This window comes from Shinella sp. HY16 (assembly GCF_028534175.1).
Taxonomy (GTDB): domain Bacteria; phylum Pseudomonadota; class Alphaproteobacteria; order Rhizobiales; family Rhizobiaceae; genus Shinella.
Map to the genome: position 1 here is coordinate 169,908 of NZ_JAHYXL010000005.1, position 56,226 is coordinate 226,133.

General features: G+C 64.1%; 51 protein-coding genes (2 of these 51 running past the window's edge). 27 read left to right on the forward strand and 24 right to left on the reverse strand.

Annotated features, from left to right (window positions below; genetic code table 11):
• Positions 1-485: the 3' end of a putative 2-aminoethylphosphonate ABC transporter ATP-binding protein gene (locus K0P03_RS31220; RefSeq protein ID WP_050745221.1), read on the forward strand. 679 nt of this gene lie to the left of the window's left edge; 485 of the gene's 1,164 nt are visible here — the last part of the coding sequence; the start codon falls outside the window, past its left edge; its stop codon occupies positions 483-485.
• A gap of 2 nt (positions 486-487) precedes the next feature.
• Positions 488-2,503: a putative 2-aminoethylphosphonate ABC transporter permease subunit gene (locus K0P03_RS31225; protein ID WP_272791667.1), complete on the forward strand. Its 2,016-nt coding sequence runs from the start codon at positions 488-490 to the stop codon at positions 2,501-2,503.
• A gap of 72 nt (positions 2,504-2,575) precedes the next feature.
• Here the strand turns inward: K0P03_RS31225 and K0P03_RS31230 are convergent, their stop codons facing one another.
• Positions 2,576-3,613, reverse strand: a complete 1,038-nt coding sequence (locus K0P03_RS31230; protein ID WP_272791668.1) for a GlxA family transcriptional regulator — start codon at positions 3,611-3,613, stop codon at positions 2,576-2,578.
• Positions 3,614-3,803: 190 nt separating this feature from the next.
• Here K0P03_RS31230 and K0P03_RS31235 point away from each other — a divergent pair, with 190 nt between their 5' ends.
• Both K0P03_RS31235 and K0P03_RS31240 read left to right on the forward strand, forming a co-directional pair.
• Positions 3,804-4,586, forward strand: coding sequence for a DeoR/GlpR family DNA-binding transcription regulator (locus K0P03_RS31235; protein ID WP_272791669.1), 783 nt, complete (start codon positions 3,804-3,806; stop codon positions 4,584-4,586).
• An 88-nt stretch (positions 4,587-4,674) separates the two neighbouring features.
• On the forward strand, positions 4,675-7,125 hold the full coding sequence (locus K0P03_RS31240; protein WP_272791670.1) for a GcvT family protein: 2,451 nt from the start codon (positions 4,675-4,677) through the stop codon (positions 7,123-7,125).
• Between the two features lie 101 nt (positions 7,126-7,226).
• On the opposite strand, the gene K0P03_RS31245 is transcribed toward K0P03_RS31240, so the two are convergent.
• The 4 genes from K0P03_RS31245 to K0P03_RS31260 are packed head-to-tail and all read right to left on the reverse strand — an operon-like array spanning position 7,227 to position 11,091.
• Positions 7,227-7,673 carry a VOC family protein gene (locus K0P03_RS31245; RefSeq protein WP_023514203.1) on the reverse strand — a complete coding sequence of 149 codons (447 nt, stop codon included), beginning with the start codon at positions 7,671-7,673 and terminating at the stop codon, positions 7,227-7,229.
• Between the two features lie 3 nt (positions 7,674-7,676).
• A complete protein-coding gene (locus tag K0P03_RS31250; protein ID WP_272791671.1) occupies positions 7,677-7,916 on the reverse strand; it encodes a hypothetical protein in 240 nt (79 codons plus the stop codon).
• Positions 7,916-9,295, reverse strand: a complete 1,380-nt coding sequence (locus K0P03_RS31255) for a sigma-54-dependent transcriptional regulator (RefSeq protein ID WP_272791672.1) — start codon at positions 9,293-9,295, stop codon at positions 7,916-7,918. Before K0P03_RS31255 ends, K0P03_RS31250 begins: the two co-directional genes overlap by 1 nt.
• A complete protein-coding gene (locus K0P03_RS31260; protein ID WP_272791673.1) occupies positions 9,292-11,091 on the reverse strand; it encodes a sensor histidine kinase in 1,800 nt (599 codons plus the stop codon). The genes K0P03_RS31255 and K0P03_RS31260 overlap by 4 nt, the downstream gene beginning before the upstream one ends.
• Positions 11,092-11,315: 224 nt before the next feature.
• Here K0P03_RS31260 and K0P03_RS31265 point away from each other — a divergent pair, with 224 nt between their 5' ends.
• Positions 11,316-12,647: a dicarboxylate/amino acid:cation symporter gene (locus K0P03_RS31265; RefSeq protein WP_272791674.1), complete on the forward strand. Its 1,332-nt coding sequence runs from the start codon at positions 11,316-11,318 to the stop codon at positions 12,645-12,647.
• A 50-nt stretch (positions 12,648-12,697) separates the two neighbouring features.
• On the opposite strand, the gene K0P03_RS31270 is transcribed toward K0P03_RS31265, so the two are convergent.
• Positions 12,698-13,156, reverse strand: a complete 459-nt coding sequence (locus K0P03_RS31270) for an Lrp/AsnC family transcriptional regulator (protein ID WP_272791675.1) — start codon at positions 13,154-13,156, stop codon at positions 12,698-12,700.
• A gap of 125 nt (positions 13,157-13,281) precedes the next feature.
• On the opposite strand from K0P03_RS31270, the gene K0P03_RS31275 reads away from it, so the two are divergent.
• The gene (locus K0P03_RS31275; RefSeq protein WP_272791676.1) at positions 13,282-14,565 is read left to right on the forward strand and encodes a cystathionine gamma-synthase family protein; all 1,284 of its coding nucleotides are present in this window, start codon (positions 13,282-13,284) and stop codon (positions 14,563-14,565) included.
• A gap of 5 nt (positions 14,566-14,570) precedes the next feature.
• Here K0P03_RS31275 and K0P03_RS31280 read toward each other — a convergent pair whose 3' ends face one another.
• The 4 genes from K0P03_RS31280 to proV form a co-directional block, all read right to left on the reverse strand.
• Positions 14,571-14,843: a helix-turn-helix domain-containing protein gene (locus tag K0P03_RS31280; RefSeq protein ID WP_023514209.1), complete on the reverse strand. Its 273-nt coding sequence runs from the start codon at positions 14,841-14,843 to the stop codon at positions 14,571-14,573.
• A gap of 74 nt (positions 14,844-14,917) precedes the next feature.
• Positions 14,918-15,793 carry a glycine betaine ABC transporter substrate-binding protein gene (locus K0P03_RS31285; protein ID WP_443020630.1) on the reverse strand — a complete coding sequence of 292 codons (876 nt, stop codon included), beginning with the start codon at positions 15,791-15,793 and terminating at the stop codon, positions 14,918-14,920.
• 56 nt (positions 15,794-15,849) lie between these two features.
• Positions 15,850-16,734 (reverse strand): ABC transporter permease, encoded by an 885-nt coding sequence (locus K0P03_RS31290; protein WP_130518483.1) that lies wholly within the window; start codon positions 16,732-16,734, stop codon positions 15,850-15,852.
• A gap of 23 nt (positions 16,735-16,757) precedes the next feature.
• Positions 16,758-17,990, reverse strand: coding sequence for a glycine betaine/L-proline ABC transporter ATP-binding protein ProV (gene proV, locus K0P03_RS31295; protein ID WP_272791677.1), 1,233 nt, complete (start codon positions 17,988-17,990; stop codon positions 16,758-16,760).
• Between the two features lie 542 nt (positions 17,991-18,532).
• Here proV and K0P03_RS31300 point away from each other — a divergent pair.
• Both K0P03_RS31300 and K0P03_RS31305 read left to right on the forward strand, forming a co-directional pair.
• Positions 18,533-19,087: a sigma-70 family RNA polymerase sigma factor gene (locus K0P03_RS31300; protein WP_050745232.1), complete on the forward strand. Its 555-nt coding sequence runs from the start codon at positions 18,533-18,535 to the stop codon at positions 19,085-19,087.
• Position 19,088: 1 nt separating this feature from the next.
• A complete protein-coding gene (locus tag K0P03_RS31305; protein WP_023515381.1) occupies positions 19,089-19,724 on the forward strand; it encodes an NrsF family protein in 636 nt (211 codons plus the stop codon).
• Positions 19,725-19,823: 99 nt separating this feature from the next.
• Here K0P03_RS31305 and K0P03_RS31310 read toward each other — a convergent pair whose 3' ends face one another.
• Complete coding sequence (locus K0P03_RS31310; protein ID WP_130518489.1) at positions 19,824-20,612, reverse strand: SDR family NAD(P)-dependent oxidoreductase; 789 nt, start codon at positions 20,610-20,612, stop codon at positions 19,824-19,826.
• 81 nt (positions 20,613-20,693) lie between these two features.
• Complete coding sequence (locus K0P03_RS31315) at positions 20,694-21,521, reverse strand: alpha/beta fold hydrolase (RefSeq protein ID WP_272791678.1); 828 nt, start codon at positions 21,519-21,521, stop codon at positions 20,694-20,696.
• A 130-nt stretch (positions 21,522-21,651) separates the two neighbouring features.
• On the opposite strand from K0P03_RS31315, the gene K0P03_RS31320 reads away from it, so the two are divergent.
• Positions 21,652-22,605 carry a GlxA family transcriptional regulator gene (locus K0P03_RS31320; protein ID WP_023515384.1) on the forward strand — a complete coding sequence of 318 codons (954 nt, stop codon included), beginning with the start codon at positions 21,652-21,654 and terminating at the stop codon, positions 22,603-22,605.
• 103 nt (positions 22,606-22,708) lie between these two features.
• Positions 22,709-23,374, forward strand: a complete 666-nt coding sequence (ric, locus tag K0P03_RS31325) for an iron-sulfur cluster repair di-iron protein (protein WP_272791679.1) — start codon at positions 22,709-22,711, stop codon at positions 23,372-23,374.
• A gap of 119 nt (positions 23,375-23,493) precedes the next feature.
• Here ric and K0P03_RS31330 read toward each other — a convergent pair whose 3' ends face one another.
• The gene (locus K0P03_RS31330; RefSeq protein ID WP_272791680.1) at positions 23,494-24,348 is read right to left on the reverse strand and encodes a ferritin-like domain-containing protein; all 855 of its coding nucleotides are present in this window, start codon (positions 24,346-24,348) and stop codon (positions 23,494-23,496) included.
• A gap of 130 nt (positions 24,349-24,478) precedes the next feature.
• Between K0P03_RS31330 and K0P03_RS31335 the strand changes: the two genes are divergently transcribed.
• From K0P03_RS31335 to K0P03_RS31365, 7 genes are read left to right on the forward strand one after another with little or no spacing between them, the layout of a single operon-like run.
• Complete coding sequence (locus K0P03_RS31335) at positions 24,479-26,770, forward strand: 4Fe-4S binding protein (RefSeq protein ID WP_443020632.1); 2,292 nt, start codon at positions 24,479-24,481, stop codon at positions 26,768-26,770.
• Positions 26,771-26,792: 22 nt separating this feature from the next.
• Positions 26,793-28,706 carry a TAT-dependent nitrous-oxide reductase gene (gene nosZ / locus K0P03_RS31340; RefSeq protein WP_023515388.1) on the forward strand — a complete coding sequence of 638 codons (1,914 nt, stop codon included), beginning with the start codon at positions 26,793-26,795 and terminating at the stop codon, positions 28,704-28,706.
• Positions 28,707-28,725: 19 nt separating this feature from the next.
• Positions 28,726-30,072 carry a nitrous oxide reductase family maturation protein NosD gene (locus K0P03_RS31345; protein WP_082342568.1) on the forward strand — a complete coding sequence of 449 codons (1,347 nt, stop codon included), beginning with the start codon at positions 28,726-28,728 and terminating at the stop codon, positions 30,070-30,072.
• A gap of 5 nt (positions 30,073-30,077) precedes the next feature.
• Complete coding sequence (locus tag K0P03_RS31350) at positions 30,078-30,980, forward strand: ABC transporter ATP-binding protein (protein ID WP_272791682.1); 903 nt, start codon at positions 30,078-30,080, stop codon at positions 30,978-30,980.
• On the forward strand, positions 30,977-31,792 hold the full coding sequence (locus tag K0P03_RS31355; RefSeq protein WP_272791683.1) for an ABC transporter permease subunit: 816 nt from the start codon (positions 30,977-30,979) through the stop codon (positions 31,790-31,792). The genes K0P03_RS31350 and K0P03_RS31355 overlap by 4 nt, the downstream gene beginning before the upstream one ends.
• On the forward strand, positions 31,789-32,322 hold the full coding sequence (locus tag K0P03_RS31360) for a nitrous oxide reductase accessory protein NosL (RefSeq protein ID WP_050745238.1): 534 nt from the start codon (positions 31,789-31,791) through the stop codon (positions 32,320-32,322). Before K0P03_RS31355 ends, K0P03_RS31360 begins: the two co-directional genes overlap by 4 nt.
• Positions 32,319-33,296, forward strand: coding sequence for an FAD:protein FMN transferase (locus tag K0P03_RS31365; protein WP_272791684.1), 978 nt, complete (start codon positions 32,319-32,321; stop codon positions 33,294-33,296). Before K0P03_RS31360 ends, K0P03_RS31365 begins: the two co-directional genes overlap by 4 nt.
• Before the next feature lie 45 nt (positions 33,297-33,341).
• Here K0P03_RS31365 and K0P03_RS31370 read toward each other — a convergent pair whose 3' ends face one another.
• Positions 33,342-34,640 carry a GGDEF domain-containing protein gene (locus tag K0P03_RS31370; RefSeq protein WP_082342546.1) on the reverse strand — a complete coding sequence of 433 codons (1,299 nt, stop codon included), beginning with the start codon at positions 34,638-34,640 and terminating at the stop codon, positions 33,342-33,344.
• Between the two features lie 296 nt (positions 34,641-34,936).
• Here K0P03_RS31370 and K0P03_RS31375 point away from each other — a divergent pair, with 296 nt between their 5' ends.
• A complete protein-coding gene (locus K0P03_RS31375) occupies positions 34,937-35,581 on the forward strand; it encodes a helix-turn-helix transcriptional regulator (protein ID WP_024270091.1) in 645 nt (214 codons plus the stop codon).
• Between the two features lie 62 nt (positions 35,582-35,643).
• On the opposite strand, the gene K0P03_RS31380 is transcribed toward K0P03_RS31375, so the two are convergent.
• From K0P03_RS31380 to K0P03_RS31420, 9 genes are all read right to left on the reverse strand, one after another.
• Positions 35,644-36,609 carry a threonine ammonia-lyase gene (locus K0P03_RS31380; RefSeq protein WP_272791685.1) on the reverse strand — a complete coding sequence of 322 codons (966 nt, stop codon included), beginning with the start codon at positions 36,607-36,609 and terminating at the stop codon, positions 35,644-35,646.
• A 14-nt stretch (positions 36,610-36,623) separates the two neighbouring features.
• On the reverse strand, positions 36,624-37,355 hold the full coding sequence (locus K0P03_RS31385) for an amino acid ABC transporter ATP-binding protein (protein ID WP_272791686.1): 732 nt from the start codon (positions 37,353-37,355) through the stop codon (positions 36,624-36,626).
• Complete coding sequence (locus tag K0P03_RS31390) at positions 37,352-38,089, reverse strand: ABC transporter permease (RefSeq protein WP_272791687.1); 738 nt, start codon at positions 38,087-38,089, stop codon at positions 37,352-37,354. Before K0P03_RS31390 ends, K0P03_RS31385 begins: the two co-directional genes overlap by 4 nt.
• Before the next feature lie 5 nt (positions 38,090-38,094).
• Positions 38,095-38,760 carry an ABC transporter permease gene (locus K0P03_RS31395; protein WP_272791688.1) on the reverse strand — a complete coding sequence of 222 codons (666 nt, stop codon included), beginning with the start codon at positions 38,758-38,760 and terminating at the stop codon, positions 38,095-38,097.
• Between the two features lie 57 nt (positions 38,761-38,817).
• Complete coding sequence (locus K0P03_RS31400; protein ID WP_023512837.1) at positions 38,818-39,600, reverse strand: transporter substrate-binding domain-containing protein; 783 nt, start codon at positions 39,598-39,600, stop codon at positions 38,818-38,820.
• Positions 39,601-39,648: 48 nt separating this feature from the next.
• Positions 39,649-40,623, reverse strand: a complete 975-nt coding sequence (locus K0P03_RS31405) for an ornithine cyclodeaminase family protein (protein ID WP_272791689.1) — start codon at positions 40,621-40,623, stop codon at positions 39,649-39,651.
• Positions 40,624-40,858: 235 nt separating this feature from the next.
• Positions 40,859-42,028 (reverse strand): amidohydrolase, encoded by a 1,170-nt coding sequence (locus K0P03_RS31410; protein ID WP_050745247.1) that lies wholly within the window; start codon positions 42,026-42,028, stop codon positions 40,859-40,861.
• 118 nt (positions 42,029-42,146) lie between these two features.
• On the reverse strand, positions 42,147-43,031 hold the full coding sequence (locus K0P03_RS31415; RefSeq protein ID WP_050745248.1) for a sugar phosphate isomerase/epimerase family protein: 885 nt from the start codon (positions 43,029-43,031) through the stop codon (positions 42,147-42,149).
• Positions 43,028-44,026, reverse strand: a complete 999-nt coding sequence (locus tag K0P03_RS31420) for a Gfo/Idh/MocA family protein (RefSeq protein WP_272791690.1) — start codon at positions 44,024-44,026, stop codon at positions 43,028-43,030. The genes K0P03_RS31415 and K0P03_RS31420 overlap by 4 nt, the downstream gene beginning before the upstream one ends.
• Before the next feature lie 168 nt (positions 44,027-44,194).
• Between K0P03_RS31420 and K0P03_RS31425 the strand changes: the two genes are divergently transcribed.
• Positions 44,195-45,019 carry a helix-turn-helix domain-containing protein gene (locus K0P03_RS31425; RefSeq protein ID WP_023512842.1) on the forward strand — a complete coding sequence of 275 codons (825 nt, stop codon included), beginning with the start codon at positions 44,195-44,197 and terminating at the stop codon, positions 45,017-45,019.
• 10 nt (positions 45,020-45,029) lie between these two features.
• Here K0P03_RS31425 and K0P03_RS31430 read toward each other — a convergent pair whose 3' ends face one another.
• On the reverse strand, positions 45,030-45,719 hold the full coding sequence (locus K0P03_RS31430) for a hypothetical protein (protein ID WP_088016546.1): 690 nt from the start codon (positions 45,717-45,719) through the stop codon (positions 45,030-45,032).
• Positions 45,720-46,094: 375 nt separating this feature from the next.
• Between K0P03_RS31430 and K0P03_RS31435 the strand changes: the two genes are divergently transcribed.
• From K0P03_RS31435 to K0P03_RS31470, 8 genes are all read left to right on the forward strand, one after another.
• Positions 46,095-47,897 carry a thiamine pyrophosphate-binding protein gene (locus tag K0P03_RS31435; RefSeq protein WP_272791691.1) on the forward strand — a complete coding sequence of 601 codons (1,803 nt, stop codon included), beginning with the start codon at positions 46,095-46,097 and terminating at the stop codon, positions 47,895-47,897.
• Between the two features lie 93 nt (positions 47,898-47,990).
• Positions 47,991-49,304, forward strand: coding sequence for a histidinol dehydrogenase (hisD, locus tag K0P03_RS31440; RefSeq protein ID WP_272791692.1), 1,314 nt, complete (start codon positions 47,991-47,993; stop codon positions 49,302-49,304).
• Between the two features lie 62 nt (positions 49,305-49,366).
• A complete protein-coding gene (locus K0P03_RS31445; RefSeq protein WP_272791693.1) occupies positions 49,367-50,614 on the forward strand; it encodes an ABC transporter substrate-binding protein in 1,248 nt (415 codons plus the stop codon).
• A gap of 67 nt (positions 50,615-50,681) precedes the next feature.
• On the forward strand, positions 50,682-51,575 hold the full coding sequence (locus tag K0P03_RS31450; RefSeq protein WP_130518523.1) for a carbohydrate ABC transporter permease: 894 nt from the start codon (positions 50,682-50,684) through the stop codon (positions 51,573-51,575).
• On the forward strand, positions 51,568-52,443 hold the full coding sequence (locus tag K0P03_RS31455; RefSeq protein ID WP_130518525.1) for a carbohydrate ABC transporter permease: 876 nt from the start codon (positions 51,568-51,570) through the stop codon (positions 52,441-52,443). The genes K0P03_RS31450 and K0P03_RS31455 overlap by 8 nt, the downstream gene beginning before the upstream one ends.
• Positions 52,444-52,447: 4 nt before the next feature.
• Positions 52,448-53,548 carry an ABC transporter ATP-binding protein gene (locus K0P03_RS31460; protein WP_272791694.1) on the forward strand — a complete coding sequence of 367 codons (1,101 nt, stop codon included), beginning with the start codon at positions 52,448-52,450 and terminating at the stop codon, positions 53,546-53,548.
• Between the two features lie 10 nt (positions 53,549-53,558).
• Positions 53,559-55,064 (forward strand): FAD-dependent oxidoreductase, encoded by a 1,506-nt coding sequence (locus K0P03_RS31465; RefSeq protein ID WP_272791695.1) that lies wholly within the window; start codon positions 53,559-53,561, stop codon positions 55,062-55,064.
• Positions 55,061-56,226 carry the 5' portion of a GMC family oxidoreductase gene (locus K0P03_RS31470; RefSeq protein WP_272791696.1) on the forward strand. Its footprint extends 481 nt past the window's final position, so only the first 1,166 of its 1,647 coding nucleotides appear in the window; it begins with the start codon at positions 55,061-55,063; its stop codon lies off the right edge, out of view. The genes K0P03_RS31465 and K0P03_RS31470 overlap by 4 nt, the downstream gene beginning before the upstream one ends.

Genomic DNA, 56,226 nt, shown 5'->3' on the forward strand with positions numbered 1-56,226 from the left:
TGATGAACCACGGCGTCATCGAGCAGGTCGGCTCGCCCACCGAGATCTACCGCCATCCGAGCACATTGTTCGTCGCCGATTTCATCGGCGAAACCAACCAGTTCTCGGCGCGGGTGCTGAAGGACGGCGAAGTGGAGATCCGCCATTCGGCCTTCTGCTGTTCGACCGAGGGTTTTTCGGCGGGCCACACCGCCACCGCCGTTGTACGTCCCGTCGACATCATCCCGCACGGTGCGCATGCGCATGCCGTCAATGCGGTCGATCGCCCGGCGACGCCGCAGAACCTCATCGACGCCGAAGTGCAGGAGATGGAGTTTCTCGGCATGTTCTGGCGTACGCGGCTGACCGCACCCCGGCTCGGCGATCGTACGCTGGTCGCCGATTTCTCCGTCAATGCCGTGCGCCGCCTCGGCATCGAAACGGGAGGCGCCATCCAGGTGGAGATCCCGCGCGAGCGTCTGCTGCTCTATCCGAGGAGTGTTTGAGGATGACGATCGCCCTCGAAGCGACCCACCTGCCGCTTGCCGGCAAAAGCCTGCGCCAGCAGACCTCCCGCGACGACCGGATCAAGCTCGGCTTCATGGCCGTCATCGGCCTCTACCTCATCATCGCGCTTGGTGCACCGCTCTTCGTCATGCTGTCGAAGTCGCTGTCGACCTATAATTTCGACCTTGCCGCCTTCGAATTCCAGGTGAGCGACGAGAGCGGCGCGAACTGGGGGCCGGTCGTTACCGCAGCGGACATCAACCGGCAGCTTGGCGCGGTGTCGGAGGCCGAGCTTTCCACCAGCTCGGACGGCCGGCTTGCGGCGACGAAATTCTTCCCGGAGTTCAAGTTCCGCAGCCCCGTGCACTATCGCATCCGCGGCATCACGGATGATGCGGCCTTCCTGGCTGGCTCCACGCTGGAAAAAGGCACGGCGTGGCGTGAATATGATTCCGGCACCTTCCGGCGCGTCGTGCTGCGCCCTGCGCGCAGCCTTGGCCTGGAGAATTTCGCGACCTACTTCTCGACGCCGGCGCTTGCCCAGTCGGTCACCAATTCTGTGCTGATGGCCGCCATCAGCACAGTCGTCACCATTTCCATCGCGTTTGCGCTCGCCTATGGGTTGACGCGAAGCTGCATGCCGCTGAAGGGCCTTTTCCGCGGCATCCTCACCATCCCGATCCTCGTTCCGTCGCTTTTGCCCGGCATTGCGCTCGTCTATCTCTTCGGCAATCAGGGTGTCTTCAAGGACTGGCTGTTCGGTTACTCGATCTATGGCCCGATCGGTATCGTCATCGGCTCCGTCTTCTTCACGCTGCCGCACGCTTTCCTCATCATCCTCACGGCGCTTTCGGTCGCCGATGCGCGACATTACGAGGCGGCCGCCTCGCTGAAGGCGAGCAAATGGCGCACCTTCAAGACCGTCACGGTGCCGGGCGCGCGCTACGGCATCGTCTCGGCCGCCTTCGTCGTCTTCACGCTTGTCATCACGGACTTCGGACTGCCCAAGGTGATCGGCGGGCAATATGGCATGCTCGCCGTCGATATCTACAAGCAGGTCATCGGCCAGCAGAATTTCGAAATGGGGGCGGTTGTCTCCGTCATCCTGCTCGTGCCGGCCGTGCTCGCCTTCGCCGTTGACCGGCGCATGCAGAGGCGGCAGGTGGCGCTGCTATCCGCCCGCGCTGTGCCCTATGCGCCAAAACCGAATGCCCGGATGGATGCGCTGTGTTTCTCCTTCGCGTGTCTCGTCAGCCTCTTCATCATTGGCATGATCGCCATGTGCCAGATCGCCGCCGTGGTGAAGTTCTGGCCCTATGACCTGACGCTGACGACGAAGAACTTCGCCTTCGATCTGATGGATGGCGGTGGCTGGGCGGCGTATAACAACTCGATCCGGCTCGCCCTGCTGACGGCGCTTTTCGGCTCGCTCGTCGTCTTCGCCGGCGCCTATATGGTGGAGAAGGCGGACGGCTTCCGGTTCGGCCGCGGTGTCTTCCACTTCCTGGCGATGATGCCGATGGCGGTTCCGGGCATGGTTCTCGGCCTTGCCTACATCTTCTTCTTCAACAACCCCGCCAATCCGCTCAACCCGATCTACGGCACGATGGCGATCCTTGTCGTCTCGACGGTGACGCATTTCTACACGGTGGCGCACCTGACCGCGCTCACCGCGCTGAAGCAGATGGACCCGGAATTCGAATCCGTTGCCGCGTCGCTGAAGCAGCCCTTCCACCGGCTGTTCTTCCGCGTCACGGTGCCCGTCTGCCTGCCGGCGATCCTCAACATCGCGATCTATCTTTTCGTCAACGCGATGACGACGGTCTCGGCAGTGGTCTTCCTCTATTCCACCGACACCAAGCTCGCTTCGGTTGCCGTGCTCAATATGGATGATGCTGGGGATATCGCTCCTGCGGCGGCGATGGGCATGATGATCTTCTACACCAATGTCGCGGCCAAGCTGATTCACGCGCTGATCGCCCGTGGTCTCCTCGCCCGCACGCAGGCCTGGCGATAGCGCAAACGAAACGCGCCCTTCCTCCAGGCGGAGTAAGGGCGCGCGCCGGCTGGAAACCAGCAAGTGACCCCGTCAGGCGACGCGGTACTCCGCCATTGCCCTCTGATCACGACCCGGCTGACGTTGACGCTCCTGTTCCGCCATGCGCGAGCGCTGCGGCGTGCAGCCGTAGCGCTCGCGGTAGGTGCGTGAAAAATGCGAGGCGGTGGAGAAGCCGCAGGCCATGGCGATCTCGATGACGGGCAACGAGGAGGTGAGCAGCAGGAGATGGGCGCGCTCCAGCCGCAGGTCGAGATAGTACCGCGCCGGCGTACGCCCCATCTCCCGCTGGAACAGGCGCTCCATCTGGCGCCGGGAGAGGCCGCTTGCCGGCGACAGGTCGGTCAGCCGCAAGGGCTCGGCAAGGTTGGCCTCCATCTGTGAAATGACCTTGATCAGGAAGGCATTGTCGATCCCGAGCCGGGCCTGCAATGGCAGGCGCTGGCGCTCACCGGTCTGGCGTAACCGCTCGCACAGGGCGATCTCGCAGATGCGGTTGGCGGCATCCGCGCCGAGGTCTGCCAGGACGGCGCACAGGAGCATGTCGAAGGGGGCGTTGCCACCGGCGCAGGTATAGAGCCCGCCGTCGATCTCGAAGGCGGTCTGGCAGGCCTTGGCACCGAAAAACCGTTCCGAGAAGTCCGGAAAGTGTTCCCAGTGCACGGCGCAGCGCCGTCCTTCGGCAAGGCCGGCGCGTGCCAGTGGGTAGAGCCCGCCGGCAAAACCTCCGACGACTATCCGGTTGCGGCCACACAGGCGAAGCCAGGCCTCCAGCGCCCGGTCGGGCAATGGCACCCGTCGCCCACCGCAAACGACGACACATCGTGTCTGCCCCGCCCGCAGCATCCCCTCCCGTTCGTCGGCGAGCGATCCGTCCGCCGCAACGCGCATGCCGCAGGATGACAGTGCTGGCCGACCATCCGCTGTGACCGTGCGCCAGCCAAAGACCGGCCTGCCTTCCACGTCATTGGCAAGGCGCAGCACCGTTACCGCCGCGGAAAACGCCTGCAGCGAGAAACCGTCGAGCAGATAGAAGGTGAAGGAACGGCCGCATGTGCCTGCCTGTTGCATGGTCTCCTCCTGAGCGGGTTTGGGTTGAGAAAATGCAAAATGAAAGAAAACATTACATTATGCAACATATTCGGACATAGTATATGCAGATTTTTCCCGACCGCGATGGCGACGGTGGCGGAACGGACGGATTTAGCCGCATTTTTTCGTCCAGCTTGTCAAAGCGACAAAAATGATCGCAGATAACATCATGTCCGACAGTCAAAGCGCCCGTGCCCTAGCCCCCCGCCGCCACACTGAGATCCTGCGCCGCCTCGCGGCAGATGGAACGGTCGGTATCACCGAACTCGCCGAATTCTTCGATGTGTCGCGGCAGACGATCCGGCGGGACCTGAAGCTGCTTGCCGATCGCGGGCAGCTCGACCTCGTCCATGGCGGTGCGACCCTGTTCGAGCCGACCGAGGCGGCCTTTACGGAGCGTCGGGAGGAAAATGCCGATGCCAAGGCGGCAATCGGCCGGGCGGCGGCCGGTCTCGTGCGGGACGGAATGGTGGTCTTCCTCGATTCCGGTACCACGACCCTGGCGGTGGCGCAGGCGCTGGCGGAGCGGAAAAACCTAACAGTTTGTACCACATCGCTGTCGATTGCACTTTTGATGTGCCGCCAGCCGCTGGTGCGTGTGCACATGCTGGGCGGCGAGATCGATCCGGACGAGGAGGCTGCCGTCGGCGTCGATGCGCTGGAAGCGATCCGCCATTTTCGCGTCGACGTCGCCTTTCTCGGCGGTGGCGGCCTGTCGCCCGATGGCGAGGTGACCGACTTCACCCGCAGTGGCGCCGAGCAGCGTTCGCGCATGGTGGCGACGGCGGGCAAGGCCTATTTCGTGCTCGACAGCTCCAAGTTCGGCCGGCTGACGCCCTTGCGCATTCCACGTTTCGAACTTGCCGCCGGTATCATTACCGATCGCCTGCCGCCGGAAGCGATCTGCGAGGCGCTGGAGCGAAAGGGGCCGGTCCTGATCGTTCCGACGTGATGAAATGTAAGATTTTGTAACTTTTTGTCTTGCTCTTTGGCGGTGTTTTGTTACCGTGCGGCCTTCCATGGCATCGGGAGGTCGTTTCATGGCACAGGAATTTCCAACGCAGGCACAGGTCGTCATCATCGGCGGCGGGATCATCGGCTGCTCGGTCGCATATCATCTGACGAAACTCGGCTGGCGGGACGTCGTGCTCCTGGAGCAGGGGCAGCTGAGCGGCGGCACCACCTGGCACGCGGCAGGCCTCGTCGGCCAGTTGCGCAGCCATGCCAACATGACGAGCCTCATCAAATACTCGACGCAGCTCTATACCGAGCTGGAGGCCGAGACCGGGCTTGCCACGGGCTGGAAGAACTGCGGCTCGCTTTCGGTCGCGCGCACCGCCGATCGCATGACCGTGCTGAAGCGCACGGCCGCCTCCGCCCGGGCGCAGGGCGTCGCCATCGAGGTGATCTCGCCGAAGGAGGCGCAGGACCTCTGGCCTGTCATGGCGATCGACGACCTCGTCGGCGCCGTCTGGTTGCCGGGCGACGGCAAAGCCAATCCGACGGATCTCACGCAGTCGCTTGCCAAGGGCGCGCGCAGCCGCGGTGCGCGTATTTTCGAGCGTGTCCGGGTCACCGGCGTCTCCGTGGCGAATGGTGCCGTCACTGGCGTGGAGACGGATCGAGGGGCGATCTCGGCCGAGATCGTCGTCAACTGTGCCGGCCAATGGGCGCGCAAGGTCGGGAAAATGTGCGGTGTCTCCGTGCCGCTCCATTCGGCCGAGCATATGTATATCGTCACGGGTCGTATCGAGGGCGTGCATCCGGACCTGCCGGTCATGCGGGATCCTGACGGCTACATCTACTTCAAGGAGGAGGTCGGAGGCCTCGTCATGGGCGGCTTCGAGCCGGAGGCGAAGCCCTGGGGCATGGCCGGCATTCCCGACGATTTCGAGTTCGCCCTGCTGCCGGACGACTGGGACCAGTTCGAGATTCTCATGCAGAGCGCACTGCAACGCGTGCCGCAGCTCGCCACGTCCGAGGTCAAGAAATTCTACAACGGCCCTGAAAGCTTCACGCCGGACAACAACTTCATCCTCGGGGAGGCGCCGGAGCTGAAGAATTTCTACGTCGGCGCCGGTTTCAATTCGATGGGCATCGCGAGTGCCGGCGGCGCCGGACGGGCGCTGGCGGAATGGATCGTCAACCGCGCACCGACCATGGACCTCTGGCCCGTCGACATCCGCCGCTTCGCCACTTTCAACAACAATCCCCGCTGGCTGCACGACCGCGTCAAGGAAACGCTCGGCCTGCACTATGCCATGCCCTGGCCGAACCGGGAGCTGGACACAGCCAGGCCCTTCCGCCGTTCGCCGCTCTATGACCGGCTTGCCGCCAAGGGCGCCTGCTTCGGTTCGAAAATGGGCTGGGAGCGCGCCAACTGGTTTGCCGCCCCGGGCGAGGCGGCTGTAACCGCCTATGCCTTCGGCCGGCAGAACTGGCACGAGGCGGTGAAACGGGAGATGAAGGCGGTGCGCGAGGCGGCCGGCCTTTTCGACCAGACGTCCTTTGCCAAGCTTCTCGTCCAGGGACGGGATGCGGTGTCGGTGCTCAACCGGATCTGCGCGGCCGAGATTGATGTGGAGATTGGCCGGTCCGTCTATACCGGGCTTCTCAACGAGCGGGGTGGCTATGAGAGCGACCTGACGGTCCTGCGCCTTGCGGCCGACCGTTTCCTTCTCATCACCGGCTCGGCGCAGGCCGTTCATGATGCGGACTGGATCGGCAGGAACATACCGGCCGGTGCCCATGCGACGCTCACCGATGTGACCTCGGCCTATGCGGTCCTGGCGCTGATGGGGCCGAAGTCGCGGGACATCCTGGTTCGCCTCACCAGCGCGGACCTTTCCAACGAAGGCTTCCCCTTCGCCACGAACCGGGAGATCGACATCGGCTATGCTACCGCCTATGCGAACCGCATGACCTATGTCGGCGAGCTCGGCTGGGAGCTGATCGTACCGACGGAATTCGCCGTCGGCGTCTATGAGGCGCTGCAGGAGGCGGGACGCGATGCCGGGCTGGTGGATTGCGGCTATTATGCACTGGAGGCGCTGCGGCTTGAAAAAGGCTATCGTGCGTGGAGCCGCGAGCTGACACCGGACGTCACCCCCTATGAGGCGGGTCTTTCCTTCGCGGTATCTCTTGACAAGGCGGGTGGCTTCATCGGCCGGGAAGCGCTGGTTGCGGCAAAGGCGAGCGGCACGCCGTCGAAGCGTATCGTGCAGTTCACGGTCGATGATCCCCTGCCGATGCTCTGGGGCGGCGAGCTCATTCTTCGCGACGGCAAGCCGGTGGGCGAGGCCCGCTCGGCGGCCTATGGCCACACGCTCGGCCGTGCCGTCGCCCTGGGGCTCATCGAGAATGCCGCCGGCGTGGACAAGGCCTTCCTGGAGAACGGGCGCTTTGAAGTCGACCTTGCGGGTGAACGGTTCGCGCTGACGGTGCATCTTGCGCCGGCCTATGATCAGAAGGCGGCGCGCGTCAAGGCCTAGGGACTGCCATCGTGGATGCACAAGGCCACCGCCGATGTCGCGGCGGTGGCCTTTCATGTGCGTCCATCGGCAGGGCCGCTGAGGTCATTGGGTGTTCGCGGTCAGCCCTGTGTCGGCTTCCAGTCTGCCGACGGAATGCTGTTGATCATCCACGGGATGCCGAACTTGTCGACGAGGGAGCCGAAGCCGGGCGACCAGAACGTTTCGCTGAACGGCATGCCGATCTTGCCGCCTTCCGCGAGCTGGTCGAACCAGCGCTTGGCCTCGGCCTTGTCCGTGGTGTGCAGCGTCACGTCGAACCCGTTCTTGGGCTTGTCGATATTGGGCGCCCAGCCGGCATCCATGTCGGCGCCCATCAGCGCCTGGTCGCCGACTTCCAGCCAGCAATGCATCAGCCAGTCCTTGTATTTCGGGTCGGTGATCGGCATGTCCGGCGGGGCCTCGCCATAGGGAAAGGCAGCGGTGATCTTGCCGCCCAGCACCTTGGCGTAGAATTCGAATGCCGCCCGACATTCTCCCTGAAAACTCAGGCTCGTCACGATCTTCATGCTTCACTCCTCCTCGTTGTTGGGATCTTCCCGCCGGAGCGGCGGCCGCAGATGTTGAAACCGATATGACAGGCAGGGCGAGAACCGACTGGCACGCTCGCCTTGCGTCGTTCCCGGAACAATGGTGTCGATCCCGTTGCCATTGATGTTGATATCAACGTAAATGCTGCGACAAGTCAACCCGTGGCAGGTTTGATCGCTCGGCCTTCTTTTCCAACGGGAAAAATGCGGCGTGGCGATCATCAGGGGTCCGGCTTCGAAGAGCTCGGTTTTTCGCCCGCGGCGGAAAACTCCCGCCTGACGATGCCGTGGCGCTGGAGCTTGTCATAAAAGGTTTTGCGCGGAATGCCGAGGGCGGCGATCGTTTCCTGCACGTTGCCGTCATGGGCGCTGAGCGTGTCGCGGATGATCTCGGCCTCGAGCCGCTCCAGCCGTTCCGGCAGGGAGCCGCCGCCGCCCGTTCCAGCGGCTGGGCTTTGCGGCGCGAGCGCCGTCGTCGTCATGCCCAGCACCGTCCGCTCGGCGAAGTGGGAGAGCTCACGTACATTGCCGGGCCAGTCGTGTTCGCGCAGGTGGCGCAGGATTTCGGCCGAAAGGCCGGGCGTCGTCCGCTGGAAACGCCGCGCCGCACGCTCGGCGAAATAGCTGAACAGCAGCGGAATGTCCTCCCGGCGCTCGCGCAGGGGCGGAATGGTCAGGGAGACGACGTTCAGGCGGTAATAGAGGTCCTCGCGAAAGGCCCTGCGCTGGGCGGGGTCGGCAAGATCGACCTTGGCGGCCGCGACGATGCGGATATCCACCGGGCGCACCTCGTTCGTGCCGAGCGGTGTCACCTCGCGCAGTTCGAGCACGCGCAGCATCTGGATCTGCGTGGACAGCGGCATGCTTTCCAGTTCGTCGAGGAAGAGCGTGCCCCCGCTCGAATGTTCGATGCGGCCAATGCGCTTCTTTTGGGCGCCGGTGAAGGCGCCGGGCTCATGGCCGAAGAGCTCGCTTTCGATCACCTGCTCGGGCAAGGCGCCGCAGTTGAGCGCCACGAAATTGCCCTTCGCCCGGCGGCTCCAGCCATGCAGCAGGCGTGCCACGACCTCCTTGCCGCTGCCTGTCTCGCCCGTGACGAGCACGTCGACATCCGTATCGGCGATCTGTCGCAGCGTCTGGCGCAGGCGGTCCATCGCGGGTGTCTGGCCGATCAGGGGGAAGTCATCCTCTGCCTGGCGGGCGTTTTCCCGAAGCCGGCGGTTTTCCAGGACCAGGCTGCGTTTTTCCGCCGCGCGCTGGACGCATTGGATCAGTCGCTCGGCGGGAAAGGGTTTGGCGATGAAGTCGTAGACGCCCTCCTGGATGGCCTTGACCGCTGTTGCGATATCGCCGTGGCCGGTGACGAGAATGACTGGAATCTCGGCATCCAGTGCGCGAATGCGCGCGAAAAGCTGGATTCCATCCATGCCGGGCATGCGGATGTCCGACACGACGACACCGGCAAAATCCTTGTCGAGTCTCTCCAGCGCCTCGGCGGCCGAGCCGAGTGGCGATACGGTAAATCCCGCGAGGTCCAGTGTCTGGGCGGTGGCGCGCAGGAGTTGCCTGTCGTCGTCGATGAGGAGAACCGGCACGCTCATTCTTCAGCCTCTCGCAGATGGACGCGGAATGCAGCGCCTTGTGGGCCTGTCTCGACCTCCAGCCGGCCGCCATAATCGGAAACGATGTCCTTGGCGATAACGAGGCCAAGGCCGAGACCCTTTTCCTTCGACGTGTTGAACGGTTCGAAGAGTGACGCGAGGATGTCGGCCGGCAGGCCGGGGCCGTTGTCGGTGACGGAAATGACGACACCACCGTTCTCCGTGGTGGTCGTGATGTCGACGCGCCCGTCCATGCGCTCCTCCACGGCTTCGAGTGCGTTCTGGAAAAGGTTGATGAAGACCTGCTCCAGCCGTAGCCGGTTGCCGGCGACGCGCAGCCCCTCCGGCAGGGGGGCGACGGCAAGGCGGTCGAGCCGCCCGGTAAAACGGCTGCGCAGCAAAAGGATCGCACCATCGATCACCTCGCGGAGAACGACTGGCTCCTCGGCAGTGCGCCCTTTGCGGGCAAGTGCCTTCAGGTCTTCCGTTATGCCAGCGATCCGGTCGGTTAGGCCGGCGATGAGACCCAGATTTTCCTGCGCCGGCTCCGGCTGGCTGCGTGCCAGGAAGACCCGGGCATTGTCGGCATAGGCGCGAATGGTGGCGAGCGGTTGGTTGATTTCATGTGCCACACCGGCGGCGACCTGGCCGAGGATGGCGAGCCGGTTGGCCTGTACCAGATCTTGCTGCACGGCCTGCAGGTGGTCGCGGGCAAGGTTGAGGTCGCGCGTGCGCTCGTCCACGCGGCGTTCGAGTTCTTCCCGCGCCGCCTGATCGCGGGCGGCATTGGCGAGCGCCACCTGACGCCGGCGCAGCCAGAGAGCTGCGACAAGCGTGATCGCACCGACGGCAAGGAGGGCCAGTACGCGTGTTTCGCGCATGCTGGCGGCTACGACGCTGCCGGTCGGCATGAGATATTCGAAATGCCATGGCGTCGTGGTGACGGCTGTCCTTATGCGCAGATAGGTCTCCGCGCCGCCGCCTGGCTGGACGGCGCGCAACAACGGGCCATTTCCGATGGGTTCGAAGGGAAGCGGGGCAAGCGGAGCTTCTCCGAACTGCAGGCTTTCGCGAATGGCCGCGAGGCTTTCGGCCGGCAGCGGCTCCGTCGTCATAAAGCGCCAGGAAGGAATGCTGGTGATCAGCACCACGTGGTTGGCATCGACCACATAGGAGGGGCGCTGCGTTTCGTGCCAGTCGCGCTCCAGCTGGTCGAATTCCATCTTGACGACGACGACGCCGAGGGGTGCGGCGGCCGGTCCGATACGGTGGGAGATGTAGAGGCCGGGTCTTTTGCTGACCGAGCCGAGCGCGAAATGTTCCGCCGTGCCCTCTGCCATCGCACGGGAAAAATAGGCGCGGAACGAATAGTCGTTTCCGACGAAGCTCGTCGGCTCGCGCCAGTTGCTGGCCGCGACCGCCACGCCTGTTGCGTCGATGAGATAGATGACCGCCGCATTGGTGCCGGCAACCAGATCCTCCAGCTTGCGGTCGAGCCGGGATCGCTTGGCCGCGTCGACACCGGCCAGGGCTTCGGTGACGTCACGATCGCGGGAGAGCAGGAAGGGAAGGGCCCGCGGGCGCTCCAGAACGGCCTGAAGCAGTGCGACCTTGAGGTTCGCCTCAGTCCGGCCCTGCTCCTCCAGCGCCGAAAGGGCCGTGGCTCGGCCATAGAGGCCGGCGGTATAAAGTGCGGCGAAGGCAAGAGCGAAGACTGCGGCGGTAAACACCGCCCACTGCCGCCGCGTCGCGCGGTGGAGGGCGATCTGGTTGCGCGTCAGCGGGGCCGAGGTCATCGGTGATTTTGAGCATAAAACCGCACGATACTCAATGCTGCTTGTGCGGAGTGTCGCACTTTGGCTGGTTGGCGCGGGTGGCGCCACCACATGAAATCTTTTTAAAACAATCGGTTATCTTTGGATTCACGAACTGGCACGCCCTTTGCGAGGCCTTCTGCGATTGCAGCAAAGCCACCCCGGGAAGAGCCAGCGTGCTGGTTGGGGTGCCAAAGGAGGAAGCCATGCACATTTCGTCTGCCGCCACGCCGGACCGTGGCCCGTTGCCGTTCTACCGTCATCTCTATGTCCAGGTGATCGTGGCCATCGTTGCCGGCATGCTCGTCGGTCACTACTATCCCGATTTCGGTGCCGGCCTGAAACCGCTCGGCGATGCCTTCATCCGGCTCGTCAAGATGATCATCGCCCCGGTCATCTTTCTGACGGTCGCGACCGGCATTGCGGGCATGTCCGATCTGAAGAAGGTGGGGCGCGTCGCCGGCAAGGCGATGATCTACTTCCTCACCTTCTCGACGCTCGCGCTCGCCGTGGGCATGGTCGTCGCCAATGTCGTGCAGCCGGGCGCGGGCATGCATATCGATCCGGCCTCGCTCGACGCCAATGCCGTGGCGACCTATGCCAGCAAGGCGCATGAATCGACCATCACCGGCTTCCTGATGAACATCATCCCGCAGACCATCGTCGGCGCATTCGCCGAGGGTGATATCCTGCAGGTTCTGTTCTTCTCGGTACTGTTCGGCATCGCGCTCGGCATGGTCGGCGAGCAGGGCAAACCGGTCGTCGATTTCCTGCAGGCCCTGACGACCCCGATCTTCCGGCTGGTCGCCATCCTCATGAAGGCCGCGCCGATCGGCGCCTTCGGTGCCATGGCCTTCACCATCGGCAAATACGGCATCGGCTCGGTCGCCAACCTTGCCTTCCTGATTGCCACCTTCTACCTGACCGCCTTTCTCTTCGTCTTCGTCGTTTTGGGTGCCGTCGCAAAGTACAACGGCTTCTCGATCATCGCGCTGATCCGCTACATCAAGGAAGAGTTGCTGCTTGTTCTCGGCACGTCTTCGTCCGAGGCGGCGCTGCCGGGCCTGATGCAGAAGATGGAACAGGCAGGTTGCAAGCGATCGGTCGTCGGCCTCGTCATCCCGACGGGCTATTCGTTCAATCTCGACGGCACGAACATCTACATGACACTTGCCGCCCTCTTTATCGCGCAGGCAGTCGACATCCCGCTGTCGATGGGTGATCAGATCCTGCTGCTGCTCGTAGCGATGCTGAGCTCCAAGGGGGCAGCCGGCATCACCGGTGCAGGTTTTATCACGCTTGCCGCGACGCTTTCCGTCGTGCCCTCCGTGCCGGTCGCCGGCATGGCGCTTATCCTCGGTATCGACCGTTTCATGTCGGAATGCCGGGCGCTGACCAACTTCATCGGCAACGCCGTTGCGACGATCGTCGTCGCTCGCTGGGAAAATGAGCTGGACGTCGCCAAGCTGAACGCCGCGCTGAGCGGCGATCTCGAGGAGATACCGGTCCCTGCGCCGGCGCTGCAGCCGGCGGAGTGACCGCGGCTCTCCCCTGAGCCCCGAACTTGCAGCCTCCTCAAGGCGCGGCGCTAGGATCGCCGCGCCTTGATCGTGTTCATCACGAAGCTGGTTTCGATCGTGTCGACGCATTTCAGTTTGGCGATCTTGTCCTTGATGAAGCGCTCATAGTGGTCAAGGCCGGCACTCATGACGGTCAGCACATAGTCCCTCGCGCCCGTCACCAGCTGGCATTCGATGACCTCGTCCCAGCCCTTGACGGCCTCTTCGAACATGCGGATTTCGTCGTCGTGCTGGCGGCTGAGGCGGATCGATGCGATGGCGGTCATCGTCCAGCCCTCCACGATCGGGTCGATGATCGCGGCATAGCCGCGGATAATTCCCGTTTCCTCCAGGCGCCGCAGCCGGCGCAGGCATGCGGATGCGGACAGGCCGATCCGCTCGGCCAGTTCGCTGTTGGTGATACGGGCATCCGCGGCGAGTTCACGCAGGATACGCCGGTCGATCTCATCTGCAATTTTTTGCGACAATTTTCAGATATCCTCGCAAGAAGTTTCTTCTGAAAACAATAAATCGCATCAAATAGCAAGGAAACGCCACAGGGTTTGATATAATTTGCGTCTGGAGCTGGCTACACGAACGAGGGAGACGTTTCATGACCGCGCCGCATCCGTCGAGAACCCATATCGGCAACCATGCCCTGCATCCCGAAACGCAGATGCTGAACTATGGCTATGATCCCGAACTCTCCGAAGGCGCCGTCAAGCCGCCGGTCTTCCTGACATCGACCTTCGTCTTCAAGTCCGCCGAAGACGGGCGGGACTTCTTCGACTATGTGTCCGGACGCAAGGAACCGCCGGAGGGCCGGGGGGCCGGTCTTGTCTATTCGCGCTTCAACCATCCCAACAGCGAGATCGTCGAGGACCGCCTGGCCGTCTACGAGCGGACGGAAAGCTGCGCGCTGTTTTCGTCCGGCATGTCGGCGATTGCCACCACGCTGCTCGCCCTCGTGCGGCCAGGCGATGCCGTGCTGCATTCGCAGCCCCTCTATGGCGGTACTGAGACCCTGCTCGCAAAGACCTTCCTCAATCTCGGCGTCTCGGCCGTGGGTTTTGCCGACGGCGTCAGCGAGCCATCGGTGCAGGCAGCGGCGGAGGCGGCAATGCAGAAGGGCCGGGTTTCCGTCATCCTCGTCGAAGCGCCGGCAAACCCCACCAACAGCCTTGTCGATATCGCGATGATCCGCCGGGTCGCCGACGTGATCGGTGCGCGGCAGGGCCACATGCCGATCGTCGCCTGCGACAACACGCTGCTCGGCCCCGTCTTCCAGCGGCCGATCGAGCACGGAGCGGATCTCTCGCTCTATTCGCTGACCAAGTATGTCGGCGGTCACTCGGACCTGATCGCTGGGGCGGCGCTCGGTCGCAAGGCCGTGATGAAGCAGGTCAAGGCGCTGCGCGGCGCGATCGGTACGCAGCTCGACCCGCATTCCTGCTGGATGCTCGGGCGCTCGCTGGAGACACTGCAGATCCGCATGGAACGGGCCAACAGCAATGCCGCGGCGGTCGCCGCATTCCTGCGGGAGCACCCCAAGGTGGAGGCGATCCACTATCTGCCCTTCTACGATCCCGCTTCGCCGGCCGGCCGGACCTTCGCCACCCAGTGCAGCGGCGCCGGCTCGACCTTTTCCTTCGATATCAAGGGCGGGCAGCCGGCCTCGTTCCGGTTCCTGAACGCGCTGAAGATCTTCAAGCTCGCCGTCAGTCTCGGCGGTACGGAATCGCTCGCTTCGCACCCCGCGACGATGACCCATTCGGGTATCCCCGTGGAGGTGCGCCAGCGCATCGGCGTGCTTGAATCGACCATCCGCCTCTCCATCGGCATCGAACATCCCGATGATCTGGTGGCCGATCTGGTGCAGGCGCTCGACGCAAGCTAGGAAGCTTAGCCGTTCTCCATCGGCCCCTTGCCCTGACCGTCGAGCAGCCAGGCGATGCTCACCTGCAGGATACGGGCGAGCATGTCGAGGCGATTGGCGCGGGGCTCTGCGCGGTCGTTCTCCCAGTTGCTCCAGGTCTCGACCGTCACGCCGGCAATGGCCGAGATTTCTTCGACGGTGAGGCCGACGGCATCGCGCGCGAGCGAAATGCGCCCGCCGATCGTGTCGTAGGCCGTATCGACGGCGGTTCGCGGGGCGAGTGTGGCGTCGGTGTGCATGTCGGTGTCCTCAGTTCGTGAAAGAGATGCCCCGCGCGGTCCGCGCGAGGCAGGCCATCGATGGTGGGCCGGCGTCAGCCGTCTTCCTTGGCGAGCCAGGCCTTGATCTGATCGGGATGGTCGGCGATGTACTTGTCGACGGCCTTCTCGTAGGAGGTCTCCTGCGCGTTGAACATCGCGGCCTCGAGATCGGCGATCGGCAGCTTCATGCGCGACAGGAAGGCCGCGACATCGGGGTTGTCCTTGTCGAAATCCTTGCGGGCGATCACGTCGACATGCTCGGCCTTGCCGAGCGCGCCCTTCGGGTCGTCGATGTAGCGCAGCTTGTATTTGCCGAACATCCAGTGCGGGCTCCAGGAAGTGGCGACGAACCATTCCTCCTTGCGGATCGCCCGGTCGACCGTCGTCAGCATGCCGGCTTCGCTGGAGATCTGCAGCTTGTAGCCGTCAAGGCCATAGTCCTTGACCGCCTGTTCCGACAGACGGGTGAGGCCCGCGCCCGGATCGATGCCCTCGACACGGCCTTTCAGCTTCTCCTTCACATCGTTCTTCTTCAGGTCCTCGATGGAGGCGATGGCGTCTTCCGGCACATAGGCAGGCACCACCCAGCCGAGCCTTGCCCCGTCATAGACGGTGCCGAGCGTCGTCACCTTGTCCTTCACCTTGGCGAAATAGTCGGCGTGGGTCTCAGGCAGCCAGGCCATCATCATCAGGTCGAGGTCGCCGCGGCCGACGCCCTGGTAGAGCGGAGCGACATCGGTCTGAACCAGCTCGACCTCACGGCCGAGTTCGTCCTTGATGAGCTTGGCGGCAAGTTTCGTCACGAATTCGGCGTCGGACCAGGCCGACCAGCCGATCTTCACCGGTGCCTTGCCTTCGGCCAGCGTCGCGCCGGCCGCGCCGACCAGCATTCCAGCCGCAAGGCCGAGTGTAGCGAGTGTCTTGAACATCTTTGCTCCTTTGGGAGGGTTCGCATTCGGCGGCGTGTGCCGCCGGCTTTCGGGTATCAGGCCGTGGCGGTGGAAGCCGCCGGCGCCTGTACCCGAGGTCGGAAGACGGTGCGCCAGAGGCTGGCGCGCGCCTTTCCGAGGCTCTGGGTGATCCGGTCGAGGATCACCGCGAGAATGACGACGGCGATACCGCCCTCGAATCCGGTGCCGACGTCGAGACGCTGGATCCCGGTCAGCACGGTGTTGCCGATGCCGCCCGCGCCGATCATCGAGGCAATCACCACCATCGAGAGCGACAGCATGATCGTCTGGTTGATACCGGCCATGATGGAGGGCATGGCGTTGGGAAGCTGCACCTTGAAGAGCAGCTGCGGAGCCGTGCAGCCGAAGGCATTGCCAGCCTCGATATATTCGACATGCACCTGACGAATGCCGAGATTGGTGAGGCGCACGACCGGCGGCATCGAGAAGATGACGGTCGCGATGGTGCCGGGTACGGCGCCGAGGCCGAAGAACATCGCTGCCGGGATCAGATAGACGAAGGCGGGCATGGTCTGCATGAGATCCAGTACGGGGCGCACGACCGCCGCTACCCGGTTGCTGCGCGCCATGGCGATGCCGAGCGGCAGGCCGATCAGCATGGCGACCAGCGTCGAGGCAAGAACCAGCGACAGTGTCTCCATCATCGCGGACCACAGGCCCATATGCTCGACGAGCCACAGCGAGGCGGCAGTGAAAGCGGCAAAGCCGAAGCCGACGCGCCAGAGCGAGAGCAGGACAAAAACGGCAAGGCCGAGGGGCATGGGTACCGCCAGCAGTACGGCCTGGATACCGTTCGTCACCGTGCCGATCGCGGCGGCGATGAAATCGAGCAGCGGGGCGAAGTTGTCGAGGATGTAATTGACGGCACTGTCGACGCCGTCACCGATATCGAATGTCATGGATTTTCTCCGGGTCGGCGGGATCAGGCGGTGCGGTCAAGCGCCTCGAGAAGCGCGGATTTGCTGATGGAGCCGAGGTAGCGGTTGGCCTCGTCGACGACCGGAACCGGAAAGGCACTGGCGGCGACCTTGCCGAGGACATTGGCGAGGTTTTCCGATGCGGGGATTGGCTCTACCCCCGGCAGGAAGGCGCGATGGTAGGGATCGCTCGCGCCGTCCCGGGTGGTCGAGACCAGCGAGGTGCGGCTGACCATGCCGTGGAAGGTCTTGTCGCGGCCGAGGATGATGGCGACGTCCCTGTCGAAATGCTCCATGCGCTCCAACGCAGCGGCGGCGGAGACGCCCTGGCGCTCGATGATCGTCACCTGCGTCTTGCGGGCGACATCCCCGGCGCGGAAGACCTGCGAGACGTCGACATTGCGGAAGAAGGAGCGGACGTAATCGTTGGCGGGCTTCAGCACGATCTCGTCGGGTGTGCCGACCTGCACGACCGCGCCGTTCTGCATGATGCAGATGCGGTCGCCGATGCGCATGGCCTCGTCGAGGTCGTGGCTGACGAAGACGATGGTCCGGCTGTGCTCGGCCTGAAGGCGCACCAGCTCGTCCTGCATTTCCGTGCGGATAAGGGGGTCAAGCGCGGAAAAGGCTTCGTCCATCAGGAGAACGCTTGGCTCGCCGGCAAGCGCCCGGGCGAGGCCGACACGCTGCTTCATGCCGCCGGAGAGTTGATCTGTGCGGCTGTCGTCATAGCCTTCCAGCCCGACAGCCCGCAGCGCCGCGCCGGCGCGCTGCCTGCGCTCGGTCTCGCCAATGCCCGCAACTTCCAGACCGAAGGCAGCATTGTCGATGACGTTGCGGTTCGGCAGCAGCGCGAAGGATTGGAAGACCATGCTGATGTCGCGGCGGCGGAGTGCGATCAGCTCGCTGCGCGGCAAGCGCGCCACGTCGCGGCCCTCGATCTCGATCGCCCCCGATGTCGGCTCGATCAGCCGGTTGATGAGGCGCAGCATGGTGGATTTTCCGGAGCCCGAAAGTCCCATGATGACGAAGATTTCGCCGGTGCGGATATCGAAGCTGGCGTTGTTGACGCCGATGGTGCAGCCTGTGGCCGCGTGGATATCCGCCTTCGTCTTGCCGGCCTTCAGAAGGGCAAGAGCCTTGTCTGGCCGCTCGCCGAAAACCTTGAAGACATTCTTGATACTGATCTTGATCTCCGGGTCGTTTGCCGAAGAACCGCTCTCAGTTGCAAAAGCCATATTGTCCTGGGCCCGGCTCCGGAAGCGGGGCACTCTCCTTTGTTGATTGTCAGCTGATGACGCACTCAGCGGTATGGAATACGCGCAGGCCAAGAGGCTTCGCAAAAACGATAGCGCGTCGCAATATGGACATTGTTTGGCACATTGATGCCGTAATGTCCACAGTGTAAGAAAAGAATACTATTCTCTAGTCGATTCTAGCGCGATATCGAAAAGGATTTGTCGTGAACTTCTATGGGGCCAGGCGTTTGGGCTGTCCGTGACGTATGCCTCTTGCGCCGTCGTTGGCAGGCCACAAAAAGCGGTGTGGCATGAGCAGTCGCGTGCATGCCGAACATCGGCCGGCTCCAGGGGGGTACGCGGGCTCATACGGAAAACATGCCTTGTCGGGACAGCACAGCGGTTCTTTTTACGACGAAGGTCTTGCCGAAGAGGCGGGGGTGTAAGAAAAAGACTGGCGTATCAGGCGGTTGGTTGCGTTGCGGATTTCTTTCCCTTCGCGCGGTAACAAAGTCGTGTTCCCGAACGTAGAGAAGGAAACGGTGAAACAAGCGGCGCGTGAAGAGGAATGGGCAGCATGGTTGCGGCTCGCCATCGAGGGCGATGCGCCGGCCTACAACCGTTTTCTCACGGCTGTAACGCCGCATCTGCGTGCCATGGCACGGCGGCGTTGCGATCAATATGGCGCGCCGCCGAGCGAGGCGGAGGATGTGGTGCAGGAAGTGCTGCTTGCCATTCACCTGAAGCGCGGCACCTGGGATCCCGCCCGGCCGCTCGGCCCCTGGCTGACGACGATCGTGCGCAACAAGCTGGTTGACAGTCTGCGCCGTCGCGGCAGGCATGGCAGCGTGCCGATCGACGACGTTTCCGATTTCCTGGAGGCGGCGGACGAGACGCACGAGGCCGCCGACCGCCTCGACACGGAGGCGGTGCTGGCGCGGCTGAAGGATCCACAGCGCGATATCGTCCGCTCGATCTCGATCGAAGGGGAGGGTATCCGCGAGACGGCGGCGCGGTTGAAGATGACGGAGGGCGCGGTGCGCGTCGCCCTCCACCGGGCGCTGAAATCGCTGGCCGCCTTCTATCGGAGCGACTGACATGAAGACCGATGAGCTGATCACCCTGATGACGCAAGACGCGCCCGTTCGCCTGCGCTATGGCCGGGCGATCGGCACCGCGCTTGCGGTGGGTGTCGTGTTCTCCGCCGTGCTGCTCATTGCCACCGTCGGCCTGCGACACAACATGGCGACCGTCTTCGAGACGGCGCGGGTCTGTTTCAAGATCGGGGTGACGCTGGTGCTTGCCGTGCTTGCGGCGCGGCTGGCCATGCGCATCGGGCGACCGGGTGTGGCGATCCGCCTGCCGGCCCTGCTGCTTGCCTTGCCGGTGATGATGGTCGTAGCCGCCGTCGTGATGGAGCTTTCCGTATTGCCTCAAGGTACATGGGCGGCCAGCATGGTCGGCGAGAATGCGCTTTTCTGCCTGCTTTTCGTGCCCATTCTGTCGCTTGCCCCACTGGCCGGCCTGTTTTGGGCGCTTCGGCGGGGAGCGCCGGAGAACCCGGCAATGGCGGGCGCGGCGGCCGGATTTGCTGCCGGCGCCATTGCCGCGGCAATCTATGCCTGGCACTGCCCGGACGACAGCCCACTTTTCCTTGCCACCTGGTACACGATCGGTATCGCTATCGTTACTGGCGCCGGGGCACTGCTCGGCCGCCGCTGGCTGCGGTGGTAGGGATCGTTTGCCGAAGGCGCCGCGGCGCAGAGGGGGCTTGCGCCTCCGGCGCTGCCCCGGACGCGCGGGCTTTTGGACAGATGTTCCGCTCTTTCTGTTTCATGCGCTGCCAAGCCCATAGCGGGCTGCGGCGCGGGCAAGCGAGAGGTTCGGCCGCAGGGCGTCACGGGCGGCAAGGTAGGCGTCCAGATCGGCCGTGTCCGGAAGGGAGGGAACGGTCAGCGCCTCGCCGAGATCAAGGCCGGCCAGCGCGGCATCGACCATCTCCTCGACGTCCATGACCATGGCTGCTGGCAGGGTTTCAAGCTTTTCTTCCTCCCAGATCGCGGTGCGTGTGATGCCCGGCAAAACGCCCTGCACCCGGACGCCGGCCGGGGAAAGCTGCGCTTGCAGCGCCTCGGTGAAAGCAAGGACGAAGGCCTTCGTGGCCGGATAGACGGCGGTGAAGGCGGCCGGCATGAGTGCGGTGACCGAGGTTATGTTGATGATCGTACCCCTGCCTGTGGCGGCAAGCCGCGGAGCGATCGCTGCGGCAAGGCGGGTGACGGCGAGGATGTTGAGGTTGATCATGCCGGTGACGTTCACGGGGTCCAGTTCGGTGATCATGCCTTCCCCGGCGATGCCGGCATTGTTGACGAGGCCGGTGATGGCGGCATCCTCGCGCAGGCGGGCTTCGACCGCGGCCAGCCCTTCGGGCCGCGCAAGGTCGGCAGCGAGAGTTTCGACGGCAACGCCGTGCGCCGCCTGCAGCCGCGCGGCAAGCGCCGCCAGTCTTTCGGCACGGCGTGCGACGAGCAGCAGGTTGTGGCCGCGGCGGGCAAGCCGGTCCGCATAGACCGCGCCGATGCCGTCGGATGCGCCGGTGATGAGGAAAGTGTCTTTGCTCATGGTCTGTCTCCTTGATAGCGCGCTGGATGAAACGGCGCCGGGCCGGCGCGCTCTGGCGCCGAGGCCCGTGCCGGAAGGCGGTCAGGCATTGATGAAGGCGAGAAGGTCGCCGTTGAACCGGTCCTGATGGGTCTGCGTCAAGCCGTGATCGGCGCCCTCGTAGACCTTCAGCACGGCATGTTCGACGATCCGGACGGTCGACAGGGCGGAGGCGCCTATCGGCACGATCTGGTCGTCGTCGCCGTGCAGCACCAGCGTCGGCTTGTCGAAGGCCTTGAGATCCTGGTGGAAATCGCTTTCGGAGAAAGCGCGGATGCTGTCGAGCTGGCCCTTGAGGCCGCCCATCATGCCCTGCCGCCAGAACTCCTCGCGAATACCTTCGGAAAGGACCGCACCATCTCTGTTGTAGCCGTAGAAAGGAATGGTCACGTCCTTGAAGAACTGGCTGCGATTGTCATAGGTGCCCTTGCGGATGCCGTCGAAGACATCGATAGGCAGGCCACCGGGATTGGTTTCCGTCTTCAGCATCAGTGGCGGAACGGCGCCGATCAGTGCGACCTTGGCGACGCGGTCCGTGCCGTGGCGGCCGATATAGCGGGTGACTTCGCCGCCGCCCGTGGAATGGCCGACAAGTATGACGGCGCGGAGGTCCAGCTGCTCGATCAACTCTGCCAGGTCATCGGCATATTGGTCCATGGTGTTGTTGTGCCAGACCTGGTCGGACCGGCCGTGGCTGCGGCGGTCGTGGGCGATGGTGCGAAAACCCTGACTGGCGAAGAACACCATCTGTGCGTCCCAGGTATCGGCGCTGAGCGGCCAGCCGTGAGAGAACAGGATGGGCTGGCCGTCGCGCGGACCCCAGTCCTTGTAGAAGATATGCGTGCCGTCCCGGGTTGTGATCGTGCTCATTGGTCTGTCTCCTTTTGTCGAGGGCTTGATTGCCTCCCGTGTGAATAGAGATACTCTGGCGTGTGTCCGGGCTGGATGGGCGCTTCTGACAGAAGGCGAGCCGAAACTGACAAAAGGCGGGAGATGCGCAATGGAAGTCGGATTGATGCTCTACCGGGATTGCCAGGCTGCGATGGTGCACGGCATCACGGACCTCTTCGCCATCGCGTCGATCTTCTCGCGTGATCGCGGCGGACCCGCCGTGCGGGTCAGCCATTGGCGCATGGATGCGGAAGGGCGCTTTTCCCGCAGCCATGACACCGATCCCGGTGCTCCCGGAACGCCGGATATCCTCGTCGTGCCGGGTCGGCTGACAGGGCCGGCCGAAGCGGAGGAGGCGGCGCCTTATGCCCGCTGGCTGCTGGACCGCCACGGCCAGGGGGCAACGCTTGCCTCCACCTGTGGCGGGACGTTCATCCTGGCGGCGACGGGCCTGCTTACCGGCCGCCCCGCCACCACGCACTGGCTGTTTGCCGAGCGGTTTCGCGAACGATTTCCCGATGTGCGACTGGAGGCGGACAAGATCGTCATCGAGGATGGCGACATCATCACCGCCGGCGGGCTGATGGCCTGGACCGATCTCGGCTTGCGCATCGTCGATCGCCTGCTCGGCCCCTCCGTGACAATCGAGACGGGCAAGTTCCTGTTGGTCGATCCGTCCGGACGCGAACAGCGGCATTACAGCAATTTCGCGCCCCGCCTCACCCATGGCGATGAGGCGGTGCTGAAAGTGCAACACTGGCTGCAAGAACGAGGCGGCCGGCCCACCAGCATCGCCGACATGGCCGGCCATGCGCGGCTGGAGGAACGCACCTTCCTGCGCCGCTTCAAGACGGCGACCGGCATGAAGCCGATCGAATATGTGCAGCACCTGCGGATCGGCAAGGCGCGGGAGCTGCTGGAGTTCACGCGACGCACCGTCGATCAGATCGCTTTTGCGGTGGGCTACGAGGACGCGGCCGCGTTCCGCCGTGTGTTCCACCGCATCCTCGGTCTCTCTCCGGGCGAATATCGCAGCCGGTTCTCGGTGGCTGTGGCGGCGTGAGCCCGGGGGGCGCCTCTTCTTTGCCCCGGCGCAAAGACCGGCTGCTCTTCTCCTGCAAGGGTTGGCGAAAACTGGAAACGCCAACCCTTGCAAAGGAGCCAGGATGCAAACGCTTTCTCTTGACCGGACCGTGACGTCGATTGCGGCGGAACTGCCGGGCGCTGCCGATCTGTTCCGTCGATCGGCCATCAATTTCTGCTGTGCGGGCGATATCCCGCTTCGTGCCGCGGCCGAGCGGGCGGGGCTTTCGCCGGAAGACCTGCTAGCCAGGCTGGAAGCGCTCGAACGGTCGGCCGGCCGGGATGCGCCGGAGGAGACGGAGCCGCTCATCGAGCATCTCCTCAGCCGCTATCACGAGACCCATCGGCAGGAACTGGCTTTCCTTATCCCGCTTGCCGAGAAGGTCGAGCGGGTCCACGGGGACCATCCGGCTGCGCCCTCGGGGCTTGCCGCGGCGCTGACCGCGCTGCGCGACGAGCTGGAAGGTCACATGATGAACGAGGAACAGGTGGTTTTCCCGATGATGCGTCGGGGCGGGGCCGCGCGGATCAACCAACCGGTCGCACAGATGCGCCGCGAACACGACGATGCCGTGCGACTTCTCCACGATATCGAGCATGCCGCCCACGGCATGGCCCTGCCATCGGGCGCCTGCGGTTCGTGGACGGCGCTTTATACCGGGCTGAGAAAGCTTACCGACGATCTCGTGATGCACATGCATCTGGAAAACACGGTGCTCTTTCCGCGTTTCGAGGCGCCTGCCGCCTGAGGGCGAAAGCCCGGCGCTGCTGCTGCTCGGTGAGTGGTGGCGGCGACGGTTGTCCGGGCCGAGGTTGGCGAACCATCGACCTCTGCCCGCCGGCTGCGTCCTTCGGCCTGTCAGCTCTTTCAGCGGCCCGTTCGAAGGGCAGATATGCAATCGAGGATCCGGGCGGCATAAGTTTGCGCCCGGGCGCGGCCCGCTTCGTCCGGAAGGCGTTCGGCAAGATCGAGGTAGGCGTCGAGCAAGACTTCGCTCAAAGCCCGCGGGGCTTCCAGCACGGCCGGGTCCAGTGAAACGAGTGCCGGCGACAGCGGGTGGTGGGTAAGGGCCTTTGCGCGGGCACTGGCCTGAGCCGACAGGCCCGCGAGCGTGGCCCCGGCTGATCCCGGCACGTCTTCGACGGCCCTAGCGGCAAGCAGCGTCGATAGGCGCTCCTCAAGGGTGGTGAGCGTCCACTGCTGCGCCTTTCCGGATATTGCTTCGCGCTGGAGATGGAAGGCACGCCGCCGTTCCTGCCGCAAGGTCGCGATATGCGACAGTTCCTCGCGCGCCATCTGTTCGGCCGCCTCGCGCAGCGGGGCGGAGGGGCTGCGGGAGGCGAGATAGGTCCAGAAGGCGAAAGCACGTTCCTCGTTGCGCACGGCGATCGAGAAGACGCGGTAGGCGCTGATGAGTTCCGGTGCGACAAGGGAAGCGCCTTCGTCGTCGAAGGTCGGGTCGAGGCTCCAGCGCACCGCGGACGGGTCCGGTTCCTTGCCGGTCGTGCGCTGTGACCAGTAGCCGACATTGCCGAGATGGCCGCTCTCCTCCTCCACCAGCTTTTCGAAGACCGCGGCAAGGTCGGGCCGGTCTTCTCTCCTCATGTGATCGGCGAGTGAGGCATAGCCCGCGATGGCTTCCTGCTCCATCGCCGCGGCGATCGCAAAGAGCTCTTCCATGGTTTCCACGGTGCCCGAAGGCTCGTTCCCGAGTAGCGGCATCGGCAGCATCTCCCTTGCATGCGCCACTCTCCCATCGTGGATCGCTGCGGTGTTTGTGCTGCAACAAATTGCGCGCAGGTATCTTGCCTAGAATGCCGGCATCGATACTCGCTTGCCGGAATACGACACCTTGACGGACTGCCCGCAGACCCTATCCCGCAAAACGACGCGTCCCGCCGTCTGGTTGAGACGGGTCCTGCTGGTGCTGTTCACCCTGCTGGCGGCGATGCCGGTCGTGTCGATGGCAGAGGCCGCCTCCCGGCTAGCGGAGTACCTGCCGAAAGCACAACCATCGGATCTTTTTCCCGGTGCTGACCGCTTCGGCGAGCCGGCAGGCGAACCACCGATCGCCCCGGTCTGGCGAGGCGAAGTTCTCGCCGGCTACGCTTACCTCAATTCCGATTTCACCAGCGCGACCGGCTATTCGGGCAAGCCGATCCACATCCTCGCCGGCATCGACCCGCAGGGTGTGCTGCGCGGCTTCAAGCTGGTCCATCACCAGGAACCGATCGTCCTCATCGGCATTCCCGAGGAGAAGGTGGTTGCCGCGCTCGACACACTGATCGGCCGCGATATCGGCCGTGTCGCCGCAGGCGCGGACCGCCCGCCCCAGGTCGACATCGTCAGCGGTGCGACGGTGACGGTGCTCGTCATGGGGGACAGCGTCGTGCGCTCGGCCGTGCGGCTCATCCGCAGCGGGCGATTGGGGGGCGATGTTGCGGTGGGTGCAGCGCCGCCGGCCGAAATCCGCAAGCTCAAGACGGAAGCCGGCGCGGCCCGTTCCTGGGAGGAACTCGTCGGCGACGGCTCCATCCGCGGCCTCGGCCTGTCCGTCGGCGAGGTGAGCGAGGCTTTCGCACGCGCCGGTGAGGAAAAGGCCGCGCAGCATCCCGAAACGCGCAGCCCCGAAGACCGCTTCATCTCGCTCTACATCGCGCCCGCCAGCGTGCCGGAAATCGGCCTCAGCCTGCTCGGCAAGGAAGGCTATGAGCGGCTTCGCGCAAAGCTGCGGCCGGGCCAGCAGGCCATTCTCGTTGCCGGTGACGGGGCCTATTCGTTCAAGGGCTCGGGCTATGTGCGCGGCGGCATCTTCGATCGCATCGAGCTGATGCAGGACGGGCAGGGCGTTCGGTTCCGCGACCGCGGGCACACGCGACTTGCCGATATCGCCGCCGAAGGCGCGCCGCCCTTCCGGGAAATTGCGCTCTTCACCGTGCCGGAGGATTTCGTCTTCGACGTGACGGCGCCCTGGGAGCTGCAATTGCTGGTGCAGCGCTCCTGGAGCGTGCGCGACAAGGCCGTCCTGCCCTTCGACCTCGGCTACAGCCTGCCGGATCGCTACGTCACGGTCGAAAAGGCGAAGCCGGTGCCGGTCGCCACGACCGAAGCCGAACCGCAGGCTGCCGCACCGTTCGCAGACGAGAGTGAGCCGCTCTGGATGCAGATGTGGCGCATGAACACGGTTGAGATCGGTATCACGGCCTTCGCGCTGCTGCTGCTCACCGTCATCTTCTTCTTCCAGGACTGGCTCGTCCGCCGTCCCGTGCTGCATGTCTGGGTGCGGCGCTCCTATCTCGCCTTCGTTCTGGTCTGGCTCGGCTGGTATGCCAATGCGCAGCTTTCCGTCGTCAACGTCCTGACCTTCACCAATGCGCTGATCACCGGCTTCAACTGGGAGTTCTTCCTCTCCGCGCCGCTGATCTTCATCCTCTGGGCGACAGTAGCGGCGGGGCTCCTCTTCTGGGGGCGGGGGCCGTTCTGCGGCTGGCTCTGCCCGTTCGGCGCCCTGCAGGAACTCACCAACAATTTCGCGCAATGGCTGAAGGTGCCGCAGATCAAGGTGCCGTTCTGGCTGCACGAGCGGCTGTGGCCGGTGAAGTACATCCTCTTCCTCGGCCTGTTCGGCCTGTCGTTCTATTCGGTCGCGCTCGCAGAGGTCTTTGCCGAGGTCGAGCCGTTCAAGACGGCGATCATCCTGAAGTTTGCCCGTGACTGGCCCTTCGTGATCTTTGCGCTGACGCTGCTCTCGCTCGGCCTCTTTATCGAGCGCTTCTATTGCCGCTACCTCTGCCCGCTTGGCGCCGCGCTCGCCATTCCCGGCCGCATCCGCATGTTCGAATGGCTGAAGCGCTGGCCCGAATGCGGCTCTCCCTGCCAGCGCTGCGCCAAGGAATGCCCCGTGCAGGCCATCCATCCCGAGGGGCAGATCAACGTCAACGAGTGCATCTACTGCATGCACTGCCAGGAACTCTACCACGACGACCATCGCTGTCCGCACATGATCCAGGTGCGGCTGAAGCGGGAGAAGTTCGAGCGGCTGTCCTCGCCCGCAACACGCGGGCCGGGGCCGGCTCCGCCGGTCATCACCCACAGGGGCGTCGCCATCGAGAAACCCGATCCGGCTGCCGGATCGCCGAAGTGACACCAGAACAAGGAGAGGTGCCATGTCACAGGATGAAACGAAAGCAGGTCTGAGCCGCCGCCAATTGCTCGGTTCCACGGCTGTCGCGGCGGGGGCGGTGGGAACCGGTGCGCTCGCCCTCGGCAGCATCACCGCGGCGCCCGCGCTCGCACAGGCCGCTGCCAGCGGCAATTACGAGGTCAAGCCGGGCGAACTCGACGAGTATTACGTCTTCTTCTCCTCCGGCCAGACGGGCGAGGTGCGCATCCTCGGCCTTCCCTCGATGCGTGAGCTGATGCGCATTCCGGTCTTCAACCGGTGCAGCGCCACCGGCTGGGGGCAGACCAACGAGAGCCTGAAGATCCTGACAGAGGGCATGCTGCCGGAATATCGCGAACTGATGAACAAGCGGGGCGCCGCCGCCTATCTCAACGGTGACCTGCATCACCCGCACCCCTCCTTCACCGAGGGGACCTATGACGGCCGCTATCTCTTTGCCAACGACAAGGCGAACACCCGCGTCTGCCGCATCCGCCTCGACGTGATGAAGTGCGACAAGATCGTGCAGCTGCCCAACCAGCACACGGTCCATGGCCTGCGTGTCCAGAAATATCCGAAGACCGGCTATGTCTTCTGCAACGGCGAGGATCGCGTGCCGATCCCGAACGACGGCAAGGTGCTCGACGACAAGTCGCATTACCGCTCGATCTTCTCGGCCGTGGACGGCGAGACGATGAAGGTCGCCTGGCAGATCATGGTGGATGGCAACCTCGACAATGTCGATGCCGACTACCAGGGCAAATATGCCTTCTCCACCTGCTATAATTCGGAGGAGGGCGTGAACCTTGCCGAGATGATGGAGGCCGAGCAGGACTGGGTCGTCGTGTTCAACCTGAAGCGCATCGAGGAGGCGGTTGCCCGCGGCGACTTCACCGAGATGGGCGGGGTGCCGGTTCTCGACGGGCGCAAGGGCTCGCCGTTCACCCGCTACATCCCGATCTCCAACGGCCCGCACGGCATGAACACCGCGCCTGACGGCATCCATATCGTCGCCAACGGCAAGCTCTCGCCGACCGTGACCGTCATGGATGTGCGCACCTTCGACGATCTGTTCGAAGACAAGATCCAGCCGAAGGAGACGATCGTCGCCGCGCCGGAGCTCGGTCTCGGCCCGTTGCACACGGCCTATGACGGCAGGGGCAATGCCTATACGACGCTCTTCATCGACAGCCAGATCTGCAAGTGGAACATCGAGGATGCCAAGCGCGCCTATAAGGGCGAAAAGGTCGATCCGATCCGCCAGAAGCTCGACGTGCACTACCAGCCCGGCCATAACCACACCTCCATGGGCCAGACCAAGGATGCGGACGGCAAGTGGTTGATCTCGCTCAACAAGTTCTCCAAGGACCGGTATCTCAACGTCGGCCCGCTGAAGCCGGAGAATGACCAGCTCATCGATATCTCCGGCGACGAGATGGTGCTGGTGCACGACAATCCGACCTTCGCCGAACCGCATGACGCCACCATCGTCCACCGCTCGAAGATCGATCCGGTGCATGTGTGGAAGCGCGATGACCCGTTCTTCGCCGATGCGGTGAAGCAGGCCGCCGCCGACGGCATCGACCTGATGGCCGACAGCGAAGTGATCCGCGACGGCAACAAGGTGCGCGTCTACATGACCTCCGCCGCGCCGGCCTTCGGGCTGGAGACCTTCTCCGTCAAGCAGGGCGACGAGGTGACGGTCTACGTCACCAATATCGACGAAGTCGAAGACCTCAGCCACGGCTTCTCCATCATCAACTACGGTCTCAACATGGAGGTGGCTCCGCAGGCGACGGCTTCGGTGACCTTTATCGCCGACAAGCCCGGCGTCTACTGGTACTACTGCTCGTGGTTCTGCCATGCCATGCACATGGAGATGAAGGGTCGCATGTTCGTCGAGCCGCAGGCGGCCTGACGTGACAGCCTGTTCCGTCATGACGAGGATTGTGGTGGCGGCCCTTGCGGCCGCCCTCGCACCCGTTTTCGCGCGGGCGGAGACCGTCTCCGTCCCCTCCGGCGCGGAGAGCCTGCAGGCGGTTCTGGATGCCGCCCGGCCGGGGGATGTGATCCGGCTGGAGGCGGGTGCGCATCGCGGTCCTCTGCTGATCGCCACGGCATTGACGCTGGAAGGCGAGGGTGGTGCGGTGCTCTCGGGTACGGGCATGGGCAGCGTCGTCACTGTCACCGCGCCCGGCGCAGTAGTGCGCGGGCTTGAAATCCAGGGTTCCGGCACGGATATCGGCGCGCTCGATTCCGGCGTCTTCCTTGACAAGACCGCGACCGGAGCGATTGTCGAGAACAATCGGATCATCGGCAATCTCTACGGCGTCTATATACGGGGCGCCAAGGACGCGATGGTGCGCGACAACCGGATCGAGGGCATGCGCGAGGGGCGCTCGGCGGAGGCCGGTAACGGCGTGCACCTGTGGAATGCGCCGGGGGCGAAGGTGATCGGCAACGACATCCGCTTCGGCCGTGACGGCATCTTCACCAATGCCAGCCGTCGTAACGTCTTTTCCGGCAACCGCATGCGCGACCTGCGTTTTGCCATCCACTACATGTATACGAATGAAAGCGAGATCAGCGACAACGTCTCGACCGGCAATTCCGTCGGTTACGCCATCATGTATTCCGACCGCCTGACCATCACTGGTAATGTCTCCGATGGCGATCGCGATCACGGGCTGCTGCTCAACACCGCGAAGGGCTCGACGGTCTCCGGCAACCGGGTGAAGGGACGGATGCAGCCGGTTTCCCGCTGGATCAATGCCGGCCGCCAGAGCGACACACACGGTGTGACCATGGAGAGCGATGCCGGTCACGACGTTGCGGACCAGCGCCTCGGCCCGGAAAAATGCGTCTTCATCTACAATGCCAACCGCAACCGCTTTTCCGGCAACCGCTTCGAGAATTGCGCGATCGGCATCCATTTCACGGCGGGTTCCGAGGGCAACCGCATGAGCGGCAATGCCTTCATCCGCAACCGCAATCAGGTCAAGTATGTCGGCACGCGTTACCTCGACTGGTCGGCGGAAGGGCGCGGCAACTACTGGAGCGACAACCCCGCCTTCGATCTCGACGGCGACGGTATCGCCGATACGCCTTACCGGCCGAACGATCTCGTCGACCGGGTTCTGTGGACCGCGCCGCAGGCGAAAATCCTCACCAACAGTCCGGCCGTGCAGGTTATCCGCTGGGCGCAGAACCAGTTTCCGGCGCTCCTGCCCGGCGGCGTGGTCGACAGCCGCCCGCTGATGGCCCCGCCGGACGAAGGAATGTGAATGCCATGACCCACCGCATCGACATCCAGGCTGTTTCCAAGGCCTTCGGCGCCTTCAAGGCCGTACGCGACGTTTCCTTCTCGCTCGCCGAAGGCGAGATCGTAGCGCTGGTCGGCCACAACGGTGCGGGCAAGACGACGCTGATCAAGCTGATGCTCGGCCTACTCCGCCCGACCGCCGGCACCGTTCGTGTGCTCGGGGGCGATCCGGCGGCTGATCCTGCCGTACGGGCGCATCTCGGCTACCTGCCGGAAAGTGTGTCCTTCAATCCGGCCCTGACCGGCCGCGAGACACTGGCCTTCTATGCTGCGCTGAAGCGCGCGCCGCACCGCCAGATCATCGAGTTGCTCGAACGGGTCGGTCTGGCACAGGCCGCCGACCGGCGCGTGCGCACCTATTCCAAGGGCATGCGGCAGCGGCTCGGGCTGGCGCAGGCGCTGCTCAGCGCGCCGCAGGTCCTCCTGCTCGACGAGCCGACGACCGGCCTCGACCCTGCGCTCCGCCGCGATTTCTATGGTTTCCTCGACGAACTGCGCGCAGGCGGCGCGACGATCCTGCTTTCCTCCCATGCGCTCAGCGAGCTGGAGGGGCGGGCCGACCACATCGTCATCATGGGGCAGGGCGTCAAGATCGCGGATGGTTCGCTGGATGCGCTGCGCAGCATCGCGCGGCTGCCGACTCGCATTCGTGTGCGCCTTGCCGAGGGCGAAGAAAGACGGCTTGAAGGGGAAGCGGACTGGCGGCCGGTCAACGGCCACATGCTGGAGATAGAGGCTGCGCCGGAGGACAAGGTGGCGCTGCTGCGCGCCGCCGTCGGTGCCCGCATCGCCGATCTCGACGTGACGCCGCCGACGCTCGACGAACTCTACGCCCATTTCCAGGACAGGCAGCGGGAGACCGGCCAATGAGGACCATTCTCGTCATCGCGCGCAAGGAAATCCAGGAGGGCCTGCGCAATCGTTGGGTCCTTGCGACCACGCTGCTTCTGGCCACACTTGCGCTCACCCTCACCTTTCTCGGCAGCGCGCCCACCGGCAATGTCGGGGCAAGCGCGCTCGACGTGATCGTCGTCAGTCTGTCGAGCCTGTCGGTGTTCCTCGTGCCGCTTATCGCGCTCCTCATCTCGCACGACGCCATCGTCGGGGAGGCGGAACGGGGCACGCTCCTCCTGCTGCTCAGCTATCCGCTGGCGCGTTTCCAGGTGATCGCCGGCAAGTTCATCGGGCATCTGGCAATCCTCGCCTTCGCAACATTCATCGGCTACGGCGCGGCGGCGCTGGCGCTCGGCCTTGGCGGTAGCGCCGGGCTCGTCGCCGGCTGGCCGGCCTTCGTGCTCCTGATCGGTTCCTCGGTGCTGCTCGGCGCGGTCTTCATCGCCATCGGCTATCTCGTCAGCACGCTCGCCGGCGAGCGCGGTACTGCGGGCGGCATTGCCGTCGGTGTCTGGCTCGTCTTCGTGCTGGTCTACGACATGGCGCTGCTCGGCCTTCTGGTCGCCGACCAGGGGCGCACGGTCACAGGCGGGCTGCTCAATGCCCTCCTTCTGCTCAACCCGACCGATGCCTATCGCCTGCTCAATCTCGGCGGTGAGGCGGGGGCGATCTCCGGCATGGCCGGCGCGGCCTCGCTCAGTGCGCCAGTGCTTGCCGCTGCGCTCGTGCTGTGGGTAGCGCTGCCGCTTGCTGCCGCCATGCTGGTCTTTTCAAGGAGAGAGGCATGAAGCGCATCCTCGCCACCCTCGTTCTCGTCCTCGTCGCGGGCTGTTCGGAACAGCAGGCCGAGACGCCGCAGCCTTTCGCCCTGACGCAGGAGGCGATCGGTCGCTATTGCGGCATGAACGTGCTCGAGCACGAAGGCCCCAAGGGCCAGATCATCCTGTCGCAGATCCCCGAGCCGATCTGGTTCTCCTCGGCGCGCGATGCGGTCGCCTTCACGCTCCTGCCGGACGAGCCGAAAGCCATCGCCGCCATCTATGTGTCCGATATGGGCGCTGCAGCGAGCTGGGCGCAGCCCGGTGCGGAAAACTGGATCGACGCCCGCACCGCCTTCTATGTGATCGGCAGCACGCAGCGTGGTGGCATGGGTGTCGCCGAGACCATTCCCTTTTCCAGGGAAAGGGACGCGCGCGACTTTGCCGGAAAACATGGCGGCGAGGTGGTCGTCTTCCCGGATATTCCATCTGGCTATGTGCTGGGTGACGGTCAGGCGAACGACGGCGCCGACCAGCAGCGTGAGGAGGCGGAACAATGATCAAGGGTGCAAGGCCGACCCGTCGCCGTTTCATAAGCCTTTCAGCCGCGGCCGCCGGCACGGCGCTCTGCCCGCTCGGCGCTCGCGCCGGGTCTGCGGCTGTCCGCTGGCGCGGCCGTGCCCTTGGCGCCCCGGCGGAAATGATCCTGCATCATCCCGACCGGGCACAAGCCGAACGGCTGATCCGGCGTGTCGTCGTCGAGATCGATCGCCTCGAGCACATTTTCAGCCTGTACCGGCCGGATTCCGCGCTTGCGACGCTGAATGCCCGGGGTGCGCTCGCCGATCCGCCGGTAGAACTGATAGAGCTGCTGGAACAGAGCCATACCGTCTGGGCGCTGAGCGGCGGCATGTTCGATCCCACCGTCCAGCCCTTGTGGCTGCTGCATGCCCGGCACTTCTCGACTTCCGACGCCGACCCAGCCGGCCCCCCGCGCGACAGCATCGAGGCGGTATTGGCGCGCATAGGCTTCGAGCATGTCGCCTTCGACCGCAACCGTATCGCCTTTCGCAGGCCGCGCATGGGGCTGACGCTGAACGGTGTCGCACAGGGCTATATCACCGATCGGGCGGTGGACATCCTGCGCGCCGGCGGTGTGTTACATACGCTCGCCGATCTCGGTGAGGTACGCGCCCTCGGGCCGCGTGAGAACGGCACACCCTGGCAGGCTGGTATCGCCGGGACAGATATACGCGTCGATCTCGTAAACCGCGCGATCGCGACCTCCGGAACGAACGGTTTCCGCTTTGCCGGGCCGGGCTCTCCGAGCCATCTGCTCGATCCCAGAACCGGTGTTTCGGCTGGCCGTCATGACAGCGTCAGCGTCGTCGCGCCGACTGCCGCAGCCGCCGACGCTCTTTCCACGGCCTTCAGCTTCATGGATGGCGACGGGATCGTGACAGCGCTGCGGGCACTTCCGGCAACGCAGGTGCATTTGCATGAGCCGGACGGCAGCTATCGGCATATCGTGTGATGATCCCGGACAGTTGCGGACGGCCGGCAGCGCCGTAGCCGCCCATCAGGCGCCGAGCATCACGACACGGTTGCGGCCCGTCCGTTTGGCTTCATAGAGTGCATTGTCTGCCCTGAGGATCGCCGAGCCGAAGGGTTCGTCCGATGGGTCCGCAAGCGTGGCGCCGATGCTGACGCTGACTGGGATCACGGCGCCTTCGATATCGAAGGGCGAAGCATGGATCGCCATGCGGATGCGCTCAGCCAGTGTCACGGCCGCTACCGGCTCCTCGGCTGCCAGCAAGACCGCGAATTCCTCGCCGCCAAGCCGTGCAAAACGGTCGCCCGATCGCACGACCTCCTGGCAGCGACGGGCGAACTCCATGAGAACAAGGTCGCCTGCGCGGTGGCCATGCGTGTCGTTGATCGATTTGAAATGATCGATATCCAGCATGAGCACGCCCATGGACGCCGCGCCGCTCGATCTGGAGAATATCTCTTCCGCTTCCTCGAAGAAGCGTCGGCGGTTGAGGATCCCGGTCAGCGGGTCGGCATTGGCAAGCACCTTGAGCTGCTCGGCATAGGCGCGCTCCTTCGTCACGTCGATGTAGAGATTGACGTTGAAGTTGCCGACCGTCCTTTGCCGGAACTGGATGCGCTTCGTCGCGCCGCTGGCCGTCCTGACGTCGAGATCGAAGGGCGTCATCTCGCGGTTCTCGCGCCGGGCGTCTGCGATCGAGGAATGCCATTGTGTGCGGGCATATTCGCGGTATTGCGGATCGGGATAGACGAGGCGCCACCAGTCCTCGATGCTTTCGATCTCGTCCTGAGTATAGCCGAAAAGCGCCTTGAACGTCGAATTGGCGAACTGGATCTGGTCGTCGCTGCTGGCGATTTCGAAGCCGAAGGGCAGCCAGTCCAGAAGCGAGATCATCTGTTCCTGCCAGCCGGCAAGGGAGACGGAACCCTGCGGCGGCGCATCCGTGAAGGTGAACAGGCGCACGAGTTCGCCCTCGATCGCGATCTTGGTGACCTGCACCATCAGCACGCGTTCCTGCGCCTGCACCATGGCCCGGATCAGGAAAGGCTCGCCCGGCACGCCGATCGGCGCGACGCTCCATATCTGCGAGAGGAGAATGCTCGCCTCGCGACCGACGAGATCTTCGATGGGCAGGTTCTCGAAGGCTTCCAACCCCAGTCCGAACAGGACCGCGGCATTGGAATTGGCCCGGCGCACATGCAGCGTGCCCTTCTCGACAAGGACCATCGGTGCACCAACGCAGCCCATCCAGAAATCGACGTCCTCACGGGACCTGCCGTAGGGAACATCGTCTGTCTTGGTTCGCTGCGACGCTGTACTGCTCATGCGATCCGATACCCATCGTCCTCTGTGCAAGGCCACAGAGACCTTCCGTGCCCGAAGATAGTCACCTAACGTAAGAAAAGGCTTAAGCGCCCGCAGATTCCATCTGGCCAAGCTTTCTGCGTTTTCCGGCGCTTCCAGCAACGCAGTGCCTCTCGTGCGCAAAACGGTGGCGTCTGGGTCATGCCGGCATTTTTAGGGGTGGGGCGCATTGCGAAATGCGATAGTCCGTGAGCAAAAGGATTTCGGGAAGATCCCGGTCCCCCCGACGGACGGCCGCCAGCCAAGCGAGAACTCAAATGCCGCAACGAGACAAAGACGCAGACGTCGCCATGCCCTCCGATGCGCTGAGGACATATCATCCGGTCTGCGATGCGATTGCGCTCATCCTGCAGCCCTATGCGGAGGTGGTTCTCCACGATCTCTCCAGCGAGACGGTGAGCTACATCGCCAACAACTTCTCGAAGCGGGATCTCGGGGAACCGTCGCTGCTGCACGAAATCGACTTCAAGCCGAACGACCGGACGATCGGGCCTTATGAAAAGGTGAATTTCGATGGAAGGCGGCTGAAATCGGTGAGTGCGGTGTTGCGCGCGCCCGATGACCGGGCGATCGCCATCCTGTGTATCAACATCGACGTTTCGCACATCCAGTCTGCGATCCAGGTGCTGAGCGCCATGTCCACTGTCTCCATCGACCAAGGCAAGCCCGCTGCTCTGTTCAAGGAAGACTGGCATGAGCGGGTCAACGAATATGTGCACGGCTGGACGACGAAGCGGGGCCTTATGATCGCTGACCTCACCCGGGCGCAGAAACAGCAGCTTGTGCGCGAGCTGGCCGAAGACGGCGCCTTCAGCGGAAAGCATGCGGCTGCCTATATCTCGAAGATCCTGCAGATGGGCCGGGCGACGGTTTACAACTACCTTCGCGACACGAAAGCCTGAGCCCCGAACGGCAGAAGGGGCGCCCGCGGGGCGCCCTCTGTGGTGGCGGTCGAGCGGGCTGATCAGCGGCCGTAGATCGCCTGTGTGATGAGATCGCGGTCAAAATTCGCGCCGCAAAGCAAGATCACGCTCGTCTGGCCGGAAAGGCTGGCTGCAACCTTTTCGAAGCCGGCAAGCGCAAGGGCGGCCGAACCCTCGACGATCATGTTCTCCTCGAGAGCGAGTGTTTTCAGCGCGGCGCGGATGTCGTCCTCGCCGCATTCGACGACCTCGTCCACGGTCGCCATCGAAAGAGGCAGCGTGATCGTATCGAGATCGATGCCGCCGGCGACGGCATCGGCGAGCGTCTCGTGATGCTCGGTCTCGACCACCCGGCCGGCCGCCATCGATGCCGCCAGCGCCTTCGAGTGGCTCGCGGCGACGCCGTAGAGCTTCGTGCGCGGGCTGAAGGCCTTGAGCACCGCACCGATGCCGCTGATCAGGCCGCCGCCGCCCATCGCGACGAAGACATTGTCGACGCCGGCACACTGTTCGAGGATTTCGAGCGCGATCGTGCCCTGGCCGGCGACGATATCGGGATCGTTGTACGGCGAGACATAGGCGTGCCCTTCGGAGGCAGCGCGTTCCTGGGCGTGCCGTTCGGCAAGGCCGGTCTCCTCGCCGTGCAAGATGACCTCGACGCCGTAGGAGCGGATCTTCTCCAGCTTGGCGGGCACGACGGTCTGCGGCAGCACGACGGTGAGGCTGCGGGAAAGCGCCTTGGAGGCATGCGCCGCACCGATGCCGTGGTTGCCGGACGAGGCGGTGATCAGCCGCCCGCCCGCGGGCTGGGCGGACATTTTCGACATTGCACCCCTGATCTTGAAGGATCCGGTGAGCTGGAAGTTCTCCGCCTTGAAGAGCACCGTCGCGCCTTCGGCCTTTCCGGCCTTGCGGGCGGGCAGGAGCGGTGTCTGGTAGATATGGTCACGAATGCGGGCCCTTGTCCGGACGGCGGCGGCCGCGGTTTCGAAGACGATGGTCTGCATGGTTTCCTCGCTGGTCAGTGTTGCGGCCCGATTTGTCGAAGGAATTCCTTCGTACGGGCATGGGATGGATGATGGAAGAACGTTTCGGGATCCGCCTCTTCGAGGATCGTTCCGCGGTCCATGAAGACGATGCGGTCCGCCACGCTTCGCGCGAAGCCCATTTCGTGGGTCACGACGATCATCGTGAGGCCCTGGCGGGAAAGGTCCGTCATGACGTCGAGCACCTCCTTGACCATTTCCGGGTCGAGGGCGGAGGTGGGCTCGTCGAACAGCATGACCTTCGGCTTCATGCACAGGGCGCGCGCGATCGCCACGCGCTGCTGTTGTCCACCGCTGAGCTGACGTGGATAGTTGCCCGCCTTTTCCGTCAGCTGCATGCGCGCCAGCATGGCCAGCGCCTCTTCTTCAGCTACCAGGCGTGGTGTCCGGCGTACCCGCCGCATGGCGAGCGTTAGGTTGTCCAGAACCGTCAGATGTGGAAAGAGGTTGAACTGCTGGAAGACCATACCGACGTCGCCGGCAAGCGCCAGCACGTTGGCGCAGTCGGCCGAAAGGCTGTGGCCGGCGATTTCCACGGTGCCACCCTGCCGTTCCTCCAGCCCGTTCAGGCAGCGTACCAAGGTCGATTTGCCAGAACCGGAAGGCCCGCACAGGACGATGCGCTCGCCGGCCGTAACCTTCAAGCTGACCCCGTGCAGGACTTGCGCCGCGCCATAGGATTTGACCAGGTTTTCCGCGATGATCATGACGAGGCCCCAAGGGTGGGTGAGCGCGGATGCACCGTACGGCCGCTCCTGCCGATAGCGGCGGCTCCCGGAATGCGACGTTCGAGAAAGCGGAAGGCGACGCCGAACAGGAAACCGATCGCGAGATAGAGGATGCCGGCGACGATGAAGACCTCGAAGGGTGCGTAGGTTTTCGCCGTGAAGGCGCGTGCCGCTCCCGACATTTCCATGACCGTGACGGCGCTCGCCAGCGAGCTGGCCTTCAGCACAAGGATCAGTTCGTTGCCGATCGAAGGCAGGATCGCCCGGTAGACCTGCGGCAGGAGCACATCGCGCATGCGGCTGAAGCCTGAGAGACCGAGCGAGATGGAGGCCTCCGCCTGGCCGGGTGGAAGCCGCCTCAGGCCGCCGGCGACGATCACGGCGACATAGGCTGCGGAATTGAGGCCGATGGCGATGATGGCGCAGTTCACGGGCTCGCGGATGATCGGCCAGATCACGCTGGCGCGCACCGCATCGAACTGGGCGAGGCCGTAGTAGAGGATGAAGAGCTGAACGAGGAGGGGGCTGCCGCGCACGAGGAACGTGTAGATCGTTGCCGGCCAGCGCAGCAGCGGGGACCTCGCTGTTAGCCCCAGCCCGAGCGGCAGGGCGAGGATCTGGCCGAGTAGGAAACTGGCCAGGGTAACGATCAGCGTCAGCTTCAGGCCGGCATAGACGATGGGGATGGACTGCAGGAGGATCTCGGAGGACATGGTGCTCACCGTCCGACCGTCAGGCGTCGATTGCCATAGGCGAAGATCGCCATAGAGACGCTGGTGATGGCCACATAGAGGCCGGCGACGATGAGGTAGAAGGTCATGGGCGATTGCGTCGCGCCTGCCGCCACGACGCCCTTGCGCATCAGCTCCTCAAGCCCGACGATCGAAACCAGCGCGCTTTCCTTGAGAATGATGAGCCATTGGTTGCCGAGACCGGGCAGGGCATAGGCGAACATCTGCGGCAGGATGACATGCCGAAATGTTGCGCCGGCGCCAAGGCCGAGGCTCTTGGCCGCTTCCGCCTGGCCGGGCGGGATCGTGTGGAGCGCGCCGCGCAGAATCTCTGTGAGATAGGCGCCGGAAACGAAGGAAAGTGCACAGATACCGGCGGTCAGCGCATCCACCTCGACATAGGCGCCGAACATCCTGCTGAGGAGAACCGTGCCGCCGTAGAAGACGAGGAAGATGACGAGCAGCTCCGGAAGGCCGCGGATGACGGTGACATAGGTGGAGACACACCAGCGCACCGGCGCATTGCCGAACTCGGCACCGAACACCGCCGCAACGGCAATCACAAGGCCGATGGCAAAACTTCCGAAAGCCACTTCGAGCGTGACGAGCAACCCTTCCAGCAAATGTGGAAGATAAGCGAGGATGAGAGACATGGGTCGACCCTGGGGGCCATGCGCCGCATCTGGCGCGAGGCATGGCCCTGTCCGCTGTTAGCCCTTGAAGGAAAGATCGTAGCCGAAGAATTTGGTCGAGATCTTCCCGATCGTTCCATCGGAGATCATGTCGACGATGGCCTTGTCGACACGGGCTTTCAGCTCCTCCCGGCCCTGCTTCAGGGCGATGCCCTGCCCGTTGCCGAATTCGGAATAGTCGGCGCTGGTCAGCATCGGGCCGGCAAGCTCAAGCTTGCCCTCGCGAGCCTTCATCAGTTCTTCCCAAACCGACTGCTCGAGAAGGCCGGCATCGATGCGGCCAGCGGCCAGGTCGTCGGCGATCTGCTCGTTGCGCTCATAGAGACGAACGTCGGCATTCTTGAAGTATTTGTTGGCCACGGCCTCGTGGGTCGAACCGGTCTGCACGCCGATCGCCTTGCCTTCCAGCGCGGCCTCGAGTTCCGCCTTCGTCTTGGCGACAGCGAGCGCGCCGCCCTTGACGGTTGCGATGTGATAGGGCGCATCGGCATAGGCTTTTGAGAAATCCACTTGTTTTGCCCGCTCGGCGGTGATCGAGAGGCCGGAAATCACGAGGTCGAACTTGCCGACCTGAAGGCTTGCCAAGAGTCCATCGAAGGACTGGTTCGTCCAGGCGCAGTCTGCGCCGATGCGCTTGCAGATCTCGTCACCGACCTCGCGGTCGAAGCCGACGATATCGCCTGCCGTATTCGTATAGCCCCATGGCGGGAAGTCGGCGCTGGTGCCGATGCGCAGCGGCTCTGCACCGGCGCTCCCGGCGACGATGGCGGCAAGGACGGATGCGATTGCTAGGATTTTCATGTCATTCCCCTTTTCAGTGATGGTTTCTCTAGGTCGGCCCGGCGAAGATCAGGTCGCGGCCCGGATGTCCAATCCGGCGACCCGCTCCAGCACGGTTCTGGCCATGGCGATATCCTGGGTGGCGACCCCGGTGAGATCGGCGATCGTGATCTGCGAAATGGCTTGGCGTCCGCGTGCACGCCCGGAAAGGATGAGGCCGAGCTCGATGCAGTCCTCTGCCTTGATCAGCCCTGCGGCGAAGGCACCGGCGAACTCGCCGTGTTCCAGGCATTGACGGGCGAGATCGACCGCCAGCACATTGGCGCGGGCGACGAGCTCGACCGCCAACTCCTGTTTGCCCGGCGCGTCGGCACCCATGGCAGTGATATGCGTGCCTTCCCGGATCCAGTCGGCTTCGATGAGCGGATGGGCCGAGGGCGTCGTGGTGACGATGACATCGGAGGTGCGGCACATGGCTTCGAGATCGTCCGCCAGCTGGACCGGCAACCCGATCGCCGCGAGGTCAGCCTGGAGGGCTTCGGCCTTGGCACGCGAGCGACCCCAGACATTGATCGTGATCGGCCGGCCGGCGAGGGCGGCCATGGCCCTCGCCTGAAAGCGGGCCTGCGTTCCGGTGCCGACGATGGAGAAGGTTTCGGCATCGTCGCGGCAGAGGGCGAAGGTAGCTACGGCGCCACCGATGCCGGTTCTCAGATCGGTCAGCCAGCCCTCGTCGTTCAGTGTGGCGATCACCCGGCCGGTCTCGGCCGAGACGGCGACGATAATGCCGTTGCTCGATGGCAATCCCCTGGACGGGTTGTCGTAGAAGCCTGCGGCGATCTTCACGACGAAGACCGGATCGCCTGCGATGTAGCCGTACTTGATGTGGCAGTCGCCGTTTTTGCCGGGAAAGCCGAGATAGCCGACCGGCGGCACGTCCGCGCGCCCGTCCGATATCGCGATGTAGGCATCCCGTATCGCCGCGATCGTTCCGGGGTCGATGCTGATGAGGTTCTGGATGTCGGAACGTGAGAGCTGGATCATGGGCTTCCCGCCTTTTCAGGCAATCAAGGTTTGCAGCCCGCTCCGTTCGGGCACGACATGTCGTGCCCGGCGGAAACCTGGCTGGCCGCAGGTGGCGTGGATTTGTTTACGGGCAACCGGAAGGTCTGGCCGCGGCTGCCGGAGGTGGGGCACCGCAGCGTTTCCGCGACTGGCCTTCATTCCTGCCGGGTACTATAAGAGATAAAACCAAATTGTCTAGTATGGATTTTTCTGTCTAATTGCTGATGTCGGCGAGCGCGGCGATCGCCGTTCCAGCAAGAAGGGTTGCTCCCGGGGCGATGATCGCGTCGTTGAAGTCGTAGGCCGGCTGATGCAGCCGGCCGTCGAAGACCGCCGGACCGTTGCCGATCCAGGCATAGGCGCCGGGGCGGTGAAGCAGGAAGAAGCCGAAATCGTCACCGGCCATCGTGGGACGCGGGTCTCCCCGATAGGCGGCAAGGCCTGCCTCATGCACGACCGCGCGCATGAGATCCCGTTCCGCCGGTGTGTTTGCCACCGGCGGGCACATGGGATCGTCGAAGATAAGATCGACGGCACAGGATGCGGTGGCTGCCGCGGAGGCGGCGATGGCGCGCGTACGCTCCCGAAGCAGGGTGAGGGTCTCCATCCGGAAAGCCCGCAAGGTGCCCTTCAGGTCCGCGGACTGTGGAATGATGTTCTGGGCATGCCCGCCGTGGAACGAACCGACGGTCGCCACGGCCGCCTCGTAGGGATCGACCGCCCGGGCGACGGCCTGCTGGAGGCCGGTGAGAAAATGCCCGCCGGCGAGCAGCGGATCGCCGGAAAGATGGGGCATCGCGGCATGCGCACCCTCGGCGCGGAAGGTGATGTCGAATTCCGATGTGCCGGCCATGACCGGCCCGTCATGCAGCAGGACTTCGCCGGCCGGCATGTCGGGCCAGTTGTGGAGGCCGAAGATCCGTTCGAAAGGAAAGCGCTCGAGCAGCCCGTCCTCGATCATCAGCCGCGCGCCGCCGAAGCGTTCCTCCGCCGGCTGGAAGACGAGGTAGACGGTACCGGCAAAGTCCCGCGCCCGGGCGAGGAGGGTCGCTGCACCGATCAGGATCGCGACATGTCCGTCATGGCCGCAGGCATGCATTTTGCCGGGGTTCTTCGAGGTGTAGGAGAGGCCCGTCGTCTCGCTGATCGCAAGGGCGTCCATGTCCGCGCGCAGTGCCACTGCCGGGCCGGGCGCGGCCCCTTCGATGACGCCGACGAGCCCGTTGCCGCCGATCTTCTCGTGAACCGCGATGCCGAGTGCTTCCAGCCGGTCCCGGATGAACCCTGCGGTCCAGACTTCCTCAAGCGAAAGCTCCGGATGGGCGTGCAGGGTGTGGCGGTAGGAAATCAGCGTGTTGATGTCGGCTTTGGAGAGAGTGTTCATCGGTGCCCGCGAATATACGTTTCTGTCTCATCTGAACATCCTCGTATATCTCTGCGCTGATCGACTTTGCAACCGGCCTCCGTCTTTCCAGCGGGCTGCCGCCACGCTGAAAAGGGCGTCACCGCAGGATCAGGCGCTCCATGAGGGCCTTGAGGTCTCTCGCCACGGCGAAGCTGTCGTCCTGGTGCTGGCGCCTGCAGAAGAGTTCGCAGCTCCACCAGCCGGTATAGCCGGTCGCCTTGACGGCATCGACCCAGCTTTGGAGGTCGAGCACGCCCTTTCCGGTCGGCACGTCGCGGAGGATGGGCTCGTTCGGTATGCCACCGGCATAGTGCAGGGAATCGCAGAGGTGCACACCATAGATCTGCGCCTTGTCGAGCCGGGCGATCCGTTCCGGCGTGTCACCGCTGGTATAGGCGTGCCAGAAGTCAATGACGAGACGCACATTGTCCCGGTCGCAGCGTTCGAGCACCTGCATCTGGGCATCCATCGTGTTGAGCGGGGTCCAGGATAGCGCTTCGAGATAGACGAGTAGACCATGCGATGCGGCGATATCTGCGACGGCCCGGAGATTGGCAGCGGTGAGATCCAGCTGGGAATCTGTCGGTAGGTCGATGAGGCCACGGTAGAGGGCGGGATAGCGCTCTGCAGCGCCCGCCTCGAAAACCCGGATGTCCAGCGGGCCGGTAATGGCCTCTATCCCTTTCGCCCCGGCTGCCGATGCAAGGGCACAGAGATCTTCGGCCTCTCGCAACATCTGACGCCGGGCGTCACCCTGCCGCTCGAGGTCGATCAGGAAGCCGATGCCGGGGAGGGTGAGGCCGCCGAGTCGCGCCGTCAGTTCGGATGTGGAGAAACCGGCATCGAGGAAGGCGGCGATCTTCGGGCCGGAGGTTTCGAGGCCGTCGAAGCCCAGCTCGCGCGCGATTGCGATGTCGATCGCCAGCGTGTTCGGCCGGGAGGCCATGGAATGATAGATGAGCTGGTTTTCTGTCCGGATCATGGATGCGAGCCTCCTGTGCTCGTCTTTGTGTCTGCGGATCCGACGGAAACGGGCCGCTTGTTTCGGGCTGCGCGGATGGCTTCCGCGGCGCGCAGTGCGATGACGTTGTCCTCGCCGAGCGCCATCCATGTTGCCGGCGTGTGCGGCAGGGCCAGGAAGGTTTCGATCGTCGTGACATGCGGGTCGCGCTCGCGTACCGGGATGAGTTCGTTCCGCCCGTTCAGCCGCCGGATCAGGGTGCCCGCTCCTTTTCCGCTCAGCGTGCCATGGGCGATCAGCGTGCCGCGATCGCCGGCGAGCATGACGATGCTTTCGAATTCCGCGGTGGTGAAACTCTCGTAGGATTGAAGCACGGCCCCGCCGGACAGGCCGGCCGCATAGGACTGCTGGTCGGTATCGCCATGCGTCGGCGAGGCTGAAAGGGCCGAGACGGCGACAGGCTCCTGGCCGGTGAGGAAACGCGCAAGGTCGATGCTGTCGATCGACGCCCCGAAAAGCGCATTGGCACGGTCCACTGTCTCGTCCACATGGCGGTTGGGTGGCGGTTGAAAGGGGGCGCCGCGCGCGATGAGGAGCGACTGTAGCGTCCCGATCTCTCCTTCCAGCAGCAGCCGGCGCATGGTCTGGTGGGGCGAAAGGGTGCGGAAGGGCTGGTGGATGGCCAGCGTTATGCCCGCCGCCCGGCATGTCTCGACAAGGCTTGCGGCAAGACGGCTGCTACCGGCGATCGGACCGTCGCACAGAACGTGTTTGCGCTGCGCCGCCGCAGCCAGGATGTAGTGCCTGCGCCGGTCGCGAACGGCGCTGACATAGGCGAAGCCGACTCGCGGATCCCGCAGTGCCCGCCGCGCCTCAAGGGAGATGCCGGGGATCTGCATGTCCTGCGAGAAATGTGCCGCATATTCCCGGTTCCGGCTGACGACCCACAGTGGCTCCTGCCCGGCCGACCGGATCGCCGCAACCATGTGCTCCGTTGTTATGGTTCCGGTCCCCATGACGGACCACCCGACCGCTCCGCTGGACTGCACCACGGATCCTCCCCTTTTATGCTCCACAGATTGACCGTCCGGCTCTGGCGCGGCAATTGCGCAGGCAATTGATGTCTTTAGCGATATGAAGTAGAACTAGCGTCACAATGCGTCGGATAAGGCGCGGGGGTGACAATGGATCAGCTGGGAAGAGACGGGGCCGCATTGGCAGCGAACCTCAGGACGCTGTGCGAGCAGCACGGCTCGGTTGCGGCTGTCTGCCGCAAGATCAATGTCAACCGGCAGCAGTTCAACAAGTACCTGTCGGGCGCCCATGTGCCGTCGCCCGCCAATCTCAGGATCATCGCGAACTATTTCGGCCTCAGCGTTCCCATGCTCTTTGCCGACCCGGAGGAATTCCGCACGCTGGTGGAGGGGAATTTCTTCCATGCGATGGCGACGGCCCGCCAGCTGCCGGAATTCTCGCGCTTCGTGTCGGGTATGATCGTCGAGAACAATGCCGATCACAACGACATCGTCGGGATCTACGACCGCTACCAGTTTTCCTCGATCTACAAGGGTTTCGTGCTGCGGTCGGCTTTCTGCATCTACCGCAACAGGGAATTCCTCCAGCACTACTATGTCGAGCGCTTCCCGAGCTTCGATGACCCCAAGAAGACGGAATATGTCTTCAAATATTACGGTTTCTGCTTCCCCGTCGCCGACCGCCTCTTCACGGCGGATTTCGAGGGTATCCAGTCGAATGAGATGACCTTCGGCGTCTATGCGCAGGTCAAGCGCAACGCCAAGCGCTTCATGTTCGGCATTTCCAGCGGCATCGCAGCGACCGTCTTCCGCCAGCCCTATTCCACGAAGGTCGCGCTGCATTACCGAGGGCCAGGCCTCCTGCGCCGCGAGCATCTCAAGGAGCTGACGGTGCTGGACCGCAACGACCCGAGCATTCCGCGCGAGGCGTTGCAGTATCTTGGCGATGGCTCCGACATGATCCAGATGAGCTGAGGCGGCCCCGCTAGGGGTGCAGTTCGACGGCGAGCCAGACGCTGTCGCTGTCCGCATAGTAGCGGTGCCAGGGATAGGTCCACTGCTTTTCGCCGGTCACACGGCAGAAGGGATCGTGCGAATAGCCGATCGGCATCACCACGTCCTCGTAGAGCGTTGCCGCGTCGCGCGCCTTGAATTTCTGCATGCGGCCCGATCCATGGATCTGCGTGTGTGTTTCGAGGAACGGGTGTTCGTTGTGGATGAAGCAGTCCGTATCGCCCGGCGACCACCAGAGATTGAGCTTCAGTGTGAAGGTCTGCGACGCTTCGGCTGCCGCGCGTTCATTGGTGAAGACGCGCGGGTCGAGCGTGACGGTGCCGATCTCGTCCTGTGCCGAAATATAGAGCGGCGTGTCGCGCGGAAAGCTGCGGATGCGGTTGCCCAGCCAGTCCCAGCCGCGGAACATGCAGCCGCCGAGATTGGTCGGGTTGACGACCTTGATGATCGCCGCCCGCTCCGCCTTGCGGATGCGGCCGCCCTTCAGCCAGGTCGATTTCCACGCCGGCACGATGGCGGGGTGCTCGTCGCCCGTCACCATCGGGGAGGGGCTGATATTGACCACGACGGCGTCCGCCACGTCATAGTCGATCACGCTCTCAACCAGCTTTGCCGAAATGAAGTCGTCTGCGAAAGCCAGATCTCTGCTCAGGTTCTGCACGGCGATGCCTCTTTTGTCTGTCCGTGTCCTGAGAAAGCCATAGCGCGTATCGTGAAAAAAGTGCGCGCCGGAATTAATTTATTCGCGTGATGATGCGACACCTGCTTCACTTCGCGAAGGATGGTTTTCTCCAGGCCTATCCACCTTTCCCAATCGAGGCGTGCGCGAGCTGCCCCAAATTGGCCGGACCTGCGGCGGCGCGGTGGGCGGGAGCGAAAACTATGACGCAGACCTGCTTTTAAACTGCGTCATCTCGCGTCAGTGTTTCGATGGCTGCGAACTTGCAGTGATGCACTGCTCCGCTGAAGAATAAGCCTATCGCTGGAAGGCAATGCTTCCTGCCCCAAGATAACGAGATTTCAGAGGGTCGATCACATGAAACTGACAGGTGGCCAAGTCGTCGCGAAAGCGTTGAAGGAATACGGCGTCGAATATGTGGCGGGCGTGCCGGGCCATGGCATCTGGTCGCTGTTCGACGCGTTCCTGCAGGAAGGCTCGGAAATCCCGTTCATCCAGGTGATGCACGAGCAGAGCGCCGTTCATATGGCCGATGGCTACTATCGCGCCTCCGGCAAGCCGATGGCCTGCTCCACCTCGGTCGGTCCGGGCGCGGCCAACACGATCATCGGCCTTGCCACCGCCTATTGCGATTCCACCTCGCTCTTCTACGTCTCCGGCTCGCCCCAGACCTACATGCACGGCCACGGCACCATGCAGGAGCTGGAGCGCCAGCAGGACAATGCCTTCCCGCGCATCACCGAGCAGGTGACGAAGCGCGCCTGGCAGGCCAATTCGGTGCAAGTCCTCCCAAGCATCATGCACCGTGCCTTCAGCGAACTTCTGACAGGCCGCCCGGGTCCGGTTCATGTCGAGGTCCCGATGGACGTTCAGGTCGAGGCGGCGGATGTCACCATCCATCCGCTCGGCAAGCGTCTGCCGGTCGGCGTCGCCTATCCGGACCCCAAGGCTATCGAAGCGGCGCTGAAGGTTCTTCTTGCCGCCGAGCGCCCGGTCATCGTCGCCGGCGGCGGCGCGATCACCGCGAACGCTTCGGCCGAACTGACGCGCCTTGCCGAAAAGCTCGGCGCGGCCGTCTCCATCACTTGGAACGGCAAGGGCGCGATTTCGGAAGACCACGAATTGTTCATCGGCGCGGTCGGCCAGACGGGCACCACCTGCGGCAACCAGATCACCGCCTCCGCCGACGTCGTCGTCTCGGTCGGTTGCCGCTTCACCGACTGGTCGGCCTCGTCCTACGCCAAGGGCGTCTCCTTCTCGATCCCCTCGGCCAAGCTCATCCATATCGACCTCGACCCGCGCGAGATCGGCAAGAACTACGAAACCGAGGTCGGCATCGTCGCCGATGCCAAGGTGACGCTGGAGGCGATCCTGTCGCTCATCTCGGACGCGGAATCACAGAAGATGCTGGCGCGCCGCGAAAACTTCCTCGCCGATGTGCAGAAGGCCAAAGCCGACTGGCGCGCCCTGGTTGCGCCGCGCGAAAACAGCCGCGAGACGCCCTTCACCTCGCAGCGTCCGCTGATGGCGCTCCGCAAGGTTCTGGATCGCAGCGGCATTGTGGTGGTCGGCTCGGGAAACACACAAGGCTCGGTCAAGCAGAGCTTCCCGGTCTACGAACCGCGCACGCACCTGACCTCCGGCTCCTATTCGCCGATGGGCTGGGCGGTGCCGGCGGCGATGGGCGCCAAGCTCGCCTGCCCGGACCGGCAGGTCGTCGCCATCGTCGGCGACGGCGATTTCATGATGTCGCTGCCGGAAATGGGCACGGCCGTCATGAACGGCATCAACGTCGTGTTCCTCGTTCTCAACAACCAGGGCTACATGTCGATCCGCGGCGGACAGCGCAAGTTCATGGGGCGCCACGTCGCCTCCGAATTCAACCATCATGCCGGCAACGGTGCGCCCTATTCGGCCGACATTGCGGCCTCCGCCAAGGCCTTCGGTCTCCAGGCCTGGAAGGTCGAGAAGAACGAGGATCTCGAAAGCAGCCTGAAGGCGGCGCTCGACTGCGGCGGCCCGGCTCTCGTCGAAGTGATCGTCTCGCGGGACGCCGCCGGCCCGTTCGCCACCGGCTGGTGGGATTTCCCGTCGCCGGCCTATTACGAGAAGGAACAGGCGGCCTACGCGGACATGCGCGCCCGCGAACAGCACCTCTGACCTGACGGCAGGGGAGGCACTCGCCTCCCCATCTCCTCCCAAGCCCATTGATGACGCGGCGCTCGCAGCGACCGTGAACGAAGAGACTTTGTCATGATCCGGCACATCAAAACAGCCACGGCCACCATCGAAGAGGGCGGCGCCGACAGTGCGGTCACCAGGGCGGTCGAGACGCTTCTCGAAAAGGTCAGGAGCGGAGGCGACAAGGCGGTTCGCGAACTCTCCGTTCAGTTCGACACGTTCGATCGCGACACCTACCGCCTGTCGAAGCAGGAAATCGCGGATTGCATCGATGCGCTGACGGCGCAGGAGCGTGCCGACCTCGACTTCGCGCAGGAGCAGATCCGCCGTTTCGCCGAGGCGCAGAAGGCGGCGCTGCGGGATATCGAGGTCGAGACCCTGCCGGGCGTGATCCTCGGCCACAAGAACGTGCCGATCCAGAATGTCGGCTGCTATGTGCCGGGCGGCAAATACCCGCTGCTCGCCTCCGCCCATATGACGGTGCTGACGGCGCGCGTTGCCGGCTGCCAGCGTGTCATCACCTGCGCGCCGCCGTTCCAGGGCAAGATCGCCGAGAAGATCGTCGCGGCACAGGCGCTTGCCGGCGCGGATGAGATCTATTGCCTCGGCGGCGTGCAGGCGATCGCCGCCATGGCCTATGGCACCGAGACGATCGAGCCCGTCGACATGCTCGCCGGCCCCGGCAATGCCTATGTCGCGGAAGCCAAGCGCCTGCTCTTCGGCCGCGTCGGCATCGATCTCTTCGCCGGCCCGACGGAGACGCTCGTCATCGCCGACGACAGCGTCGACGGCGAACTGGTGGCGACGGACCTGCTCGGCCAGGCGGAGCACGGCGTCAATTCGCCGGCCGTCCTCATCACGAACTCGGAAAAGCTGGCGCGCGACACGCTCGCCGAGATCGATCGCCTCCTGAAAATCCTGCCGACGGCGGCCGTCGCCGGCAAGGCCTGGGCGGATTACGGCGAGATCATCCTGTGCGATACGCTCGAGGAGATGCTGGCGGAAGGCGATCGCGTCGCTTCCGAGCACGTCCAGGTCATGACGCGCGACCCGGACTACTTCCTCGACAACATGACGAATTACGGCGCGCTGTTCCTTGGCGCCCGCACCAATGTCGCTTTCGGCGACAAGGTGATCGGCACGAACCACACGCTGCCGACCAACAGGGCGGCCCGCTATACGGGCGGCCTCTGGGTCGGAAAGTTCCTGAAAACCTGCACCTACCAGAAGGTCCTGACCGACGAGGCCTCGGCGATGATAGGCGCCTACGGTTCGCGGCTCTGCCTGATGGAAGGTTTTTCCGGCCACGCCGAGCAGGCCAACATCCGCGTCCGCCGCTACGGCGGCAGGAATGTCGGTTACGCCATGCCGGTCGAGCCCAACTGACAACCGCGCACAAGAGCCCGCCAGGGGCCGCGATCAAAAACCCAACCAGAGAGGATGAAACCATGTCCAAATTCATCGCCACAGCGCTTGCGGCGACCATGCTGATGCCCATAGCCGCCCGGGCGGAAGGCCAGATCGAAGTTCTGCACCATTGGGTTTCGCAGAGCGAAGTCGACGCGCTCAACGTCATTCGCAAGGAACTTGAGGCCAAGGGCTTCCAGTGGAAGGATTCGGCGGTCGGCGGCATGAGCGGCGCGAACGCGCAGCAGGCGCTCCGTGCCCGTCTTACCGCGGGCGATCCGCCAGGCGCCATGCAGTTCCTCGGCTGGGAAGGCGTGCAATGGGCCGAACAGGGTGTGGTGCGCGATCTGAACGATCTCGCCAAGACCGGCGGCTGGCGTGAGGCGCTCGCCCCGCAGCTTCTGCCCTTCGTGACCTCGGGCGAGGCCTTCATCGCCGCACCGATCAACATGCACCGCCAGAACTGGGTCTGGGCCAACAAGAAAATCTTCGACGACGCCGGCGTTTCGGTGCCGAAGAGCTGGGCCGAACTGATCGAGACCGGCAAGACGCTGAAGGAAAAGGGTATCGTTCCCGTCGCGATGGGCGACGAGCCCTGGCAGATCGGCATCATCTTCGATGCGCTGCTGTCCGACGTCAACGGGCCGGAATTCTACCAGAAGACCGCGATCGACCTCGATCCGGAAGCGCTCGGCAGTGCTGAAATGGTCAAGGTGTTCGACGCGCTGCGCGACGTTCGCGGCCTTGTCGACGACAATTTCGTCGGCCGCGACTGGGCTGTGGCGACAGGCATGGTCATCGATGGCAAGGCCGCCATGCAGTTCATGGGCGACTGGGCGAAGGGCGAATTCCTCGCCAAGGGCCTGAAGCCCAACCAGGACTTCTACTGCTTCGCGACGCCGGGTCAGGTGACGTCGTTCCAGTACCTTATCGACAGCTTCGGCATGTTCACCGTGAAGGACGAGAACGTGCAGAACGCGCAGGTCGCGCTCGCCGAGACCATCATGGACCCGAAGGTCCAGAAGGGCTTCAACCTCATCAAGGGCTCCATCCCGGCGCGCAACGACGTCTCGGTCGACGACTTCGACGACTGCGCCAAGCTCGGCTACCAGGAACGCGCGGCAGCGATCGAGAAGGGCAGCATGCAGGGCGCGATGACGCACGGTTTTGCCGCCAAGCCCGAGTTCGCTTCGGTCTTCAGCGACGTCGCCGCTCAGTTCTTCGTCGGCAAGATGAGCTCCGAAGATGCGGTGAAGATGCTGGTCTCCGGCATCGACAACGCCCGGTAATCCAATCGCCACAAGGAGGAGCCGCACCCGTCGGCTCCTCCGCAAGACCCGCTATCGGAGCTGACCTATGAGCGCCTCTACGCGCATGTCCTCGCGATTGGCAGGCTGGCTACCGCGCCTCGTCGTCGCTCCCAGCCTGCTCGTCGTCATCGTCACGGTCTACCTGTTCATTCTCTGGACCGGCGTAATTTCCGTGACCTCGTCGAAATTCGTGCCGACCTACGATTTCGTCGGTCTCGAACAATATGTGCGCCTCTGGGCGACGCCGCGCTGGCACACTGCCGTCGCCAACCTTTTCATCTTTTCCGCCCTGTTCCTGGCGCTCTCGACGGGCCTCGGGCTGCTGATGGCGATTTTTCTCGACCAGAACATCCGGGCCGAAGGGGCGCTCCGCGCGATCTATCTCTATCCGATGGCGCTCTCCTTCATCGTCACGGGGACCGCCTGGAAATGGATCATGAATCCGGGCCTCGGCATCCAGAAGGTCGTCAACGATCTCGGCTGGACCGACTTCCGCTTCGACTGGATCACCAATCCTGACATGGCGATCTACACCGTCGTCGTCGCCGGCGTCTGGCAATCCTCGGGGTTCGCCATGGCGATCTTCCTCGCCGGCCTGCGCGGCATCGACAATTCCGTCATCAAGGCCGCGCAGATCGAAGGGGCCTCGCTGCCGCTGATCTACCGCCAGATCATCATCCCCATGCTGCGCCCGGCCATGCTGAGCGTCATCGTGCTCCTCAGCTACATCGCCATCAAGAGCTTCGACCTGGTGCTTGCGCTGACGAACGGTGGGCCTGGCACGGCGACCGAATTGCCGTCGACCTTCATGTTCTCGGCCACGTTCCGCCGCAACCAGATGGGCGTCGGTGCGGCGAGTGCCGTGATGATGCTGATGACCGTCGCCGCGATCATCGTCCCCTACCTCTATTCGGAACTGCGGGGTGAGAACAATGGCTGAAGCCCTTTCCCAATCCGGCAAGGCGCGGCTCGGCCGCCTCGTCGTCTATGGCTGCCTTATCGTCGTCGCGCTCGTCTACCTCATGCCCCTCTGGGTCATGGTCGTGACGTCCCTGAAGCCGCTCGACGAGATCTACAGCGGCTCGTTCATCGGCATGCCGAAGGCGATCACGCTCGAAGCCTGGCGCGCGGCGTGGTCCGAGGCCTGCATCGGCACCGAATGTACGGGCCTCAAACCCTATTTCGTCAACTCGCTGCTGATGGTGATCCCGGCGGTGGCGCTCTCGACCGGTATCGGCGCGATCAATGGCTACATCCTCACGAAATGGAAGTTTCCCGGCGCGAACTTCGTCTTCGGCCTCCTGCTGTTCGGCTGCTTCCTGCCCTACCAGGCGATCCTTATCCCCATGGCCCGCACGCTCGGCCTTCTGGGCCTCGCCGGCTCCATTCCCGGTCTCGTCGCCGTGCATGCCTCCTATGGCATCTGTTTCACGACGCTGTTCTTCCGCAATTACTTCGTGTCGCTGCCGGATGAGCTGACCAAGGCGGCGATGGTCGACGGGGCGGGTTTCTTCCGCATCTTCTGGAGCGTCATCCTGCCGACCTCGATCCCGATCATCGTCGTCTCCTGCATCTGGCAGTTCACGCAGATCTGGAACGATTTCCTCTTCGGCGTCTCCTTCACGTCGGGTTCCAGCAGCCCCGTCACTGTGGCGCTCAACAACATCGTCAACGTGACCACCGGCCGCAAGCAGTACAATGTCGACATGGCCGCCGCCATGATCGCCGCCATCCCAACCCTGGTCGTCTACATCGTCGCGGGCCGCTACTTCGTCCGCGGGCTGACGGCCGGCGCCGTGAAAGGCTGAAGCCATGTCCACTCTCGAAATCGATTGCGTCCGCAAGGCCTATGGCCATCTCGAAGTTCTGAAGGAGGTGTCGATCTCCATCGGAACCGGCGACTTCCTCGTGCTGCTCGGCCCCTCCGGCTGCGGCAAGTCCACGCTCCTCAACATGATCGCCGGTTTGGAAACGATCACCGGCGGCGAGATCCGCATCGCCGGAAAGACCGTCAACGATCTCTCGCCGAAGGACCGCGACATCGCCATGGTGTTCCAGTCCTACGCGCTCTATCCGACGATGACCGTGCGGCAGAACATCGAGTTCGGCATGAAAATCCGCCGGATCTCGGTCTCTGATCGCGACAAGGCCGTGAAGACGGCGTCGGATCTCTTGCAGATCACCCATCTCCTCGACCGGAAACCCTCGCAGCTCTCCGGCGGCCAGCGCCAGCGCGTCGCCATGGGACGGGCCATCGTGCGGGAACCGAAGCTTTTCCTGTTCGACGAACCGCTGTCGAACCTCGACGCGAAATTGCGCGTCGACATGCGCACCGAGATCAAGCGTCTGCACGCCCGGCTCGGCACGACCATCGTCTATGTCACGCATGACCAGATCGAGGCGATGACGCTTGCGACGCGCGTCGCCGTCATGAAGGACGGCGTGGTGCAGCAGCTCGACGAGCCGCAGGCCGTCTACGACCGGCCGGCGAACGTCTATGTCGCGCGCTTTGTCGGTTCGCCGGCGATGAACATCGTGCCCGCCACGCTTGAGGTCGACGGCGACACGGCGACGGCGGTGATCGACGTCACGCGGCGCCCGGCGGCGCGTGTCGGCGGCGTTGCCCTGTCCGCGGAGGCGCTTCGTCGCTACGCGGGCAAGAAGGTGCTGGCGGGCATTCGCCCGGAGAACTTCTCCATCGCCGCAAATGGTGTTGCGCCGTCGTTGACGGTCGATTTCGACGTTGTTGAGCCGACGGGACCGGACACGCTCGCCGTCTTCCAGCTCGGCGGCGTCGAGGTCACGGCCCGTCTTCCGCCGCGGCAGGCCCATGCGGGCCGCGAGGCGGCGCTCGCCGTCGATACGTCGAAGATCGTGCTCTTCGACGCGGAAACCGAAACGCGCATCGACTGAAAGACCTTTCATGACCGAGACGGCAGACATCGTCATCATCGGCTCCGGCATCGGCGGAGCCTCCCTGGCGCACAGCCTTGCGCCATCGGGCCTCAGTATCGTCATCCTCGAACGGGGTGCGCATCTGAAGGACAGTCCCGAGGCGCGCGACGACGTCGCCATCTTCCAGAAAGGCTTTTATCGCTCTTCCGAGGAATGGCTGGGCACGGACGGCGAGAGTTTCCTGCCCGGTAACTACTATTATGTCGGCGGCAATTCGAAATTCTTCGGTGCGGTCATGTATCGCTATCGCCGCGAGGATTTTTCGCCGCGTCGCCATATGGACGGCGCATCGCCCGGCTGGCCGCTCTCTTATGACGCGCTTTCTCCCTGGTATGACGTCGCCGAGCAGGTTTTTCGCGTGCGCGGTTCCGCCATCGGCGATCCGACGGAGCCGCCGCACGAAAAGCCTTACAGCTATCCGCCGGTTCCCGACGAGCCGGCGATGGCCGCCGTTCGCCGCCGGCTGGAGAAGGCGGGTGTGCATCCGGCGTCTTTGCCGTTGTCGATCGATATCGACGCCTGGCTGAAGCGGGCGAAGACGGGCTGGGACGCCTTCCCGAACACGGGAACGGGCAAGATCGATGCGGAGGTCGGCCCGCTCGCCAGCGCGCTCGCCCATCCGAACGTCAGCCTCGTCACCGGGGCCAGCGTCACGCGCCTCGAGACGGATGACGCGGGGCGCAGGGTCGTTGCCGCCGTCTACCAGAAAGATGGCGTCGAACACCGGATTGCGGCCGATCGCTTCGCGGTGGCGGCGGGCGCGGTTCAGTCTGCGGCGCTGCTTCTTCGCTCGGCCAGCAAGGCGCATCCGACCGGTCTCGGCAACAGTTCGGACCAGCTCGGCCGCAATTTCATGAACCACAACACGACGGCGATGCTGACCTTCGATCCTTTCGCCGCCAATAGCTGCGTCTACCAGAAGACCATCGCCTTCAACGATTTCTACAACGCGGACAACGAGACGGGTTTCCCGCTCGGCAACGTGCAGCTCCTCGGCCACATCACCGGAAATATCCTGAAAGCCAATCTGCCGTTTCCGGCGCCCGGCTGGTTCGCGGGGCTCATGGCGCGCTACGCCTATGGCTGGTTCCTGACGAGCGAAGACCTTCCCAATCCGGAAAGCCGGGTGATGGTGCGCGACGACCGGATCGTCATGCACTGGATACGGTCGAACATGCGGGCGCATGAGGCGTTGATCAGGAAAACCCGCGCCGTCATGCGCAAGGCGGGTTTCCCCATCGTCCTCACGCACACCTTCGGCCGCAAGACGACATCGCACCAATGCGGCACCGCGCGCCTCGGCGACGACCCGAAAACCTCGGTCGTCGACCTCAACTGCCGCAGCCACGACGTCGAAAACCTCTACATCACCGACGCCTCCGTGCTGCCGACATCGGCCGCCGTCAACCCGGCGCTCACCATCGCCGCGCTCGCCATCAAGGCCGGCGTCGCCATTTCGCGAGGGAAGGCATGAGCATTCGCAATAGCGGTTCGGCGCGTTACGGCATTTCCCCACGGCATCCGGCAGAGGTCGACACCTTCGACTATATCGTCGTCGGCGGAGGCTCGACCGGCTGCGTCGTCGCCGCGCGCCTTTCGGAGGACCCTACCGTGCGCGTTCTCCTCATCGAGGAGGGGCCGCGCGATTTGAGCCCCTATATCCACATCCCCGGCGCCTACTACAAGACCGCGCAGGGCGACCTCCTGAAGCGCATTCCCTGGGAGCCGATGGCGGAACAAGAGCGTACGGAAACGCCGACCATGGTGCAGGCCCGGGTGCTGGGCGGCGGCAGTTCGGTCAACGCGATGATCTACATCCGCGGCGTGCCCGGCGACTATAACCATTGGGCGGACCTTGGCGCGGAGGGCTGGGGATACGCCGATGTCCTGCCGTTCTTCAAGCGCGCGGAGGACAACAACCGTTTCTGCAACGAGGCGCACGGCGTCGGCGGACCCCTCGGCGTGTCTGACATCGACTACATTCATCCGCTGACCCGCGCCTGGCTGCAAGCCTGCCAGCAGGCGGGGTTGCCCTATAACCCGGATTTCAATTCCGGCGATCCCACAGGTTGTGGGCTCTACCAGATCACCGCGCGGGACGGTCGGCGCAGCTCGGCCGCCGTTGCCTATCTCAACCCGGCCCGCAAGCGCGCCAATCTGCGCATCGAGACGGGGACCATGGTCACCCGCATCCTCATCGAGAAGGGCAGGACGGTCGGCGTGGAATGCACCAGGGGCAAGCGCAAGGTCGTCTATCGTGCGGATCAGGAAGTGGTTGTTTCCACCGGGGCGATCGCGACGCCGAAGCTGCTGATGCTGTCAGGTATCGGCCCGGCGAATGAGATCGTGCGGCACGGCATTGAGGTCCATGCCGACCTGCCGGGCGTCGGCCAGAATCTGCAGGACCATATCGAGATTTCGCTGGTCTATCAGCTGAATGGCCCGCACAGCTACGACAAGTACAAGAAGCTGCAGTGGAAGGCCCTTGCCGGACTGAACTATGCGCTCTTCCGCAACGGTCCCGCCGCGTCCAACCTCATCGAGGGCGGGGCGTTCTGGTGGGGAGACAGGAACGAGGCGACGCCGGATATCCAGTATTTCATGGTGGTCGGTGCCGGTATCGAGGAGGGCGTCGA

What these genes read in the sequence shown, in the direction of transcription:
- K0P03_RS31225 (WP_272791667.1), top strand. Translation starts at nt 488, where the DNA reads ATGACGATCGCCCTCGAAGCGACCCACCTGCCGCTTGCCGGCAAAAGC.
- K0P03_RS31230 (WP_272791668.1), bottom strand. Translation starts at nt 3,613, where the DNA reads ATGCAACAGGCAGGCACATGCGGCCGTTCCTTCACCTTCTATCTGCTC.
- K0P03_RS31235 (WP_272791669.1), top strand. Translation starts at nt 3,804, where the DNA reads ATGTCCGACAGTCAAAGCGCCCGTGCCCTAGCCCCCCGCCGCCACACT.
- K0P03_RS31240 (WP_272791670.1), top strand. Translation starts at nt 4,675, where the DNA reads ATGGCACAGGAATTTCCAACGCAGGCACAGGTCGTCATCATCGGCGGC.
- K0P03_RS31245 (WP_023514203.1), bottom strand. Translation starts at nt 7,673, where the DNA reads ATGAAGATCGTGACGAGCCTGAGTTTTCAGGGAGAATGTCGGGCGGCA.
- K0P03_RS31250 (WP_272791671.1), bottom strand. Translation starts at nt 7,916, where the DNA reads ATGATCGCCACGCCGCATTTTTCCCGTTGGAAAAGAAGGCCGAGCGAT.
- K0P03_RS31255 (WP_272791672.1), bottom strand. Translation starts at nt 9,295, where the DNA reads ATGAGCGTGCCGGTTCTCCTCATCGACGACGACAGGCAACTCCTGCGC.
- K0P03_RS31260 (WP_272791673.1), bottom strand. Translation starts at nt 11,091, where the DNA reads ATGACCTCGGCCCCGCTGACGCGCAACCAGATCGCCCTCCACCGCGCG.
- K0P03_RS31265 (WP_272791674.1), top strand. Translation starts at nt 11,316, where the DNA reads ATGCACATTTCGTCTGCCGCCACGCCGGACCGTGGCCCGTTGCCGTTC.
- K0P03_RS31275 (WP_272791676.1), top strand. Translation starts at nt 13,282, where the DNA reads ATGACCGCGCCGCATCCGTCGAGAACCCATATCGGCAACCATGCCCTG.
- K0P03_RS31280 (WP_023514209.1), bottom strand. Translation starts at nt 14,843, where the DNA reads ATGCACACCGACGCCACACTCGCCCCGCGAACCGCCGTCGATACGGCC.
- K0P03_RS31285 (WP_443020630.1), bottom strand. Translation starts at nt 15,793, where the DNA reads ATGTTCAAGACACTCGCTACACTCGGCCTTGCGGCTGGAATGCTGGTC.
- K0P03_RS31290 (WP_130518483.1), bottom strand. Translation starts at nt 16,734, where the DNA reads ATGACATTCGATATCGGTGACGGCGTCGACAGTGCCGTCAATTACATC.
- proV (WP_272791677.1), bottom strand. Translation starts at nt 17,990, where the DNA reads ATGGCTTTTGCAACTGAGAGCGGTTCTTCGGCAAACGACCCGGAGATC.
- K0P03_RS31305 (WP_023515381.1), top strand. Translation starts at nt 19,089, where the DNA reads ATGAAGACCGATGAGCTGATCACCCTGATGACGCAAGACGCGCCCGTT.
- K0P03_RS31310 (WP_130518489.1), bottom strand. Translation starts at nt 20,612, where the DNA reads ATGAGCAAAGACACTTTCCTCATCACCGGCGCATCCGACGGCATCGGC.
- K0P03_RS31315 (WP_272791678.1), bottom strand. Translation starts at nt 21,521, where the DNA reads ATGAGCACGATCACAACCCGGGACGGCACGCATATCTTCTACAAGGAC.
- K0P03_RS31320 (WP_023515384.1), top strand. Translation starts at nt 21,652, where the DNA reads ATGGAAGTCGGATTGATGCTCTACCGGGATTGCCAGGCTGCGATGGTG.
- ric (WP_272791679.1), top strand. Translation starts at nt 22,709, where the DNA reads ATGCAAACGCTTTCTCTTGACCGGACCGTGACGTCGATTGCGGCGGAA.
- K0P03_RS31330 (WP_272791680.1), bottom strand. Translation starts at nt 24,348, where the DNA reads ATGCCGCTACTCGGGAACGAGCCTTCGGGCACCGTGGAAACCATGGAA.
- nosZ (WP_023515388.1), top strand. Translation starts at nt 26,793, where the DNA reads ATGTCACAGGATGAAACGAAAGCAGGTCTGAGCCGCCGCCAATTGCTC.
- K0P03_RS31345 (WP_082342568.1), top strand. Translation starts at nt 28,726, where the DNA reads ATGACGAGGATTGTGGTGGCGGCCCTTGCGGCCGCCCTCGCACCCGTT.
- K0P03_RS31350 (WP_272791682.1), top strand. Translation starts at nt 30,078, where the DNA reads ATGACCCACCGCATCGACATCCAGGCTGTTTCCAAGGCCTTCGGCGCC.
- K0P03_RS31355 (WP_272791683.1), top strand. Translation starts at nt 30,977, where the DNA reads ATGAGGACCATTCTCGTCATCGCGCGCAAGGAAATCCAGGAGGGCCTG.
- K0P03_RS31360 (WP_050745238.1), top strand. Translation starts at nt 31,789, where the DNA reads ATGAAGCGCATCCTCGCCACCCTCGTTCTCGTCCTCGTCGCGGGCTGT.
- K0P03_RS31365 (WP_272791684.1), top strand. Translation starts at nt 32,319, where the DNA reads ATGATCAAGGGTGCAAGGCCGACCCGTCGCCGTTTCATAAGCCTTTCA.
- K0P03_RS31370 (WP_082342546.1), bottom strand. Translation starts at nt 34,640, where the DNA reads ATGAGCAGTACAGCGTCGCAGCGAACCAAGACAGACGATGTTCCCTAC.
- K0P03_RS31375 (WP_024270091.1), top strand. Translation starts at nt 34,937, where the DNA reads ATGCCGCAACGAGACAAAGACGCAGACGTCGCCATGCCCTCCGATGCG.
- K0P03_RS31380 (WP_272791685.1), bottom strand. Translation starts at nt 36,609, where the DNA reads ATGCAGACCATCGTCTTCGAAACCGCGGCCGCCGCCGTCCGGACAAGG.
- K0P03_RS31385 (WP_272791686.1), bottom strand. Translation starts at nt 37,355, where the DNA reads ATGATCATCGCGGAAAACCTGGTCAAATCCTATGGCGCGGCGCAAGTC.
- K0P03_RS31390 (WP_272791687.1), bottom strand. Translation starts at nt 38,089, where the DNA reads ATGTCCTCCGAGATCCTCCTGCAGTCCATCCCCATCGTCTATGCCGGC.
- K0P03_RS31395 (WP_272791688.1), bottom strand. Translation starts at nt 38,760, where the DNA reads ATGTCTCTCATCCTCGCTTATCTTCCACATTTGCTGGAAGGGTTGCTC.
- K0P03_RS31400 (WP_023512837.1), bottom strand. Translation starts at nt 39,600, where the DNA reads ATGAAAATCCTAGCAATCGCATCCGTCCTTGCCGCCATCGTCGCCGGG.
- K0P03_RS31405 (WP_272791689.1), bottom strand. Translation starts at nt 40,623, where the DNA reads ATGATCCAGCTCTCACGTTCCGACATCCAGAACCTCATCAGCATCGAC.
- K0P03_RS31410 (WP_050745247.1), bottom strand. Translation starts at nt 42,028, where the DNA reads ATGAACACTCTCTCCAAAGCCGACATCAACACGCTGATTTCCTACCGC.
- K0P03_RS31415 (WP_050745248.1), bottom strand. Translation starts at nt 43,031, where the DNA reads ATGATCCGGACAGAAAACCAGCTCATCTATCATTCCATGGCCTCCCGG.
- K0P03_RS31420 (WP_272791690.1), bottom strand. Translation starts at nt 44,026, where the DNA reads ATGGGGACCGGAACCATAACAACGGAGCACATGGTTGCGGCGATCCGG.
- K0P03_RS31425 (WP_023512842.1), top strand. Translation starts at nt 44,195, where the DNA reads ATGGATCAGCTGGGAAGAGACGGGGCCGCATTGGCAGCGAACCTCAGG.
- K0P03_RS31435 (WP_272791691.1), top strand. Translation starts at nt 46,095, where the DNA reads ATGAAACTGACAGGTGGCCAAGTCGTCGCGAAAGCGTTGAAGGAATAC.
- hisD (WP_272791692.1), top strand. Translation starts at nt 47,991, where the DNA reads ATGATCCGGCACATCAAAACAGCCACGGCCACCATCGAAGAGGGCGGC.
- K0P03_RS31445 (WP_272791693.1), top strand. Translation starts at nt 49,367, where the DNA reads ATGTCCAAATTCATCGCCACAGCGCTTGCGGCGACCATGCTGATGCCC.
- K0P03_RS31450 (WP_130518523.1), top strand. Translation starts at nt 50,682, where the DNA reads ATGAGCGCCTCTACGCGCATGTCCTCGCGATTGGCAGGCTGGCTACCG.
- K0P03_RS31455 (WP_130518525.1), top strand. Translation starts at nt 51,568, where the DNA reads ATGGCTGAAGCCCTTTCCCAATCCGGCAAGGCGCGGCTCGGCCGCCTC.
- K0P03_RS31460 (WP_272791694.1), top strand. Translation starts at nt 52,448, where the DNA reads ATGTCCACTCTCGAAATCGATTGCGTCCGCAAGGCCTATGGCCATCTC.
- K0P03_RS31465 (WP_272791695.1), top strand. Translation starts at nt 53,559, where the DNA reads ATGACCGAGACGGCAGACATCGTCATCATCGGCTCCGGCATCGGCGGA.